This window comes from Acinetobacter sp. SWBY1, from assembly GCF_002946595.1.
Lineage (GTDB): Bacteria > Pseudomonadota > Gammaproteobacteria > Pseudomonadales > Moraxellaceae > Acinetobacter > Acinetobacter towneri.
The window spans coordinates 518,419-576,089 of sequence record NZ_CP026616.1; the positions used below are offsets into that span (position 1 = coordinate 518,419).

Below are 57,671 nucleotides of genomic sequence, written 5' to 3' on the forward strand. Positions count from 1 at the left end.
TTGGTCATAACTTTCTGCCCCGAAAGATGCTTGCCCATGACGAATTAAATAAATAGTGGTCATTTCGGCATCAATTCCTTAAATTTGGTGATATATTTTTGCGTCAGTTCATTTGCTTCTAGTTTTTGCAAGCCAATTAACTTTAAAGCACGGATATGCAAAGCATGAATGACAATCCAAAAATCCTTAAATGCAGGATTATTGGTTTGCTTGTGGAAATAACGATAATAAATTTGCTGGGCGATCACTGCTAAACGGAAAATTCCAAACACTTCATAGAATGTCCAGTTATCGGTACTCAAGCCTGTTTTGTGCAAATAATAATCCACGACTTGCTGACGTGTGAACATGCCTTTTAAATGTGTTGGTTGACGACGCGTTGCTTTAAAAATTTGGTTATCGCTATCTTCCACCCAATATGCCAAAGCAGAGCCTAAATCCATGAGTGGATCGCCCAGTGTTGCCATTTCCCAATCCAAAACCCCAATCACTTGAGTTGGATTTTTTGGGTCTAAAATCACATTATCAAAACGCCAGTCATTATGAATAATGCAGGTTTTAGAATCTGCAGGAATATGATCTAGTAACCATTTACGCACATATTTAAAAGATGGAACGTTAATGGTATGCGCTTTGGCATAGCGTGCATCCCAACCTTCTACCTGACGTCGGCAATAGCCCTCACCCTTCCCTAATTTTTCTAGCTCAGTTCCTGCATAAGGTACTTGATGCAGCTCAATGAGTTTATCAATAACATTCACACAAAGTTCATGCACTTGGGCTTCGCTAAAATTAAGCTCAGGTGGTAGTTTTGCACGAGGAATAATGCCTTCAATACGTTGCATCACGTAAAAATCGCAGCCAATGACAGATTCGTCCTGACATAGTGCTACCATTTCAGGTAATACAGGATAAAACGGGGCTAAGTTCTTTTGTACATGATATTCACGCGCCATGTCGTGTGCAGATTTAGCTTTAGTACCTTTAGGCGGACGACGCAAAATTAAATCAGCATTGCTGTACTTGAGGCGATATGTCCAGTTAGATGCACCGCCTGAATATTGTGTGACTTCTACAGGTTCTAAGACATCGACATTTTGTTGTTTTAACCATGCTGTCACTGCCTGAATATCGAGTTCTTCGCCTTCGCGTACTGTGCCGCCTACATCAATAACTGACATTATTTTTCCCTAATTTTCTATCTTTTTAAATCTAGCATAAATTTTCTGCGTTCTCTTGAGATGTATAGGCAATATCAACAATATTGCCAAATACCATATCAGGGACACAGAAAAAAGTGTGCGCTAATGCCCTATTTTTTACGACCGCTACGGTAGCCACGTTTTGCCAACTCGAGTTTAGCAATCATGCCTTTATGTACTTCATCAGGCCCATCGGCAAGACGTAAACTACGGGCTTGGGCAAAGAAACCAGTTAGCGGTGTATCTCTAGATACGCCTGCACCGCCATGAATCTGCATCGCCATATCAACTACTTTTTCCAAGACACTTGGTGCAACCACTTTAATGGCAGAAATTTCGGTAAGTGCTGCCATATTGCCTAAAGTATCCATTTTATAGGCTGCATAGAGAGTTAATAAACGTGCTTGGTCAATCGCCACACGTGCTTCCGCTACACGCTCCAAATTGCCACCGAGTTTCAGAATTTCCTTGCCAAATGCGGTACGACTCATGCCACGGTCAATCATCAACTCCAAAGATTTTTCGGCTGCACCAATACAACGCATACAATGGTGAATACGCCCCGGACCTAAACGACCTTGTGCAATTTCAAAACCTTGTCCTGCACCGCCAATAAAGTTGGCAACAGGCACACGCACGTTATCAAAACTGACTTCGCCATGACCGTGTGGCGCGTCGTAATCACCAAATACAGGTAACATGCGTTGAATTTTAACGCCCGCAGTATCCACAGGGACTAAAACCATAGAGTGTTGATGATGACGGTCTTTGGTTTCATCGGGTGTATGCGCCATAAAAATAATAATTTTGGCATTTGGATCGCCCAAACCTGAAGACCACCATTTACGACCATTCAAGACAATTTCATCGCCGTCTACGACTGCTGTTGCCTGCATATTGGTCGCATCACTTGAAGCCACTGCAGGTTCAGTCATACAAAACACAGAACGAATTTTACCTTCAAGCAGCGGTGTCAGCCATTCTGCCTTTTGTGCTTCAGAACCATAGCGCCATAAAACTTCCATGTTGCCGCTGTCGGGTGCATTACAGTTAAATACGGTTGGCGCAATCAAACTGCGTCCACTCAACTCTGCAATGTGTGCATATTCTTGTACCGACAAACCTTGTCCTAATTCTGGACAAGGTAAAAACATATTCCATAAACCTGCAGCTTTGGCTTTGGCTTTTAATTGTTCTAATTGTGCTGGCCATTGCCATTTAGTCCAGTCACCACCCTGATTTAATTCGTGAACTTCTGCCCAGAATTCAGCTTCAATCGGCTCAATTTCTTTGGCAATAAAGGCTTTGGTACGTTCTATATAGTCTTTGGCGCGTGCAGATAGCTCAAACATGGTTCAAATCCCTTAAAATATTGTATTCATTGCTTTACAACACCTTAACTTGAAAAGTAATATGAATAAAATGATTTAATTCAATAAAACACTATGAATCATGTTCATAACAATGCAAAAGTTGATCTTACCGTTTTTCATCGTTTAGACATCAATTTATACCCGATGTTTGTTGCAATTTATGAGCAGCGCAGTATTTCCAAAGCTGCACAAATTTTGTGTATTAGCCAATCTGCCGCCAGTCATGCTTTGCAGCGTTTAAGACAACATTTACAAGATGATTTACTGGTGCGAAGTGGCAATAAAATGCTGCCTACGCCTTTTGCCGAGCAAATTTATCCGACTATTAAAAATGCCTTGTTGGCGATTCAAAGTATTGCAATACAGAAACAGCAATTTGAGCCGAATATGTTGCAATCGCTCAAAATTGCTATCCATGATGAAATTGAACCGATTATTTTTCCTAAATTGGTGGCGCATTTTCAAAAGTTGAACTTGGATATTCAATTTCTGAGCCACAAATTAGACCGCAAAACGGTTTTGGCAGATTTAGCAACACAACAAATTGATTTTGTAATTGATTTAGAACAAAACTTTGGCGATAAAATTCAGTTTCAATCCTTAGTTCAAGACCAATTTGTGGTCTGTAGTTCACAACAAGAAATGAATACTGCACTTTATTTATCTTCTGCACATATTGGGGTTTCATCACGGCGTACTGGTATGTTGCTAGAAGATATTTATTTGCATCAAAAGCAATTATCACGGCAGGTTTTTTTACGTTGTCAGCACTATTCTACGGCGTTACAGATTTTACAGCAGCATCCTCAAGCCATACTAACTATTCCTAAAATGATTTTAAAGCATTTGAATATGAGCCAAAAATTGAATATTTTTGATGTGCCTGTAGACTTGCCTGTAATTAATATGGGGATGTATTGGCATAAAGATTTACAGGAAAATTCAAGGCATTATTTCTTAAGAGAGGAAATTTCTAAAATCTTTGCTTAGGCTATTTTGAATTAATCTTGAATTTGCACGTGGTTGCTAATCGTCTTGTATGATTCTATAAAAAATAAAAGCCGCCGAGACAGCTTTTTAATATGGGTTTGTTCTTAAAACTTCGCTTCCAATACTTTTGTAGATACTTTGCCTTTCCATAAATCACGCAAAATTGGCAAATAGAACTTTTCACCTACTTCTACCAATTCAGCATCAATTAAGGCATGTGTTTCATGCATAAATAAGTAATCTAGCTCCACAGTTTGTAATTGTTGTTGTGCTTTGGCGAAATCTTTACGTTTTTGTTGGGCTTGTTTCACTAACTGATCTGCAAATGTCTTGCCCTTGAACTGACTGAGCGCATTTAAACGTAATTCAATCACGCCCCACCCACTGAGCAGCAATTTAAATAACTCTAAATCTGCAGTGGTTGATTCCCACGTCATTTCTTCCAGATTTTCATTTTCAGGCAATACAGGTAGTAAAAGCTCCATTACACTTGGAAAAATCTTTTTAAAATTCAAGATAAATTTAACAGGCTGCTCACCCGGGTAATCTTTAAATTGCACGTGTTGCTGAACATCTGTTAAATAAATTGAGAGCATTGAAAATTTCCGTAGTTAAGATATTGAGTTGCTTATAAAAAAATTAAATTTTGCAAAATAAATGCAAAACTTTAGCAAAACAGTATTTTGAAGTATTGCGTATTCTAGCAATTATGGCAGCTTAATCAATGTAAGTTGAATAAGGAACGGACATAAAAGAAAGCATCTAAAAGTGGTTAATGCGACTAAATGACGGGTTTTGAACTATTACATTTAGATAGCACCTTGTAGCAGCCTATTCTGCCGTTATGCAAATTATGTCTTTAAACCAACACATAAATTTAAAATCGTATTAGGATGAATTACCCCTCTACATTCAAATTAGGTGCAATAGAAAACCCAGCATTTAGGCTGGGTTTAGTATATTTTACTTGATTAATGCAACGCCATTTCCGCGCTTTTAGCTAAGAATGCCGAACGGCTTAAATGTTGTTTTTTTGCAACAGCATCAATACGTTTCACTAAAGCTTCTGGCATGCTGATATTAATACGAATAGACTTTGTATTTACTTTTGTTGTATCAATATCAACTAACAACCAAAAACCACCCTCAAATCGCTCATCACCTAACCATTGCTCTGGGCTTGATGGTTCTGGTAACGGAATATCTTCACCATCAAAGTGAACTTCAACCGCTTCCTGTGCCATGCGCTGAATATCTTGCAACTCATCTGCTGCGCTAAAGCATCCATCAAAGTCAGGAAAGGTTAAACCGTATGCGCTATCTTCATCTTTGTGAACATATACTGGATATAACATTTTTACCTCCACTCCCAACCAGCCTGTTTATATATATTGCGTAGAGTTCCTATTGGCATATCTTTACGTGGATGTGGTACCACAACATGCCCAGGCTTTTCAGGATGTTTATACTTTTCATGGTCGCCTTTACCACCCACTTTGTACCAGCCTTCCTGCTCAAGACGCTTAATAATGTCTTTGCTGTTCATTGTGTAATTATACACAACATAATTTTAATAAGGAAGGATGCCCAAAATTTTCCCTGATTTTCATAAACAAAGTCTGTGTCTACCTCGCATCATGTGCAGACAAACACAGACCTTGAATTTGTTTAAAACTGATTACTTGGTATTCGGTGCAATCATTTGTTCAGGACGTACCACTTCATCAAACTGCTCTGCTGTGACCAAATTCAGCTCTACTGCAACTTGCTTTAAGGTTTTATTTTCCTTATAAGCTGTTTTAGCCACCTTCGCTGCATTCTCATAACCAATTACAGGATTCAAAGCGGTCACTAACATGAGTGAATCATGCAAAAAGTGATCTATTTTTTCACGGTTTGCTTGAATGCCAACGGCACAATGCTCATTAAAGCTATTGCAGGCATCACCCAAGAGTTGAATAGATTGCAATAAGTTATATGCGATCACTGGCATAAATACATTCAGCTCAAAATTGCCCGATGCACCTGCCACGTTAATCGTGGTGTCATTGCCCAATACCTGTGCAACTACCATGGTCATTGCTTCGCTTTGTGTTGGATTAACCTTGCCCGGCATAATACTTGAACCAGGTTCATTTTCTGGAATACGCAGCTCACCAAAACCACAACGCGGGCCACTGGCTAACCAGCGAATATCATTCGCAATTTTATTTAAACTCACCGCCAAAGTTTTTAATGCACCTGAAGCAAATACCGCAGCATCACGCCCCGCCAAAGCCTCAAACTTATTTGGTGCAGTCACAAATGCTAAGCCTGTTAGCTGTGCCAATTGCTCCGCTGCCTGTACCGCATAATCAGGATGTGCATTTAAGCCTGTACCGACTGCTGTACCGCCCAATGGCAACTCATACAAGCCTGTTAAAGCCTGTTCTAGACGTTTTAAACCATGATCTAGCTGCGATACATAGCCACTAAATTCCTGCCCTAAAGTTAATGGTGTCGCATCTTGTAAATGTGTACGTCCAATTTTGACAATTTCAGAAAATTCTTCACTTTTCGCATGCAACGTATCGCGCAAACTCTTTACTGCAGGAATGAGCAGTTCATTAATTTGCAAACTCGCTGCCACATGAATTGCAGTTGGAAAAGAATCATTGGTCGATTGGGCGCGGTTGACATGATCATTCGGATGTACAGGCTTTTGTGCACCTAAAGGATTCCCCAGTTTTTGATTGGCGATATTGGCAATCACTTCATTACAGTTCATGTTACTTTGCGTACCCGAACCTGTTTGCCACACCACCAAAGGAAATTGACTGTCCCACTGCCCTGCAATGACTTCATCTGCTGCACCGACAATGTACTGCGCCAACTCTTGAGGGATTTGCCCTAAGTTTGCATTGGTTATTGCCGCAGCTTTTTTAACCAAACCCATAGCGCGAATCATGGCGCGTGGTAAACGCTCATTGCCGATTTTAAAATTTTGTAAGCTGCGCTGAGTTTGTGCGCCCCAAAGCGCGTCATTCGGAACTTCAACCTCACCCATGGTGTCATGTTCAATACGTGTTTGCATGTTCAGCCTCATTCCTTCGTGATTTCAATGATGTCATGTGCTCTTATCTCGATCTTATAAAAAACAGACAGCCTAGTAAATGATAATTATTATCAATAATTCCGTTGCATTGTATCTGTTTCAGCTATGAGGCTTCGTGAATCGCATCTCAACGAATTTTATAGCGCTTACTTTTAATGCTTAAGCGTATTTTGATAAAAACGCCATTCATCCTCTAGCATTTTTTCCAGGCTACGTTTTGGCTGCCAGTGTAAATATTGTTGTGCCTTATCTACGACTGCACCTAACTGATCTAACTCAGGATATTCATAATGAATTGCAGGAACTGTAGCAATCTCAGTGTCAGTCACTTCACTAATACGTGCAAGTAATTGCTGAATTGAAACCACTTCTCCTGCAATATTAAAGGCTTCACAGCTATGTGTTTGCTGAAATAACCAATGCAGACTTGCGATTACGGCTTCACAGGCATCGAGTACGTGTACAAAGCTGCGTTCTGCGGTTTGATCTGCAGTATTGGCTTGCTGACGTAGCTCAATCGCTTCACGCTGCTGTACTGCGACTTGCATCGCCAAAGGAATAATATTTTTAGGTAATGGAGCAACGACTTCGCCTAAAATACCGTGTTCAAACGCGCCAGCAATATTACTCAAGCGCAAAATAGCGATATTCCATTCATTGTCGGTTCTAAAAGTATCTTGGATGATTTCTTCAACCATCTGCTGAGATTTTACATACGGATTGGCATAGGTGTAATTAAAGCTCTGGCTTTCTTCCAGACTCAATCCCGACTTACCATAGACCGCGATACTTGAAAGATGCACCAAACGACGCACGCCTGTACGTTGCATAGAACGCAATAAACTCATAATACAACTGACGTTATCGTTATAATATTCCAGTGGTTTAAGCACCGATTCTTCTAAAGATTTAAACCCTGCACAATGCACCACCGCAGTAATCGAATATTGTTCAAAGACTTTGTTCAGCGCAGGCGTGTTTCTTACATCTAATTTGGCAAAAGGCACATAACGCCCTGCAATATATTCAAGTCGCTCTAAGGTCTGCATACTTGCATTGGATAAATTATCTACAATAATGACCTCTTGCCCTTGAGCCATTAGGCTTAATGCAATGTGTGAGCCTATAAAGCCTAAACCACCAGTCACTAAAATCATTTATACTACCTTTTTTTATAAAGTCTGAATGCGCCTTGGCACATTGCATTAGTGAATTTTGATGAGCACCTTATTACTAATAACCTCCGCACCAACCTCTATTCATGCATGGCATGCACTCGGTCTTGCTCAAGCCTTACAACAGAAAAATGAGGCTTTTCGTGTGTTTTTTTATCAAGATGGCGTTGCTGTAGCGAATGAGTTGCAATGGGTACCCGATGATCAACGCAACCTCAAAACAGAATGGCAAAAATTGTCTATTCGTTTACCCGTATGTGTAAGTGCCGCACTGGCACGTGGTATTAGCGATGCAGACAATGCCAAACGCCATCAACTGAGCCAACACAATTTAGCCGCAGGCTTTGAATTGGTTGGCTTGGGCGAACTGGCCGATGCAGTGCAAAGCACAAAACGCCTGATTCAATTTTAAGCGATTCATTTTGTAAATCTGTTGCATTTAAAAGGTAAATTGTGTGAAAACTGTACTCGTGGTTTTACGTCAGGCCAATTTAAACAGCTTACAAGTGCATGAAAGCTTGTCTGCAACAATGGTACTGGCAACTTTTGGTTGTGAAGTCAAAGTGTTATTACAAGATGCGGCATTAAGCCTATTACAGTCGGAACTGGCATTTGATTCACTAAAACATGCTTTTAAAGTGGCATCCAATTTGGTCGATAGCTTTGAGTTTTATGACCTCAGCCCAATTTTGATTGAAAATAAACATGCTAACTCGCCGTTTATCAAAAATACGGTACATGAAATTGAATGGGTGGAACTGAATCGGGAGCTGATTCAAACCTTTGATCGAGTTTTATATTGGTAGGTTGATCGGTGGTTTAACAATCTGATTGATCATTTGACCATATCTAAACATCTAAAGAGAAAAGCATGTCTGACGCAAATTTATATTTAATCCAAGCGAGCTTTGATAGCACCGCAACAATTTTAGCAGAGCTAAATGCCTTGTATGCTCCGCAAGACAGCGTTGTACTTATGGGTGATGCGGTATTGCATCAGCAACATCCACTCTGTGCCCAGCTAGACAAAATATATGTACTGGAAAATGATGCAGAAATATTGAATGGTCATTTGGCGGAAAATGTACAGCCGATTAATTATGCAGCTTTTGCAACGCTGTGTTTAGCACATCAGCGCTGTATCAGCTTAAAATAGCAAGCCGTAATGATATGAAACCAATGCAAAGCATTTTTAAGGGTGAATGAAACAAGAGATGACACTAGAATTAGATCAAGATGGACATTTGCTGGATTACACTGTCTGGAATGAACAAGTGGCGCAAGAATTGGCACAAAGTTTAGAGCTTGAACTCACAGCTTGGCATTTTGAAGTTTTGCACGCTGTACGCCAATTTTATCAGCAATTTGGACACTCACCTGCAACCCGTCCTTTAATCAAATTTTTAATGAAAACTGTAAGCCCAGAGATTAACAACGCTGTTTTGCAGGAAAAATTTAATACAGGTTTGGTGGCACGGCATTTAAGTCGTTTAGCGGGTATTCCTAAACCAGCCAACTGCTTATAGACAAACTGTTGCTGATTAATACAGCACTGATTTAGGCTTGTTTTAAATTCTGCTGTGCTTGGATGTACTGATAATACACTGGGGTAAAATGTGGTTTTACTTGCTTGGCATGCAGTTCTTCACCACATTCCGAACATACCACGACAGGTTGAAACGTCTTAGCACAATTTTTATGGATGTATTCCACAGGCTTACCTAAACCTTGATCCATCCATTTATCTGCCCAATTTGCCATAGACAGCATTAAGGGATAAAGCTCCAAGCCCTTCTCTGTCAATTTATATTCAAAACGTTCTTGGCGCTCTACATAAGGCACTTTGACTAAAATTTCATGTTCCACCAAACGCTTTAAACGATCTGACAATACATGCCGCGTTACGCCCAAATGTTGTTGAAAATCATCAAAGCGACGCATGCCCATAAAGGCATTACGAATAATCAGCATCGTCCAACGGTCACCAATCACCGACAAGGTTCGTGCAATCGAACAAGGCTGCTCGCCAATTTCATCCCATTTCATCTATGTCGCCTATCCCTCAGTTCACTACCTGCAAGTTAAAAGATTCTACAGTCTTTGCAAAGTTAGTTTTGCATGAAAATTGATAAAAAATGAAGTATGACTTCACAATCTGCTTAAAAGGAATCCCCAGTTTTTGGGGTTTTATACGCCTGCATCTTCAATCTTTAAATTTGCTATTCACTTATAAGGCAGATCACACTATTTAGATGTAGCTCCTGCACAAAAAACTTGTTCAGTCATACCTGAAGCCGTGAAACTGTTGTGCTGCTGTTCTAAATAACGCTTTGCCACCATTAACATCACAGGTGCAGGATACAAGTTTGGATTGTACTCGGAAATTTCAGCAATATTTTTATAGGCGTGATAGCGTGCACAAAATGCCTGTTTTTGTTGTTCTGCCGTTGCTTGGCTCGTAGGATCATCCAATATTTTTTTGCTGTCATTCACAATTTGCGTGTATTGATTTAACAAATCTTGATATTGTGTTTGGGTCAACCCATTGGCTGTATGTGGAATTGTAATAGGTGTAGATGATGCTTCAAGTGCCAACTGCTGCGCTTGAATACCTTGTGCCATTACGCTCAGACTTTGCAGTCCAAGCATAATGCTCACCGATATTTTTGCCATGTTCGACATGCGCATAAGCTTAAGACTCATCGCCTTCTTTCCAGACATCTTCATAGTCATCAGCATCAATCATAAAGCGGTAGCCTTGTTCTAAAGCCAGATATGGAAGCACGTCAGGCAAAATATCTTGCAACTCGCGCACAGGCATGGTTTCAAAGTTCACTTCATCTTCACCCAATTCACCGCCATAAATGTACCACGCGACTTTTTCTTCACCTTCTGGCGCTTTACGCAAGCCCACAATTGGGTCTTTATTTAAGGTCTGGACTGCAACTGCGACAACATCATCGCCACTCACTGCAATATAGGCTGAACCAAATTCTTCACAGAGCAGTTTTTGTTCTTCTATCAATTCTGCCAAGGCTGAGTTTTTTTGCTTTTGCTGTGGTTTAGACATGACAATTCTCTAAGATAAGCTGTGAGTATTCTAACGAGATTGTACGGATAGAGAATCTTTATTTTTATATTTCTGAGATCCTTAAATCAAATGCAAAGGATATAACATGAATTTGAAATTACATAGCTTTGAAATATAACTCTACGCCCAAATCACCAACATTGCCGCAAGCACGACCAATCCCAATCCCCAATGATCGGTACGAGCAAGTTTTTCTTTAAAGAAATAGGCTGAAATTAGTAAGCTGAATAATATTTCAATTTGTCCGAGTGTTTTCACAATCGCTACAGTTTGCATACTCATGGCACTAAACCAACCTAGTGATGCTAAAAAACTGCAGACACTCACTTTAAAAGTTAATCCCACCCGCTGCCACAAGGCATACAAGGTATGTCGTCTAAACATACCTAAATACGCCAATAAAATACAGCATTGAAAACCAATGACCCAAACCAAAACCCATGCAGCGCGGTGAATAAACGGTAAGAAATCGAGTTCTAAACTGGCCTCTCGTACTAAAAGTGAGGTAACAGCAAAACTGAGTCCACTTCCGATACCAATGGCTAAAGTCGTGAATGAAAAATCACTACGTTGGCTGCCTTTACTCAACAGAAATACCGCAATCCCACCAATCGCAACACCTAACCAAGCCAATGCGCTTAAATGTTCTTGTAGGAAAATCACGCCTACAATTGCGGCTAAAACTGCTTCACTTTTGGCAAGCCCGACACCTACTGCGTAATTTTTTTGTTGAAACAGTTTTACCATTAAAGCCGTGGCTAAAATCTGACACACTGCTGCAATAATGATATACAGCCAAAACACCGAACTAAAATGTAGTTTGGCTTGAACAGGCTGCTGCCATTGTAAAATGCTTAAATACGCCAATGCAAAAGGCAAGGCAAAAATAAAACGTGCCAAAGTCACGCCATAAACATCTACACTTGTGCTGAGTTGTTTTTGAAAGGCATTGCGCCATGCCTGCATAAATGCAGCCATTAAGGTAAAGAGCACCCAACTCGAAATCATTGCAACCACAAATACTTTACTGATAAAGTTATAATTTACGCCTATTCCGTTATTTTTGCGATCTTTATTGCTTTTGAGTTATGCGCTTACGATCTCTTTTATAAACAAAAAAAACATTCATTAAAATTCAAATGAATGTTTTTCATATCTTGAAGCGATTATAGGTGTGCTGTTATTCAAAAACTGTTTAGAACTTATCTAAATTCACCACAACAGCCACGCCGATACAAAATAAAGCTACATACACGGTAAACCAAATAATCATGTGCTTAAATGCTTTGTCTGAAATACTGCTATCGGCATATTTCTGTGGTTTGCGTGAGTTATCTTCTTGCATATCGACTCCAATCTAGCCAGATTATGGGGATATACAGATTATGTAAAATTCTAAAGCATTGCTGTAGATACAAAATATTCATTAAAAACTATAACAGTTGATTTTAGATACATGCCAATCTGTTATAAAAACAGAAATTATTTAATGTTTTAAACCTAAAAATAGATCAAAATAAGTAACAGCTGCAAAAAATGCTTGAGTCATACCATGTATAAATCTGAACAATTGGCGTTGAACATTCGGCAACTCATTGAAAATGGTGCATGGAAAGCACATAGCAAGTTACCTTCGTTAAGAGAACAATCACAAATCAGTGGTTATAGCTTAATGACCGTGCTAAACGCTTATCAAGAACTTGAAGCTCAGGGATTGGTTTACGCTAAACAAAAGTCGGGGTTTTATGTCGCAGAACGTCTCAATCAAACTGAACGACCTGTACCAAGCAGTTTGAGTTTAAATGCACATATTCAAATGAACTCTTTGGTCTTTGGCTATTTAAAATCAATTCAGTCTGCAGATGTCAGTCCTTTAGGCTCTGCCTTTCCCAATGCAGAATTACTGTTTAACCCAAAGTTAATGCAAATTTTAGCGCAGCACGCCAAGCGAAAAAGCAGTTATTTTAGCCACGACCACATGCCACCGGGCAATTATGAATTAAGAACCATAATTGCAAATCGCTACTGTTTACAAGGCATACCCACCCATGCAAATGACATTGTCATTACATCTGGCGCATTAGATGCGCTCAATTTGTCATTACAAGCTTTGACCAAACCTGGAGATTTTATTCTATTACAAGAAACTATTTTTTATGGTGCATGGCAAGCGGCTGAACGTCTTGGTTTACAGGTGATTACCATTCCAGAACACCCTGTTTCAGGTTTCGATTTAGACTCATTTGAACAAGCCTTAAAACAATACCCAATTAAAGTCTGCTGGTTGATGTTGAATATTCATAACCCTATTGGCTTTAGTGTCAGAGATGAAATTAAGCAACGTATTGCGAGTTTGCTTGAAGAATATCAAGTGTATTTAATTGAAGATGATGTCTATCAAGAATTGTATTACGGTACGCAAAAACCACTGCCCATGAAGTATTTTGACCGACAACAACGCGTACTGCATTGCGCTTCTTTTTCTAAAACTTTGGGTTCTGCTGTGCGGGTCGGTTGGGTTTATGCAGGTCAATTTTCCAATGCTATTCAGCACTTGCAACTCATGAGCACGGTTTCTGCAAGTCCCTTACTGCAAAATACTTTGGTGGATTTTCTTTCGCATCATCATTATGAAAAACATTTGCGTCAATTACGCAAACAATTGGAAAAACATAAAAAAGTGTTTTATCAGCAATTGAAACAGCGCTTAAACCCAGCTTGTAAAATTCACTACTATTCTAGTGGTTACTTTTTATGGATTGAACTGCCTGCATATATAGATGGCTATACGATTTATCAGCAATTGATTCAAAATAAGATTGGCATTGCGCCAAGTCAGTTGTTCCGTTCTGAACAGGTCAGCCAGAACTTTATTCGTTTAAACTGTTCTTTTGCTTGGAACAGTGATATTGCTGCTGCATTGGATGTTTTGTCTGCGGTAATACAGCAACACATCACCCAATATACTCATGCCTAAAATTACAGAGCCGATCACCCGACAATAAAAAAGAGCTGAGTTTTGGCTCAGCTCTTTTGTGATTTACAGGGCTATTTTAAAAATTATAAATTGCGACTGCATTGATTCGGTTATCTTCACCTGTTTTACTACCATTAACAGCTTCTAAAGCAGTACGTTCACCATAGACATACTCTAGACCAAAGCTTAATGGTTTACGCGGGCTATAGAAAATATTTGCCCATCCTTGCCATAATTCTTTGTTAGCACGAGTCGCATCAGATTGCGTTGAATCTTTTGGAAAAGAGTTTTTCAAAATATTAGTATAACTTTGATTTTCATCAAAACTCATATAACCATAGCCAAGTGTGCCGTGTATTTTATCGCTGAATTTTTGAGTTATACCCACCATAATTGAATCAAATTCACTTTGAATAAGATCACCATTTGCTTGAGCAACTACGCCTCTGTTTGTAAATGACACAAAGCTGCTATCACCTTTAACATGGTAATAATCTGCTTTAAGGGTTGTGCCAGGGACAACTTCATATTTTACACCTACGCCCACACCCCATGCCATTTCGTCTTCAGAATTGACACGTTTTTCATGGCCCATCGCACGTACGCTGACATTTAAATTATCTGCAAATTGATGATTTAAACGCGCAGTTAATGCAGGTAAACGCTGGTTGATTGAACTGTCTTTAGGGTCTTCAGCTGCAACCACCAAATTGGTTTGTGGGCTAAACTTTGTAGTATGACGTACCTGAGGTGTACGTTTCACCGCACCACCAACATACGCTAAAGCATCAATGGTTTCTGGCATATAGTCTGGAATCGCAAAGTTTGACCAAGTTTGACCAATTAACCAGTTGCCATAATTTAAGTAAGCATGACGAATACGTAAATTATCAAAATTTGAACCGCCCAAGAAATCGACTTCAATTTTACCTTTTAGGTCTCGATCGCCCACTGGGCTTATAAAATCCAAACCTAAACGTGTAGCAGAAAGCGTTGATCTTAAACGATCACTACTTTCATTATTGCCTTCTAACGCCACTGCATTAATGTGGTTATATGGCAAATCTCGGCTACTGCCCTCAACCTGATAAGACGCATCTAAACGCACATTACCATATAAGTTGAACTCAGCACCTTTGGCTGTTTTCAGAATTGGACTCGGGCTTGCTGAACTGCGTTGTACATTGGCAATTGCACTTGCTGTTTGCGCATTTTGTACTTTTTGCTGTTCTATCAGACCACGTAAAGCTTGAACTTCCTGTCTTAGTTGCTCAATTTCCGTTTGCTGTTGGGTCTGCGCCTGAGCTGCAACACTCATACCACCCATACTCAATGCAATCATGCTCATCATGAGCGTGCGCTGCATTGTTGGTCGAACCGTTGTAGATTGAAAATTAAAAGATTGGGTTAATGTTTTCGCGTTCATCCTAAACTCGCTTGTTATTGTGCCATCAAATTCTAGCAACAGATCACCATCGCTTACGATGGCGATCTATATCATTGATGACGAAAGATTAATTGAAAGGTATAGAAATTATTGGGTTGCTTTTTGTGCAATTGGATTGCTTTCTACCGCAGGCTCTGTAAGGGCTTTCGCATCTACTGAAGCTTTTAAATTCACCATGAAGATCGCTAAAGCAGCAATTACACCTGGAATCGCAATAGCAAAGAAGTTCATTTGGTGCGGTAAATTCATGGTCAATAATGCGCCAGTTAAGACAGGTCCAACGATCGCGCCGATACGACCAATACCTGATGCCCAGCCCATACCTGTAGAACGTACAGTAGATGGGTAATATTGTGCGACGAAAGTATAAAGTAAGATTTGTGAACCAATGGTTGCTGCCCCAGCAACTGCAATTAAGGTGTACAACACAATTTGTGGACTGTTAAAGCCAAGCAGAATTAATGCTGCTGCACCACAGATAAACATAATGGTGAGTACTTTTTTGATATGGAAGCGGTCAGCCAATGCACCACCACCAATTGCGCCAATCATGCCACCAATATTCAGTGCGAATAGGAAGATCATACTTGCACCCAATGAATAACCCGCTTGGATCATTAATTTTGGTAACCAGCTGCCCAAAGCATAAACCATTAACAAGCACATGAAGAATGCGATCCAGAACATGAACGTACTGAACATACGGCCTTGCTGGAACAATGCTTTTACAGGTGCTTCATCGCCTTTAGTCACTTCATTCAGTACAAACTCAGTGTCACCATTTAATTGTTGGCTTGGTGAAATTTTTTGCACAATACTACGGGTTTGCTCAATTTCTTTCTTGTTGGTCAAATACATGAGTGACTCAGGCAAGAATTTCCAAATTAATGGTAAAGCCACCAATGGAATAATTGCGATGTAAAACATGATTTTCCAACCAAACTCTGGCACTAACCATGCACCCAACAATGCTGAAGTCATACCGCCAATGGCATAACCACTAAACATCAGCGCAACCAAAGTACTACGAATACGCTTTGGCGCATATTCTGTCATAAGGGCCACAACGTTTGGCATTACACCGCCAATACCAAGCCCAGCAAGGAAACGTAAAATACCAAATTCAACTGGATTACTTGCAAACGCACCTAAGAATGTAAAGCCACTGAAAATAGCCACACAGATCATGATGGTCTTTTTACGACCTAACTTGTCCGATAAGGTACCGAAGGTCATGGCACCAAACATCATGCCAAACAATGCCGTACTGGCCAGTAAACCTGCTTGTACTGCACTGAGCGCCCACTCTTGCATAAGTAATGGTAATGCAACCCCATAAATGACCAAGTCGTAACCGTCAAAAATAATGATCATCAAACACCAAAACAATACGCCCCAATGGAATGGCGTGAACTTGGCCTCGTCAATCAAGGTATTAATATTAATTTTATTGCTTTGCATCTTGCTTCACCTCCTAATTGTGAAGTCCGTTACTCCAACTCAGATGCACACAATGAATAATAAGTTAAAATTTGTCCAAAACTGAATAGGCATGGATACATACCTAAAAAGTCTATAGTTTTGTAAGATATTGATTTTAAAATAGATAAAAATAACAAGGCGAAAAAAAATACTGTAATGTGATGCTTAAAAAAGTTTTTTCAGGCAATTCACATAACAGTATTTTGTTAAAAATATCTGTGCTTTTATATAAAAAATATAGTTATAAATATTTGTTTTATATGGCTTTACTAGAATACATTGCGATCATAAGTAACTGCTTCCAAATCATAAACTTGATAAATGCAGTCAAACAAAGATCGAATGTCTTCACTTTCATCCATATTACGAATTGCCATAAACACAGGACTTACAGCCGAGTCATCTAATAAAGGTATAAAGTGCAAATGTGCCAAATGAATATTTTGTGCGCTTTCTGGCACGATACACAAGCCCTCACCTGCAGCAACAAAACCCAACGCCAATTGTAATTCACGCACTTCACGAATTTTGCGAGGTTCTAAACCATACTCAGAAAACACGCCACGAATTTGGGTAGAGAAGTTTGGCTTGTTGTGATTTGGATATAAAAATAGTTGTTGATCAACAACATCCGCCAAATATACACCTTCTTTTTGTGCCGCAAATGGGTGGCTCGAATGTACTGCAACCATCAAGCGTTCTTCACGTAATAAGATACGTTTAACTGCAGGATCAGAAATTCTTAAGCGTCCAAATCCAACATCTATGCGCCCTTCTTTAAGTGCCTGAATTTGGTCATTGGTGGTCATTTCCACCATTTCTATTTTTAAATGCGGATGCTGCTGCTTAAACAAATACACAATTCTTGACAATAATCCGAACAATAAAGAACCAACGAAGCCAATAGTCACAGTACGACCAGCAATACCGACACGTTTTGTCATCGACTTGATTTCTTCCGCATTAGACAAAAGTTTAACGGCATGTTGGTAAAAGAATTGGCCTGCTTCGGTGGTCTTAAGCGGTCTACTTCCACGCTCAAATAGTTGAATTCCAAGCTCTTGTTCTAAATTTTGGATCTGTCTGCTCAAAGGTGGTTGAGCAATAAAGAGTTTTTCTGCTGCCTTGGTGAAACTTTGCTCTTCTACAACAGCAACAAAATAACGTAAATGTCTGAGTTCCATAGCTCAAAATACCTTTTAAGTATAAAAAAATGCATATTTGATCTTCGACCAATGCAATTTATTCTTTTAAGGTATATCACATAACTGTAATAAAGCAATGATATGAAGGGCAAACCATGTATAAGTCAGTAGAAACTTTGCTGGTGGAAATACCAACCATCCGTCCACACAAGATGGCGGTTGCAACCATGCAAACCCAAACCCTTGTATTAGTCAAAATCACCACTGAAGATGGTTTTGTTGGCTGGGGCGAAGCGACCACAATTGGTGGCTTGGGCTATGGTGAAGAAAGCCCAGAAAGTGTGAAAACCAATATTGAAACATATTTCGCACCATTGCTAAAAACTTTAGCTGGCTTGAACGTTGCGCAAACTTTACAGGTCATTAAAAAGAATATCAATGGTAACCGTTTTGCGAAATGTGCCATTCAAACTGCTTTATTAGATATTCAAGCGCAGCGCTTAAACCAACCTTTAAGTGAAATTTTAGGTGGTCGCCTACGCAACTCGGTTCCTGTGTTATGGGTACTTGCATCTGGCGATACAGAAAAAGACATCGCTGAAGCACAAAAAATGATTGCGGCTAAACGCCACAACACATTCAAGCTCAAAATCGGTTCACGCCCAGTAGAACAAGATGTAGAACACGTATTGGCAATCAAACAAGCATTGGGTAAAGACGTTTCTATTCGTGTAGACGTAAACCGTGCTTGGTCAGAACTTGAAGCCATTAAAGGTATCCAACTTCTACAAGATGGTGGTGTAGACCTGATTGAACAGCCATGTGCAATTGACAACATTGATGCCATGGAGCGTTTAACTCGCAAATTTGATATTGCCATCATGGCAGACGAATCATTGATGGGCCCACAAAGTGCTTATCAATTGGCAAAACGTAATGCTGCATCTGTATTTGCAGTCAAAGTTGCTCAATCTGCTGGCCTAATCGAAGGTTGTGAAGTTGCAACTATCGCACAGTTGGCAGGTATCGACCTATATGGCGGCACAATGCTTGAAGGCCCTGTCGGCACGATTGCATCTGCGCATGTGTTCTCGACCTTCCAAAATTTAGCGTATGGCACAGAATTATTTGGTCCGTTATTGCTGACCGAAGAAATTTTAAAAACTCCACTTCAGTACCAAGACTTTGAATTACACCTTCCAACAGGTGCGGGTTTAGGCATTGAGTTGGATGAAGACAAAATTGACAACTTGCGTCGTCAGTAATTAGGAGAAACCCATGCTTTTCCACGTACGTATGGATGTAAACATCCCATTGGATATGCCAGCAGAAACTGCTAACGAAATTAAAGCCGTTGAAAAAGCATATTCACAGGAATTACAGCGTCAAGGTAAATGGCGTCATATTTGGCGTATTACTGGCCAGTATTCAAACATCAGTATTTTTGATGTTGAGAGCAATGAAGAACTTCACAACATTTTGCAAGGTCTTCCGCTCTACCCTTACATGAATATTGAAGTGATGGCATTGAACCGCCACCCTTCATCAATTCGTGAAGATGACACCTGATTTAATTCGGAAACTGGAGTAAGCACCTTACTCCAGCACCAAAGTAAACATTTAGCAAACCAAGTAAACAAGGAAAGTGGCAGCCAATTATCTCGTTTTTAGTCCAGAGATATTCGCCACCAAAGCACACCTCCAAGGAGAATGAAAATGAATCGCCAAGAAATTGATGCATTAGTTAAGCAAATGAACGTTGATACAGCGACAGGCCCTGTAGATGAACGTGTACAACAAGTTGTTGTGCGTTTATTGGGTGACCTTTTCCAAGCGATCGAAGATCTTGATATTTCTCAGTCAGAACTGTGGAAAGGTCTGGAATACTTTACTGATGCCGGTCAAGCGAACGAATTAGGTTTATTGGCTGCAGGTTTGGGTCTGGAACACTACCTAGACTTACGTGCTGATGAAGCGGATGCTAAAGCAGGCATTACTGGCGGTACGCCACGTACGATTGAAGGTCCACTTTATGTCTCTGGCGCACCTGAAACAGTAAGCTTTGCGCGTATGGACGATGGTTCTGAAGAAGGCAAAATCCCGACGCTGATCATTGAAGGTACAGTGACTGATACTGACGGCAACCGTGTTGAAGGTGCTAAAGTTGAAATCTGGCATGCCAACAGCCTGGGCAACTACTCATTCTTTGACAAGTCACAGTCTGACTTTAACCTGCGTCGCAGCATCATTACCGCTGCCGATGGTCAATATACTGCATTGACGACAATGCCAGTGGGTTATGGCTGCCCTCCAGAAGGTACAACTCAGTTTGTACTGGACAAGCTAGGCCGTCACGGTAACCGTCCATCGCACGTACATTACTTCGTATCTGCACCAGGTTACCGCAAGCTGACTACTCAATTCAATATTGAAGGCGACCAATACCTGTGGGATGACTTTGCATTCGCGACTCGTGAAGGTCTGGTGGCAACTGCGGTTGACGTGACTGATGAAGCTGAAATTGCAAAACGTGGTCTGAAAGGTCCTTTCAAACACATCCAGTTCAACATTGTTCTTCAGAAAGATCAAGCTGGCGTTCCTTCTACTGAAGTTGAACGTCGCCGCGCAAGCGCATAATTTGAAATGGAATCGGGATGTGGTCGTTGCCCCATCCCGATGACTGCCCTCCTTGGAAAGTCGGAGAAAGGACATGCCTCGTATTCCTGTTATCAATACTAGCCACTTAGACCGTATTGACGAATTATTGGTTGATGATTTTGAATCTGGTGAATTTAAATTACACCGTTCAGTATTCACAGACCAAGCCCTGTTTGACCTAGAAATGAAATACATTTTTGAAGGCAACTGGGTTTATTTGGCACATGAAAGCCAAATTCCAAACAACAATGACTACTACACCACTTACATTGGTCGTCAGCCAATCATCATTGCGCGTAACCGCAATGGCGAATTGAATGCCATGATCAACTCGTGTTCACACCGTGGTGCACAATTATGTCGTTACAAGCGTGGTAACAAAGCAACTTATACTTGCCCATTCCACGGTTGGACTTTCAACAACTCTGGTAAGTTGTTAAAAGTAAAAGACCCAGCAGATGCAGGTTATTCAGATTGCTTTAACAAAGACGGTTCACACGACTTGAAAAAAGTTGCCCGCTTTGAAAGCTATAAAGGTTTCTTGTTTGGTAGCTTAAACCCAGATGTTCCTTCTTTAGAAGAATACCTAGGCGAAGCGACTAAAATCATTGACATGATTGTGGGTCAATCTCAACAAGGTCTTGAAGTTTTACGTGGTTCTTCGACTTACACCTATGAAGGTAACTGGAAGTTAACTGCTGAAAACGGTGCCGATGGTTACCACGTGTCTGCAGTACACTGGAACTACGCTGCAACAACTCAGCAACGTAAAGAAAAAGAAGCTGGCGATAACATCCGTGCAATGAGCGCAGGTTCATGGGGCAAACAAGGCGGTGGTTCTTACGGCTTTGAAAATGGTCACATGCTCCTTTGGACTCAATGGGCTAACCCAGAAGACCGTCCTAACTTTGCCAAGAAAGATGAATACACCGAGCAATTCGGTGAAGCAATGGCGAAATGGATGATCGAGCGTTCACGTAACTTGTGTATCTATCCAAACGTGTACTTCATGGATCAGTTCGGTTCACAAATTCGTGTGTTACGTCCTCTTTCTGTCGATAAGACTGAAGTGACGATTTACTGTATCGCACCTGTAGGTGAAGAGCCAGAAGCACGCGCACGCCGTATTCGTCAGTACGAAGACTTCTTTAACGCATCAGGTATGGCTACACCAGACGATCTTGAAGAATTCCGTGCATGTCAAGTTGGCTACGCAGGTATCGCACTTGAGTGGAACGATATGTGCCGTGGTTCTAAGCATTGGATCCAAGGTCCAGACGATGCTGCAAACGAAATCGGTTTAAAACCAAAACTTTCAGGTATTAAAACTGAAGACGAAGGTTTATACCTTGCACAGCACCAACATTGGTTAGATCTAATCAAAAAAGGTATTGCGACTGAAAAAGAAATTGCTGCATCTACTGAAGGAGAAAACGCATGAGCGCGATTACTTTAGAAAATATTGCTCAATTCCTTTATCAAGAAGCTCGCTTTTTAGATGATGAGCAATGGGATGAGTGGTTACAGTGCTACGCTCCTACTGCTTCTTTCTGGATGCCAGCTTGGGATGACGATGACCGTTTAACTCAAGATCCACAGTCTGAAATCTCTTTGATTTACTATCCAGACCGTCAAGGTTTAGAAGACCGTGTGTTCCGTATCAAAACTGAGCGTTCATCTGCAACCATGCCAGATACACGCACAAGCCACAACATCAGCAACATTGAAATTGTTGAACGTGATGGCAATAAAGTGACTGTACGTTTTAACTGGAACACTTTAAGTTTCCGTTACAAAACTAACTACAGCTACTTTGGTATGTCACGCTATGAAATCGATTTTTCTGGCGACAAACCGCAAATTTTAAGCAAGTACGTGGTGCTGAAAAACGATTACATCAACCAAGTAATCGATATCTACCACCTCTAAGACTGTATTCATTTACAGCAAGGTAAAAACCTTTCAGCCAGATGGAATCTTGGCTGAAAGGTCTAGTTTCAAAGATTTATATAGGATATTCAGCCATGTCAAACCACAATGTTGCACTTCAATTTGAAGATGGCGTTACACGTTTTATTTCTGTTACAGATGGTGAAACACTGTCAGACGCAGCTTACCGTCAAAAGATCAATATTCCTTTGGACTGCCGTGACGGTGCATGTGGAACGTGCCGTGCGTTTTGTGAATCAGGTTCGTATGACATGCCTGAAGAAACTTATATTGAAGATGCATTGACACCAGAAGAAGCTGAACAAGGCTATATTCTTGCATGCCAATGTAAACCAACTTCAGACGCAGTATTCCAAATTCAAGCCACTTCTGATGTATGTAAAACTGAAATTCATGCATTTGAAGGTACATTAGCACGTGTTGAAAACTTATCTGACTCGACGATTACCTTTGATATTCAGTTAGATGAAGGTCAACCAGACATTCACTTCCTTGCAGGTCAATATGTGAATGTGGGTATTCCTGGTACAACAGAAACCCGTTCATATTCTTTCAGCTCTAAGCCTGGTAACCGCTTAACTGGTTTTGTAGTACGTAACGTACCAAACGGCAAAATGAGCGAATTCTTAAGCCAAAATGCCAAAGCTGGCGACAAAATGACCTTTACGGGTCCATTTGGTAGCTTCTACTTACGTAATGTAGCACGCCCTGTAGTGATGTTAGCAGGTGGTACAGGTATCGCACCATTTATGTCTATGCTGCAAGTACTTGAAGAAAAAGGTTCTGAGCACCCTGTACGTTTAGTTTTTGGTGTGACCAATGACTTTGACTTGGTTGCAATTGAAAAATTAAACGAACTACAAGAAAAATTCTCTTGGTTCGAATATCGCACTGTAGTCGCTAACCCAGAATCTGCACATGAGCGTAAGGGTTATGTTACAGGTCATATCGAAAACGAATGGCTTAACGGTGGTGATGTAGACATCTACCTATGTGGTCCAGTGCCAATGGTAGAAGCGGTACGTGGCTGGTTAGATGCAGAAGGTGTTAAACCTGCAAGCTTCCTATTTGAAAAATTCTCTGCCAACTAAGTTTGTTATACAGTCTAGAAACATAGTCGGAGAATACAATGAATCGCACAAAAAGATTTGAAAACAAAGTTGTAATCGTGACTGGTGCCGCTCAAGGCATTGGTCGCGGTGTGGCTTTACAAGTGGCAAGTGAAGGTGCCCAAGTGGTTATGGCAGACCTTTCTCCCTATGTAGAAGAAGTGTTGGCTGAAATTGAAGAGCTTGGTGGCGATGCTGTTACTGTAAAAGCCAATCTTGAAACTTTTGCAGGCGCAGAATCTGTTGTTGCAAAAGCACTCGATACCTATGGCCGTGTCGATGTACTCATCAACAACGTCGGTGGTGCAATTTGGATGAAACCTTTCCAAGAATTTTCTGAAGAAGAAATTATCAAGGAAGTGAATCGTTCATTGTTCCCTACTATGTGGTGCTGCCGCGCAGTATTGCCTGAAATGGTGAAAAACCAGAAAGGTACCATTGTAAACGTATCTTCAATTGCAACACGTGGTATTAACCGCGTGCCATATTCGGCGTCTAAAGGTGGTGTAAACGGTTTAACCGCTTCCCTCGCCTTTGAACATGCCAAAGATGGTATTCGTGTGAATGCTATTGCAACTGGCGGTACAGAAGCGCCACCACGTAAAGTGCCACGTAATGCCAACCCACTTTCAGAATCTGAAAAAGAGTGGATGCAACAAGTGGTCGATCAAACCATTGATCGTACCTTCTTGGGTCGCTATGGCACCATTCAGGAACAAGTGAATGCGATTCTGTTCCTTGCTTCTGATGAGTCATCGTACATGACAGGTACCGTTGTACCTGTAGGTGGTGGTGATCAGGGCTAAGCCAAGATCATGACCAACTTCAACAGGATCATTGCTTGACGCAAGGAGGCAAATCGTCAATGAGTCACCTGTTCCAAACTTTAAAAAATGACTGGTCAATTTCAGCCACTGTTGCAGGATTCTTAGCAGTGCTGATCTCCTATTCAGGGCCATTGATCATCTTTTTCCAAGCGGCACAGCAAGCCCAAGTTTCCCCAGACATGATGATTTCATGGATTTGGGGAATTTCTATTGGTGCTGCTGTCGCAGGTATCTTTTTGTCCATTAAATACAAAGTGCCTGTGGTCACCGCTTGGTCTGCACCCGGTACCGCATTGCTGGTCACACTGTTTCCCGATATTACCCTAAATGAAGCAGTTGCAGCCTACATCACCTCTGCTGTGGTGATTTTTTTGATTGGAATCACAGGTTATTTTGACAAACTCCTGTCTTGGATTCCGCAAGAAGTCGCAGCAGGCATGATGGCAGGTATTTTGGTTCAATTTGGCTTAGGCTTATTTACTGCAACCGATACCCTGCCATACATTGTATTTGGGATGCTAGCGGTATTTTTATTGGCAAAGCGTTTTAGTCCACGTTATGCCATGATTTGGGTGCTTGCTGCAGGCATTATACTCAGCTTAATGCTCGGTAAAATTAACCCTGTCACCACCAATTTTAGTTTGGCAATTCCACAGTTTATTGTTCCTGAATGGACGTGGAATTCAACCTTAAACTTGGCATTACCTTTAATTTTAGTCAGCTTGTCTGGACAGTTTTTACCGGGCATGGCAATTATTAAAATTAGCGGTTATGACATGCCTGCTAAGCCTATTATTAGTGCGACCAGTATCGCTTCTCTTGCCGTTGCATGTGTAGGAGGAATTACCATTGTACTTGCCTCTATTACTGCAGCATTATGCTTAGGTAAAGATGCGCACGAACTGAAAGAAAAGCGATATATTGCAGGTGTTGCAAACGGTATTTTCTATATTTTAGGTGGGTTATTTGCGGGTAGCATCGTCATGCTATTTAGCCTATTGCCCAAAGAACTGATTGCAGCGTTGGCTGGACTTGCACTTTTAGGTGCAATTGCCACCAATATTTCAGTTGCAATGAGTAAAGAATCACAGCGTGATGCAGCCCTCATCACCTTTTTAGCAACTGCCTCTGGCATGCAGTTTTTAGGGCTAAGTTCTGTATTTTGGGGCATCTGTATTGGTTTGATCGCACATTGGGTATTAACCAAACGCGACAACTCAGCAGCACCCCTACCTTCAACTCAAAGTTCCAAAAGTTAATGGACAGGCAATTGTCTAGGACACATTATGATTGATAAAAGTCAAACTTCTTTAACAGAAGTCCTTTCGCAAATTAAAGATGGTTCAACCATCATGATTGGTGGTTTTGGTACCGCAGGTCAGCCAGCGGAACTCATTGATGGTTTGATTGAACTTGGCATCAAAGATTTAATTATTGTAAACAACAACGCAGGTAATGGTGACTACGGTTTAGCGAAACTGCTAAAAGCTGGCGCGGTACGTAAAATTATCTGTTCATTCCCACGTCAGTCTGACTCTTGGGTATTTGATGAACTTTACCGCGCAGGCAAAATCGAGCTTGAACTGGTGCCGCAAGGTAACTTGGCATGCCGTATTCAGGCTGCAGGTATGGGTCTAGGTCCAATCTATACCCCTACAGGTTTTGGTACTTTACTTGCAGAAGGCAAACCAACCTTAAATTATGAAGGTAAAGACTACGTACTAGAAAACCCAATCCGCGCAGACTTTGCTTTAATTAAAGCACAGCAAGGCGACCGTTGGGGTAACTTGGTGTACCGTAAATCTGCACGTAACTTTGGCCCAATCATGGCGATGGCTGCCGATGTGACAATTGCACAGGTTTCTGAAGTGGTTGAGTTAGGCGCGTTAGATCCTGAACACATCATCACTCCGGGTATTTTCGTTCAGCACGTTGTTGCCGTTGGCGCAAAACAACCTGAACAATCTGCATAACTGTCACGTGAAGGAGAACATCATGAGCTATACCAAATTAACACGTGATCAAATCGCTGAACGTGTGGCACAAGACATTCCAGACGGTGCTTATGTCAACCTCGGCATTGGCTTACCAACTAAAATTTCAAACTACCTGCCTTCAGACAAAGACGTATTCTTACACTCTGAAAACGGTTTATTGGCTTTCGGTCCACCACCTCCTGCAGGTGAAGAAGACCCTGAGTTAATCAACGCAGGTAAAGAATTCGTGACCATGCTAACAGGCGGCTCATTCTTCCATCATGGTGACTCTTTTGCCATGATGCGTGGCGGTCACTTAGACATCGCAGTATTGGGTGCATTCCAAGTGGCTGAAAATGGCGACTTGGCAAACTGGCACACAGGTGCGCCAGATGCGATTCCTGCTGTTGGTGGCGCAATGGACTTAGCCGTTGGTGCGAAAAAAGTCTTTATCACAACCGATCACGTCACCAAAAAAGGTGAACCAAAAATCGTGGCTGAATTGACTTACCCAGCAACTGGCTTGAAATGTGTAGACCGCATTTACACTGACTTATGTGTGATTGACGTAACTCCTGAAGGCATGAAAGTTCTTGAAAAAGTTGAAGGCTTGAGCTTTGAAGAATTACAGTCATTGACTGGTGCAAAGCTGATTGATGCGACTCAGGCTTAATCGTCTTTAAATATAATTTTTAATCCCCCCTAAATCCCCCTTTTTCAAAGGGGGACTTCCATCAAGTAATTTTAGGTGGGAATCTCCTCCCTTTTTTAAAGGGAGGTTGGGAGAGATTAAGATATTTGGAAAATAAAATATGAAAAACGCATATATCGTCGATGCCATCCGTACCCCATTTGGTCGTTATGCAGGTGGTTTAGCTCCAGTCCGTGCTGATGACTTAGGCGCATTACCGATCAAAGCACTTATGCAACGCAATCCATCTGTAAACTGGGAACAAGTTGATGACGTGATTTACGGCTGTGCCAACCAAGCAGGTGAAGACAACCGTAACGTGGGTCGTATGTCTGCACTTTTAGCAGGTTTACCGTACCAAGTGCCAGCAACCACTGTAAACCGTTTATGTGGTTCATCGCTAGACGCAATTGCAATGGCCGCACGTGCAATTAAAGCAGGTGAAGCAAACCTGATTATTGCAGGTGGTGTTGAATCAATGAGCCGCGCTCCATTTGTGATGGGTAAATCAGAATCTGCTTATGGTCGTAGTCAAAAAATTGAAGACACCACAATGGGCTGGCGTTTCATTAACCCGAAACTCAAAGAAATGTACGGCGTAGAAACTATGCCGCAAACTGCTGAAAATGTAGCGGAACAGTTCAATATTAACCGTGCCGATCAAGACTTGTTTGCTCTAACCAGCCAACAACGTACTGCTGCTGCACAAGCACGCGGTTTCTTTGACAAAGAAATTATTGCAGTGGAAATTCCACAACGTAAAGGCGAGCCTGTCGTTGTTGCTGCAGACGAACATCCACGTGCATCAACCACAGCAGAAGCATTGGCAAAATTAAAGCCAGTGGTAAAAGCAGACGGTACTGTGACTGCAGGTAACGCGTCAGGTATTAACGATGGTGCGGCTGCCCTACTGATTGCTTCTGAAGAAGCGGTTGCACAACACGGCTTAAAACCACGTGCCAAAATCATTGCTTCAACTGTTGTTGGTGTTGAACCACGTATTATGGGCTTTGGTCCTGCGCCTGCAATCAAAAAATTGTTGGCACAAACAGGTTTGACCATTGAACAAATGGACGTGATTGAACTGAACGAAGCCTTTGCTGCACAAGCATTAGCATGTACTCGTGACTTAGGCATTGAAGATGGTTCAGAGAAAGTCAATCCAAACGGTGGTGCAATTGCTTTAGGTCACCCACTTGGTGCATCTGGTGCGCGTTTAGTCACTACAGCACTGAACCAACTTGAACAAACTGGCGGTAAATACGGTTTATGTTCAATGTGTATTGGTGTTGGTCAAGGTATTGCTTTGATTATTGAACGTGTTTAATCCTCATTAAAAGTTCCCCTTTCATAAAGGGGGATTTAGGGGGATTTATAAGATTAAGGATTTAAAAAAAAATGCCAACTTTTACCTCAAATGATGCGCAAATCAATTACCAAACTTTTGGTGATGCTACAAAACCTGCACTGATTTTTTCAAACTCGCTGGGTACAAACTTCAAAATGTGGCAAGCACAGATTGATTTTTTCCAGCAAGACTTTTTTGTAATTTGCTACGACACACGTGGTCACGGTGCATCATCAGCTCCGCAAGGTCCATATAGCATTGATCAATTGGGTCAAGATGTTGTAAATCTACTCGATCACTTAAATGTTGAAAAAGCGGCTTTCTGTGGTATTTCTATGGGCGGTTTAACAGGTCAATGGTTAGCGATTCATCGCCCTGAACGTTTTAATCAGGTGGTGGTGTGTAATACTGCGGCAAAAATTGGTCAAGAACAGGCTTGGAATGACCGTGCCGCATTGGTACGCGAACAAGGTTTACAACCGATTGCTTCGACTGCAGCATCACGCTGGTTTACTGAACCCTTTATCCAAAGCAACGCGACAGTGGTCAACAATCTTCAAAACGACTTGGCAGCTGGCAGCGCCGAAGGTTATGCGAGCTGTTGCGAAGCTTTGGCTAAAGCGGATGTACGTGAACAACTTAAAGACATCACTGTGCCTGTTTTAGTGGTTGCAGGTCAGCAAGACCCTGTGACAACAGTTGTCGATGGTCAATTTATGGTTGAACGTATTGCCAATAGCCAATTGTTTGAAATCAATGCATCGCACATTTCTAACGTAGAATTGCCAAATGAATTTAACCAAGCAGTGAAGCAGTTTATCCAAGCATAAAACTTCATTGTTATTGTTAATAAGTTAAAAGTTAAAAGTTAAAAAAATAGAGTTCTTTCGAGAACTCTATTTTTTATAGATGAATCTGCAGTTAGACGAGCTGGACTTAAACTAACTCCACCGCAATCGCTGTGGCTTCACCACCGCCAATACATAAAGATGCCACGCCTTTTTTCGCGCCTATACGTTGCAATGCATGAATGAGCGTCACAATAATACGTGAACCTGAAGAACCTAGAGGATGCCCCAAAGCACATGCACCACCCTGAATATTCACTTTGGCAGGGTCTAAATCAAAAGCATCTATCGCAAGCATGGTTACCATGGCAAAGGCTTCATTAATTTCCCACAAATCTACATCGGCAACCGACCACCCTGCTTTATCTAGCACTTTTTGAATCGCCCCTACAGGAGCAAGAGTAAACTCAGAAGGATGTTGTGAATGTGTCGCGTATGCCACAACTTTTGCAAGCGGTTTTAAGCCACGCTCTGCCGCAACCACATCTGATGTAATCACTAGAGCAGATGCGCCATCTGAAATAGAGCTGGCATTGGCGGCTGTAATCGTGCCATCTTTTTTAAATGCGGGACGCAAACTGCTAATTTTATCGACTTTGGCATTTAACGGTTGTTCATCCTGATCGACAATCACATCACCTTTACGTGAATGAACAGTGACAGGCACGATTTCATTTTTAAAATAACCGTTTTGAATGGCTTCTACCGCGCGGTTTAAAGAGCGAATTGCGTATTCATCCTGCTGCTCACGGGTATAGTTTTTCTTGTCTGCCATGTCTTGCGCCAGCACGCCCATCGACAAGCCTGTTTCAGCATCTTCTAAACCTTCCTGAAACATGTGGTCTGTGACTTTGCCGTGTCCCATACGGAAACCTGCACGTGCTTTATCTAGCAAATACGGCGCATTCGACATAGATTCCATACCGCCAGCGACCACAATCTGCGCTGAACCTGCCTGAATAGCATCGGCTGCCTGCATAACAGCTTTCATGCCAGAGCCACAAATTTTATTGATGGTGGTTGCACCTGTACTATCGGGTAAACCCGCTTGACGCATCGCCTGACGTGCAGGGCCTTGCTTCAAACCTGCAGGCAATACACAACCAAAAATTACTTCATCAATGTCAGTCCCACTTAAACCTGCACGTGCAACTGCGTGTTGAATTGCAACCGCGCCTAAATCGGGTGCTGTACAACTTGCCAGTGAACCTTGAAAGCCGCCCATTGCGGTACGTACAGCATCTACAATTACAATCATTTTTAGTCCCTTATTACCGTCTTTTTAAAGTGATTACCGTAAAAGCCATGCTTTTTAAAATTACAAATAACATCCCTGTGAGTTAGCAAGTAATTCACGTTAAATGTAAATCAAAAGATGAGCATTGCAATCTCGCAAAGTGCTGAATTGCTATGCTTGATTGATCTTAGACTTTTAGGCCTTGCTTATGAAAAATAGAATAAAAGTTTTAGAAATCCAATTTTATTTCACTAAAATGACCTGTTTGGTTCAGTTTTATTGACAACCGATTTGGCTTATGGATTGTGCTATTTTTCACATGATATTTTTTAAATTCATTGGTTCACTGATGAACATACGTTAAAACTTACCTTTTCAAGACCTTGGTGCTATTTTCAAGTTGCTCAAACTGCACTAGACTCCAACATGCTTAATTGGTTGTAATTGGAATATTGATTGATGACGACTCTACGCCAAGAAAATTTCCGACGTCGTAAAGAGAAAATTTTGGCAATGGCTGAGGTTTTATTACTGGAAAATCATAATGATATTACATTAAGTGAGTTGGCTGCAGAGTTAGATATTGCCAAAGGCACAATTTATAAATATTTCAAAAGTAAAAATCAGCTCTATTTAGAGTTAATTATTTTAAATGAACAGCGTTTATTGGATATTTCCAAACAGTATCACCATAACTTTCAAACTTATGTTTCGCAGTACATGCTGTATAACATGCTTAATTCCAACCGTACGATTTTGCTGCACTCAATTGAAGAACGCTTAACCAATAATGAACGTAAACTAAATGAATTGTTTGAACAGTTATACGATATTCGTGAGCAGCGTATTTTAGAAATTAAGGACATCACCCAAGCCTATTTAGAGTCCTTTAACAGCGCGATGTCGATCCGTGATTATCTGTCTTATATTTGGACAGTAACTTATGGTGCGTCGTTATTACTCAATTCTACCCATTATCAAAAAGCTATTGGGTCACGTGAACGCTTAATCAAGCTATATATTAATCAAGCACTGATGACGCCAGATAAAGTATCTGCGATTGTTTGATTTTTACATAGTTAGCTTCGTTGGATTCATTGCTGATCCCGCTAAATATTAGCGTCTAAGTAGAAAGAAATTTGCTTTTCAGAACGTATTAACTCACCTCATAAATTTATTCTCTAAATAAAAAATCCCAAAGTTCAAACTTTGGGATTTTTCAAATTCTTTTGACTGTCTAAAGACACATCATTCTGCACTAATATCTTCAAATAATACTGAAGATAAATAACGCTCACCACTGTCAGGTAAAATCACCACAATATTTTTACCTGCATTTTCAGGACGTGCCGCCAATTTTGCAGCAGCAGCCATTGCTGCACCACTTGAAATACCGACTAAAATACCTTCTTGGGTTGCTGTTTTACGCGCCCAGTCAATTGCTTCAGCACTTTCAATCGCAATCACTTCATCCACCAAATCTAAATCTAGGTTTTTTGGAATAAAGTTAGCGCCAATCCCCTGAATTTTATGTGGTGCAGGCGTAATGGCTTCACCACGCTTGGCCTGAGCGATAATTGGAGATTCAGCAGGCTCGACTGCAACAGTATGCAATGCCTGACCTTTTACCTTTTTGAAATAACGCGAAATACCAGAAATCGTACCGCCTGTACCTACACCTGCAACAAGAATATCGACCTTGCCGCCTGTTGCTGCCCAAATTTCTGGGCCTGTGGTTTCTTCATGAATTTGCGGATTGGCAGGGTTATTAAACTGCTGCGGCAAATAATAAGTTTCAGGATGTTCGGTTGCCAAACGCTCTGCTTCATCCACCGCGCCTTTCATACCTTTTGCAGGCTCAGTCAGCACCAAATTTGCACCCAACGCTTTCAACACCTTACGGCGCTCAATACTCATGCTTGCAGGCATCGTTAGTGTAATCTCATAACCTTTTGCTGCAGCTACAAATGCCAAAGCGATTCCTGTATTACCGCTGGTCGGTTCTACAATATGCATACCTGCTTTTAACACGCCACGTTTTTCAGCATCGGCAATTAAAGCAGCACCAATACGGCATTTCACAGAAAATGCAGGGTTACGGCTTTCCACTTTGGCTAAAACCGTTGCATCGCCAGAAATTAAACGGTTAATGCGTACCAATGGCGTGTTACCAATCGCTTCTGCATTATTGCTATATACGGCAATCCCTAAATTTGCTGGTGTTGAAAAAGCTGCATCTGTGGTCATGATTATTCCCTAAGTTATATCTATATAAACAAAATTTAAATTATCATACCTTTTTATAAAATTTTTGCCGATGTTTCACGAAAATTGTTTTATACAAAAATATGATTAGCTTTCAACAAAATGCGAATTAGAATAAAGAGATGACGACCTCAGTTTAATTGTCGATTTTCTCGGCACTTGGGTTTGAAATTCGCTATTTATTTTTTGACAATAGCAACACATAACAAAATGTAGGGAATGCAATGTCTAATAAACGTTACAGTCAGCTTTATCGTAATTTCACTAAAAAAATCTTAGATAAGATTGTGACGCCACAAGTATTAGGCACGACTGCAGAATTAGAACATCGTGTTGCACAAAGCTCTGAAAAAACACAATTTTGTTATGTGCTGCAAGATGCCTCTCTCAGCAATACCGTATTGATTGATCAGCAGACGCAATCTCGTGGTTTACCTTCTGTGTATGCGCCTTTAAACATTGCCGAGCATCAGGAAGACGATTCCATTTTGGTCTTGCGTGAGAAAAACCCACAGCACAGTGCTTATCACTACTCTGCTAAATTGATTCGACTCATTGAAACCTTAGAGCAACATCCTGAACATGATGTGTTGTTAGTTCCCGTAACTGTACTTTGGGGACGTTCACCCGAATACGAAGACTCTTGGTTTAAAGCATTATTTGCCGATGCATGGTCTACGCCAAACAAGCTTAAACAAACCATTAATATTTCGCTCTATTCACGTGATAACTACATCGAGTTTCATAAAGCAATTTCCTTACGTCAGCTTATTGAACAAGCCACACAACAACAACCACACTTATCGCCTGCGCACTTTATTGAGCAACATCTGGAACACAATTTTAATCAACACAAAGAAGCGATTTTAGGCCCAGACTTATCTGACCGCCGTAATTTGATTCATGCGTTGATGAAAAGTGACGCAGTACAACAAGCTATTCGTAAAGAAAGTATCGAACAAAAAGTCAGTATGTTTGAAGCAGAAAACCGTGCTAAAAGCTATTTAACTGAAATTGTATCGGACTTTTCTTATTCGACTTTGCGTTTTGCTGAACTGGCACTGACCAAGCTTTGGACACAGCTCTATGATGGCATTGAAGTGCATCACTTTGACACGGTACGCGAACTCGCCAAAGACTATGAAATCGTCTATACCCCTTGTCATCGTAGCCACATCGACTATTTGTTGCTGTCTTATGTGATTTTTAATCGTGGCTTGATGGTGCCGCATATTGCAGCAGGTATTAATTTAAATTTACCAATTGTGGGTCAATTAATGCGTGGTGCAGGTGCGTATTTTATTCGCCGTACTTTCAGCGGCAATGAATTATACACCTCGGTATTTAAAGAATATTTACACAGTTTATTGTCACGCAACACCCCACTCGAATACTTCATTGAAGGTGGACGCTCACGTACAGGTTTATTGTTACCGCCGAAAAAAGGCATGTTGTCGATGACCATTCAAAGCCATTTACGCGGAGCAACCAAACCAATTGCATTTATTCCAACGTATTTTGGTTATGAAAAACTGATTGAAGGCACATCTTATTTAAATGAATTAAACGGCAAACCGAAAGAAGCCGAATCTTTATTGGGTATTTTAAACTCTGCCCGTAAAATTGAAAAAGTCTTTGGTCAGGTCTATGTCAACTTTGGCGAACCTGTATTTTTAGATGATGTTTTAACTGCCAACCAAGCACGCGATGTAAAACTGAACATAAATGATGAACTACCGACCTCTGTGATTCACACGGTAGATCATACTGCGCATGCAATCTTGGAAAATATCAATAAAGCGGTGGTGATTAACCCAATCGCCCTCATCTCTCTGATTTTATTAAATGCCGATCAGCATGCATTGAAACAAGATGAGCTGCTCGCCCGAATTGAACAATATCGACGTTTGCTCAAACAATTGTGCTACGACCCACGTATGATTATTACGGGTTTAAATCCACAAGAAATTATTGAATATGCGCTAAAACTTAAACAAGTTGAGCGTTATAACCAAGATGGTGTAGAACAGATTCGAGTCGCAGAAAGCCAAAAAATCTTATTGAGCTATTTTAGCAATAATATTTTGCACTGCTTTATTTTGCCTGCGTGTGTAGCATTAATTGTGCAGCAGTTTAATGAACAAAATTTAGCATTATCATGCGCAGATTTAATGCAAAAACTGCAGGCGATTTATCCATATTTGAAGCAAGAGTTTTTCTTGGCATGGACGGCGCAAGAACTTTCTCAAGAAATCGAAAAAATTGTGGCGTACTTTATTCAGCAAAATTGGGTTACAGAAGCAAATCTGCAATTACAGCCGAACCCAGCTACACAGCATGAACTCTATGCCTTAGCTGAACTGGCAAAACCAAGTTTAAATAATTTCGTATTGATTCAAGGGCTTTTGCAGCGTTATAGCGCACACATCCCTTTAAATCTGAAAGTTTTGGAAAAAATGACCAAAACCGTATTACAACGCGCTGCAGATTCTGCACAATTTAAGTCTGCATATTATTTTGATAGTGCCACCTTAAAAAGTTTTATCAGCAGTTTAGATCAGCAAGCCTTGTTGCAACACAATGCTACGCAGATAAGCCTAGATGATACTTTTAGTGCAAAAATGTCGGAATACTTTGCTTGGTATAACCCAGAAATTCACGAATTGTTAGCTGCATCGAGTGAATTTAGTGAGAAAGAATTAAAAAGTTTTGAACAAGTGAAAAAATAGGTTTTATTGTAACTCAGCCACTTTTTTATCAATTTTTTGATTAGAATATCAGCCCATTATTTATGATTGGCTGATATCTTTTCTTAAATGATACTTGTTCTCATATATAAATAATGATTTATGTTATATAATTTATCTTCCACTCCCGCCTAATATATATTGGGTTAGCTGTAAATTAAGAGAATAAAGCAATGAACGATGGTCTTGAAATCACATCAATGCGTGAATCTGCGGATACCGTTGTTGGAATTTTAAAATCTTTGGCGAATAGTGACCGTCTTTTAATTCTTTGTCATTTATCTCAACAAGAATTAAACGTATCGCAAATTGAAGAAATAACTCAAATTCATCAGCCTACTTTATCGCAACAATTAATGATGCTGCGTAAAAGTGATGTGGTGAATACCCGCCGTGATGGCAAGCAAATTTTTTATTCAATTAAAGATGAAAAAATGGTGCAGGTACTTAATACCCTCTATGCACTTTATTGCCCGCAGGTCTAAATGATAATGCCTGTATTATCAGGCATCACCATAAAACTTGAATACTCTCCTGCTATTTCAAAGACTTCTTAGCATTTTTTGTTCATAATATATCTAAATTTATGATTTAGATTTCAGTATGTCAGATTTCAATTCACGTTTGGCTCGTGTACTACCTGCTTGGCAATGGCTGCGAAAATACAATGCAGAAACATTGAAATCTGATCTGCTGTCTGCGTTTATTGTCATTGCCATGTTGGTACCTCAAGGAATGGCCTATGCCATGCTTGCAGGTTTGCCTCCTGTCATGGGTTTATACGCGAGCGTGATCCCCATGATCATGTACGCCTTGGTTGGTGGCAGCCCAACCTTGTCCATTGGCCCAGTCGCCATTATTTCTATGATGACCTTTGCGACGCTCAATCCTTTATTTGAAGTCGGCTCGGCAGCTTATATTCAAGCAGCTTGTTTACTTGCCCTGATGGTCGGCATTATTTCACTACTTTTAGGTGTTTTTCGTTTCGGTTTTTTAATTCAACTCATTAGCCATCCTGTTATTAAAAGCTTCATTATTGCCTCTGCATTAATGATTGCGATTGGACAGCTTAAATTTGTGTTAGACATCCCCCTTAAAGCCAATAACTTACCTGAGTTCTTATACAGCTTTTGGAAATATATGGGACAAACCCATTTTTATAGCGTGCTCTTAGGTGTTGCTGCCATTTTATTTCTAATTTATGCCCCTAATATCATCAACAGTAATGCCATTCGTGAGCGTGTTCGAGGTAGCGGCTTTATCTTAAAAGCCTTGCCATTGGTATTGGTGATCGGTTCAATTGCTTTGGTTTATTCATTGCATTTGCAACAAATCGGCATTAAAACAGTCGGAGAAATTCCTTCAGGATTTCCGCCTATTCAATTCCCTGAATGGAATGCACAACTTGTTCTACAACTCCTTCCTGGCGCAGCCATGATTGCCATGATCAGTTTTGTGGAATCTCTGTCTATTGCGCAAGCCACCGCCTTACAACAACGTAGTCACTTAAATAGCAATCAGGAACTGATTGCACTCGGTTTAGCCAATTTTGGCGCAGGTGTTAGCTCCTCTTTTCCCGTCACAGGCAGTTTGTCGCGTACCGTGGTCAATGCCGATGCAGGTGCAAAAACACCAATGGCAGGTGTATTTACCTCCATCGTGATTGTTATTGTCAGTTTATACTTCACGGGATTTTTCCAAGACTTACCACTGGCTGTTTTGGCTGCAACCATTATTGTTTCAATTTGGAAACTGGTCGAGTTCCAATCTTTTAAAGAAACTTGGCGTTATTCCAAAGCCGATGGTCTGGCCATGTGGGTGACGTTCTTTGGTGTTGTATTCATTGATATTTCGACAGGTTTAATTATTGGGATTGTGTCCACCTTTATTCTAATGTTGTGGCGTATTAGCCGACCACATATTGCGGTAATTGGTTTACTTGAAGGCACACAACATTTTCGTAATATTCAGCGGCATCAAGTGCGTACCGCGCCACACGTGCTATCCATGCGAATTGATGAAAATCTAACCTTTTTAAATGCCAATACTTTAAAAGGCTTTTTTATTAATCAAGTCAGCCAAAACCCTCAGTTAAAGCATGTAGTGGTGAATTGTTCGAGTATTAGCAGTATTGATTTAAGCGCACTCGAAATGCTGGAAGATTTAAATCTTGAACTAAAAAAATTGAATATTTGTCTGCATTTTTCAGAAATTAAAGGCCCGGTAATGGACAAATTACAACACTCAAAACTTTTGCAGCATTTAAATGGAAAAGTTTATTTGTCACATTATTTAGCCATGCAAGAGCTTGCGCCTGAACTGACTTAAAGATCAAGAAATTGATCTTTAATTTTATCTTTAAAACTGGATGCTCAACACACATGCTTTTTGATCAAAGAGTACTTTTATCTTGCTGAAATTTAAGTAGTTTAATAAATATCACTTTTAAAAATATAGACTTAATTTTTATATAAAAATTATTTTTAAGCACATGGATATTTCAGTATAAAATAGCCGCTTTTCTTTTACCTTATTTTCGTATGTTTTCAGCTTTTTTGCGTTTGAGTTTAGTCTCCCGAATTATGATTGCAATTGTACTCGGTGTGGCTGTTGCAATTTTATTTCCAGAGTCTGCGCCCTATTTAAGCCTTTTGGGTGATATATTTATTAAAGCCCTGAAGTCTGTTGCGCCAATTTTAGTCTTTATTTTGGTCATGGCATCGATTGCCAATTTTAAAATTGGAAGCAGCAATGCCTATATCAAACCGATTATGCTGATGTATGCGATTGGTATGTTCTTGGCTGCGCTCAGTGCAGTTATTGCAAGTACGCTTTTCCCAAGTACATTATTTTTAGATGTTGCAACACAGTCAGAATTAACCCCGCCGGGCAGTCTTGCTGAAATTTTGAAAAATCTTTTACTTAGTTTTGTTGCTAACCCTGTAGTTGCCATTGCCGAAGCCAACTTTATTGGTATTTTGGCTTGGGCTGTGGCTTTAGGGATTGCCTTCCGCCATGCTACAGAGTCCACCAAAGCATTGTTGAATGATGCAGCCAATGCAGTCAATCGCGTTATTCGCTTGGTGATTAACTTTGCGCCTTTCGGTATTTTTGGCTTGGTTGCCGTGACATTTGCCGATGCAGGCTTGAGCACCTTAGCCAGTTATGCTCAATTATTGGCAGTCTTGTTAGGTACGATGTTCTTTGTCGCGTTGGTCATCAACCCAATCATGGTGGCATTTGTGACCCGCAGCAATCCTTATCCTTTAGTTTTTCAATGCTTACGCGAAAGTGGCATTACTGCTTTCTTTACCCGTAGTTCTGCAGCCAATATCCCTGTCAATTTAGACTTAGCCAAGCGTTTAGGCGTACAGGAATCAACCGCGAGTGTTGCAATTCCGTTAGGTGCAGTAATTAACATGGCAGGCGCATCGGTCACCATTACCGTTTTGACCTTAGCTGCGGTAAATACTTTAGGAATTTCTGTCGATTTTAGCACCATGCTGATTTTATCTGTGGTTACAACGGTGTCGGCCTGTGGTGCTTCAGGCGTTGCGGGCGGCTCGTTACTGCTGATTCCTGTAGCGTGTGGCTTATTTGGTATTTCTTCAGATATTGCCATGCAAGTTGTTGCAATTGGTATGGTCATTAGCGTATTGCAAGATTCAACCGAAACTGCACTTAACTCATCTACCGATGTGCTATTTACTACTGCGGTTGACCGTGGTTTGAGTTAAGATACAATGCGTTAGGAAACTTACGCAATCATCCATTATGCCTTTTCAAACTTTACCCCTTTGGGTGCAATTTGGTGCTTTTTTTCTAGCCGTCAATGCTGGAATTATTAACGTACTCGGATTGGTGACCATATTGCACCAGTCCGTTTCGCACATGACTGGTAACGTTAGTATCTTGGCGATGGCGCTAATCGACTGGAAACCAGAAGCCATGATTTTCTTGTTTCTGGTGATTTTGTGCTATGTGATTGGCTCATTTTATAGCGGCGTCATTTTAGGAAATAGCAATTTTCGCTTAGGGCGTCGTTATGGTTTGCCCATGAGTTTGGTGGCATTTTTTATTTTAATCTGCTGGGCATTATTGCCTTATTTCCCACGTTATGCCCTGCTTTGGGCATCGGTTGCCATGGGCATACAAAATGCCATGATCAGCTACTATAAAGGCACCATCATCCGCACCACACATTTATCTGGGGTATTGACCGATTTAGGCTTAGCTCTCGGTTATCGAGTGCGGGGCTTACAAGTTGAAAAAAGGCGTATTGTTTTACACCTACTGATTTTAATTGGTTTCTTTGTGGGTGGATTACTCGCTGCAGCCATTTATCCTACATTTAAACTGAATTCTTTTCTGGTACCTGCAGGACTCAGCCTAAGTTTGAGTTTGGTGTATTGGATTATTTATTTTCGCTATCGACATCTTCAACATTAAGTTTCGGAAATTATCATGGTTAAAAATGCACTACAGGCACAATTGCTCAAAGCGGGTTTAGTGGATAATAAAAAAGCAAAAAAACTGTCTAAACAAACCTTACACGAACAGCGCACAGGTGAAAGTAAAGATGCTGAAGTGAAAGCCAAAATTGCACAGGCACAGCAAGAAAAACTCGCCAAAGACCAAGCTATTGAGCAAGAAAAGAAAGCCGCTTTACAGGAAAAAGAACTGAAAGCAGCAATTATGCAAATGATTCAGCAGCATAAAATTCGTGATACCGATGGTGAAGTGGCTTATCAGTTTTTAGATGGCAAGATTAAAAAAGTGTATATCAATCAACAAATTTACAATGCACTCGTGGCAGGTAGTTTGGTGATTGCCAAAGAAAATGACAGTTATGCGTTCCTGCCTAAAGCTTTAGCTGAACGTATTAATAGCAAAATGGAAGGCTTTATTATTGTCAATAATGCCGAGAAAAATGAAGCCACGACAGATGAAGAAGATCCATACGCAGCCTATGTGATTCCAGATGATTTAATGTGGTAGATCACGCAAGTATTTATGCTAGGTATCTATTCAAAGCCAGTATCTGTACTGGCTTTTTTATTATGACTGCAACTTGATTGAAAACTTTCAGTAAAAACAAATAATTGAAATGTAGCAAAAAGTTACTCAGCCTTCAAATTTAAACTTTAGTCGATACACTATCTAACAATTTCATACATCAATGAAGAATTAAGGTGAATTGCAGGCCAAAATTCTAAGTGCCGTGCAGACGAAAATCAGCAACCTTAAAGCGAGGACCTTTTGCAAGAATTTAATTTTATTCAAAATATTCAGGAATGGTATAACCAATACCCTTGGTTAGAAATGCTGACCTCACTCAGTATTGTGATTCTACTGGCAATTTTAGCCAACTTTATTGCCAAGCAAATTGTAGTGCGCGGGATTCGCAAACTGATTTCTAAAATGACCTTTGCCAATAGTGAAATTATTTCACAGCATAGTGTCATCCGACGTATTGCCAACATTGTCCCAGCTGTCGTGATTATGAACGGCATCACCACCGTACCGCATTTGTCAGATAAAGTAGAAAGCTTTGTGCAAATGGGTGCGCAAGCCTTTATATTCCTGACCATTGCATTGGCAATTTCTGAATTTTTAAATATTTTTAACCTGTTCTATCAACGCAACCCTAAGTCACGCAACAAGCCAATTAAGGGCTATTTGCAGTTAGTTAAACTCATTATTTATGTGGTCTGTGCCCTCATGATTTTAGGCACTTTCCTGAAAAAAGATGTGTTTACCTTACTCGCAGGTTTTGGTGCGATGGCTGCTGTTTTGATGTTGGTTTTCCAAAATACCATTTTATCTCTAGTGGCTTCGGTACAAATTTCTTCCTACGATATGGTACGGATTGGTGACTGGATTGAAATGCCTTCTTTAAATGCCGATGGTGATGTCATTGATATGTCATTACATACAGTCACCGTGCAAAACTGGGATAAAACCCTGACCACTATTCCAACCAATAAACTCATTACCGATACCTTTAAAAACTGGCGTGGCATGCAGGAAGCTGGTGCCCGACGTATTAAACGTGCCATTATAATTGATCAAAGTTCTGTGCACTTTATGACTGAACATGAACAAAGCAAACTTAAAGAGTTTTTGTTATTGGATCAATATTTACATAGCAAAAATGAAGAAATTGAGCAGTTTAATCAGCAGTTAGCAAATCAATCACAATACAACCAACGCCGTTTAACCAATTTAGGGACGTTCCGTGCCTATGTTGAATTTTATCTGAAACAGCATCCTGGCATTAATCAATCTCAGTCATTGATTATTCGTCAACTACAGCCAAGCAGTGAAGGTTTACCACTAGAAATTTATGCCTTTACCAAAACCACTGCATGGAAAGAATATGAAAGTATTCAATCCGATATTTTTGATCATTTGCTGGCAATTATTCCGGAGTTTGGCTTAAAAGTGTATCAAGCCCCATCGGGTTCAGATTTAAAGCAAATTGCTGCACCATTTAAAGCAAGTTCTGTCCAAAGTCTAAATCCTTTAGAAATTGACGAGGCATAATTATGGATTTATTGCTGAGCCATGTGTCGCAAAATGCTTGCATGGCTCAGTAGCCGTTTTTATTTTCAGCAAGACGATAAAATTTTCATTAAATTAAAATGCACTCGTACACTCGTATATGAATAAGAGAAAATAAAGTCTTATTTGTAAGAGCTTTGTTGAAACAAATATCTAACACTATGTTTTAATTATATTTAAATTTCCTCAAACCTTTAAATCACAGCTTGCTCCAAATTTATGTAATAAGGTCATTGCCGGTTGAAAAAGTCTAATGATTCTAAGAATTCACCTAACTTTTCAACTCACTAAAATGTGTCGCTCTTGTTAATTGATTCTGGATTCGAAAAATGATCATCAATAATTCGTCTAATGAAAGATTGAAATTCACTACTTTTGTGCTTTAGCGCTCTAGATGATCAATACACGCGCTCCAGGATGAGGGGTACGAGTTTATAAAAGATCTCTAATAGACCAAATAATCAAAAGTTTAAGGCAGGACGCGGTACAACGTCGCAAAACATTGTTCTGCTTTTTCATTACTACAGAAATTAATGGTGTGCGCATTTTTCCATTTTACAAAATATTGTGAAATTTCCCCTGTTTGGTCTTCCTGATATCCAGAACAATCCACTTCATTATTGTCATATTTAACTTGCAAAATTAAAGCCGGTAACGAATTTGCAGGGTCTTGTGAAGGTTGATAATCATATACACCTGCAGACCATTCTTGACCGCTTTTAATCACCACATCGCTATTACTTTTAAAGTTGTAATATTCAATACATTTACGATTATTTGGGATTTGCATGCCCCACAGCCCCACAATTTCTGGACGGGTCACCACACGAAATTTATTGGTCGTTTCTGCTGCTACTGGCGTTAACTTGGCTGAATCTATTGTTGTATTTTCATTCGCAATCGCGCAGACAGAACATAAGCTTAAAACTGTGGTTAGATATATTTTTTTCATACATTTATTTAAAGATATAAACCGTTTAGACAACTTAGCATATTTTTAATCCAAATCTGCAAGCATAAACATAAGACAACAATTTTATTTAACAAAATGTGACTTAGTTTACATTTAATCGACTTTGTAGGTAATGGTTATTTGATATGATCGCCTTTCTGTTGTGAACGTCACACTCATTCAAGTTTTTTTCTTAATTATCAACCCATTGCAAAAGTGAGTTTAGTACTTGCAAAACTTTAGCATACCGCAAACTATATCTTCGACTCAAAAGCAAATATTTGCCTTTGGACTGCTAGCCGTTGTGGTATTTTTTTCTTGTTTATTGGGTATTTTTACTCGCCCACTTAGCTACTTTTCTTTTTTTTGGCCAAGCAACGCCCTCTTGTTGGGGCTACTCATTCGCTTTCCATCTTTAAAAAGTTTTGGTGGAATTTTGGGTGCTTTTTTTGGCTATATGGGCGCCGATTTGGTCACAGACAATACTTTCCTGATGACGCTAGGTTTAACGCTTTCCAACTTTGTAGCTGTTTTTAGTGGGTTGTTTTTCTTTAATTTTGCCCGCGCTAAACTTCCAGCGAGCAATAATAATGTGTCAGAGCTATATCCACATATTATTGCTGTAACTTTAGGCTGTTTCTTTGGGGCTTTATTTGCCATTCTTCTGCTGCCAAATTTGCCGCACACCTTTATGTTAAAAGAAAATCGTTGGATTGATTTTTTTACTTGGTGGTCTGGTGAAATTTTAAATGCGGTAATTGTCTTACCTTTAATTTTGGCTGCCCCAGGCTGGTCTAAATTCAAAAAACTTATAAATAATCAATATGCTAAAGAAACTCAAATTCAGGATATCTTGCCCTTTTTTGCATTACTGATCTCTATCGCCTGCACCCATATTTTTTATGGACCAGGTGCATTGTTGTATCCATTGGCTGCATTAATTTGGGCAGCTGCCAGCTATCAACTTTTTAATTTGGCACTGATTAATAGCTTGGTCTGTTTAACTCTGTATCACAGCGTCACAGGCTTGTTTATAGATCAAGTGAATTCGAGTTATTTAACCACCATTATTTCTATTCGTGTGGGTTTAATTATTTTAGGTCTTGCCACGTTAATTTTATGTGTGATTAGCCAAAACCGAAATCAGTTGTATAGAGAAGTATTGTATTTGGCAAATCATGACAGTTTAACCGAAACACTGAACCGCCGTAGTTTTACTCAGTTAAGTGAAAAAGCTTTAAAGCATAAAAACAATCATTCACTGTCTTTAATTATGTTAGATATCGACGATTTTAAAAAAATGAATGATCAATATGGGCATTATGTCGGTGACCGTGCTTTGCAACATCTCTCTAACATCGTTAAAAGCAATTTACGTGATCACGATTTATTTTGTCGCATTGGTGGTGAAGAGTTCATTATTTTGCTGAACAATAATAACTTAAATAAAACTCAACGCATTGCAGAACGTATTCGTATGTGTATTGAACATCAAGCGTTAAATTTAGAAAACCTTGAACCCATTCATTTTACAGTAAGCATGGGCGTGTCACATACACACTTACCCACCAATCTCCCTTTACAAGATTTAATTATTCAGGCAGATCAGGCGCTATATCAGGCAAAAATGCAAGGTCGTAATCGGGTCATTCTTGCTTCTTAAACAAAAATAGCATACAACATCAATTTGACAATACAGATTTTCAAGATTGAAATGAAACTTGCAGAATACCTCCAATATGATGCTTTAGGCTTGGCAGAGCTGGTTGCCAAAAAGGATGCTCAGGCCTCAGAATTATTAGATATTGCGTTACAACGTGCTGAACAAACCAATCCACAATTAAATGCCATTATTATTCCTATGCATGAACATGCACGGCAGCGCACACAAACAAAATTAACAGGCCCATTTGCAGGTGTGCCCTTTTTAGTCAAAGACTTATTTCAACAATATGCAGGCTATCCGACTTCATTTGGTTGTCAGGGTTTAAAACGTGCGCATCATCTTGCAGAACAAAATGCAGAAATTGTAAATCGTTGGGAAAATAGCGGAATCGTTACCTTTGGACGTACCAACACGCCTGAATTTGGGATTAAAGGGATAACCGAGCCAGATGCTTGGGGTGCATGTAAAAATCCATGGAATTTGAAACACAATAGTGGTGGTTCTTCTGGTGGTTCTGCGTCTGCAGTTGCGGCAGGTATTGTGCCGATTGCAGGGGCAAGTGATGGCGGTGGTTCAATTCGTATTCCTGCGTCTTACTGTGGTTTGTTTGGTTTAAAACCAAGTCGTGGACGCACCCCGTGGGGGCCACAACTCAGTGAAGCCATGCATGGTGCAGCGATGCAACATATTTTAAGTAAAAGTGTACGTGACAGTGCGGCAATGCTCGATGCAACGCATGGCGCAGATGGTCATTCACTTTTCAAAATTGAAGCTCCTGAACGCAGTTATTTAGATGCAATTCAGCAAGCGCCAAAAAAATTAAGAATCGCATATTCGACCCAATCTCCGATTGGTACAGCTGTTTCACAAGATGCCATCAATGCCATTCAAAAAACCGTACAGCTTTTAGAATCTTTAGGGCATGAAGTGGTTGAAGACCGTCCTGCTATTGATGGCATGCAATTGGCCAAAGATTTCATTACCACATGGTTTAGCCAATTTGCTTATTTAATTGCTGAAATTCAAACTCGCCTGCCAAATCATTCCGATAATTTTGAGCTAGACTCTTTGGCTTTGGCTGCCTTTGGCGCAAAAACCACGTCAGTAGATTACATTCGTAATTTGAATAATTGGGGGGTATATGTCGCGCAAATGAATCAATTCTTTGAGCGTTATGATTTATACCTCATCCCTGCAACTGCCTCAGTTGCACCAAAAAATGGCGAAGTTAAAACTCCTGCATGGCAAAAACCAATTTTAAAAACACTATTACATGCAGGTAAAGCACATTGGTTAGCGCAAGGTAAATTGGTCGATCGCATTGTCAAAGAAAACCTAAAATGGGTGCCATTTACTCAACTTGCCAATATTACTGGGCTGCCTGCAATGTCTGTGCCATTGTATTGGAATAAAGATAACTTACCATTGGGTTCGCAGTTTATTGCGCCTTTTGCACGTGAAGATGTGCTTTTACAACTGGCTGCACAACTTGAAACGGCTCAACCGTGGTGGCATCAATACGCTAAAATCCGTATTTAATGTAGCAATCAATTAGTAAGAAGCAAGCAAACTATACCCATCCAACTTTGCTTGCTTCTATTTTTGATAAAAGAACGGTATCACTGCAAAATCACCAATCTAGGCTTTGGTATCACTCGACATTGACTGCGATTCTAATTGCTTTGGCAATCCCCAAATAAAACACAGACCAACGAGTGTAGATAATCCTGCAAAAATAAAAATCCATTCGCCTGAAACAATATCCCAATAATGCCCTGCCAAAATACTCCCCAGTGCAACACCTAAACCCCACATGGTACTGTAAAGTGCTTGCCCACGACCTTGTTGCCCTGCAGAAAAGTTTTGAAAAATCACCCGCATGGCAATGATATGAAATAATCCAAAACTAAAGGCATGGATGCTTTGTGCAAAAAAATGTGCAAAAAATATGGATGGAAATAAACCAACTATCACCCAACGTAAGCCTGTTAAAATTAAACATACGGCAACCAGTGAACGCCAAGACCAACGCTTTAAAAACAAACTCGCATAGGCAAACATAATGATTTCAGCAACCACCCCGACAGACCACAATAAACCGATCTGACTTGTGCTAAATCCTGCCTGACTTAAAAAATTACTATAAAAACTATAAAATGGTGCATGCGAAAACAGTAAAATCAATTCAATTATAAAAAATGAATAGACTACTGGGCGCTTTAAAATAGGCAATAAGGGTTCAAGTTGTTTTTGTGCAATGGGTGCGGAGCTTGGTTCTTGAATACTGAATGACCATAGAAATGCCAGTAAAGAAATACTGAGTAGCAACATCGGTAACATGGAGATTGGTATAATTTCCAAAATAGCACCTATGCCAAAAACCCCGACAATAAAACCTATAGAGCCCCATTTACGCACTTTGCCATAGAGTTCCGCACGTTTCTCGCCCAACCAAAACAAAGTCACGCCTTCAAATTGTGCCAAAATTGCGTTTTGGAAAAAGCTAAAAATTAGCATGAGTAATGCAACAGACTGAAAGCTATTCGGAACAATAAAAATCAGTAACCAAATACTGGCTTCCATCCAAGTTGCGATGCGCACCAAAAGCATCCGTTTGCCTGATTTATCGGCAATCCATCCCCAAATAAAAGGCGCGAAAAAGCGCGTTAAAATGGCAATAGAAGATAAAACACCAATTTCCTGATAATTAAAGCCCTGATCTTCTAAATACAGGCTCCAAAAAGGCAAAAACGTCCCAACAATTGCGTAGTAGAAAAAGTAGAATCCACTTAGTTTGTGTCGAATTGGAATAGGTTGCATTAGCTTGCATATCCTTGCATTTTCAATAACTTAAAATATTCAAAGGTTGCATAGCATTGCATGAGTTTGTCCTTGATTGCAGTTCAACTGTCTACAAATCAGTCTACAAACTTTAAAAAAATATTTTTCCTAATTTTTTGTAGACCGCAGCATAAGACATAGATGTTCTTAATTTTATGATTAAATTTGATGAAAAGCACGTTGCATTAAGTGAGGTGATGGATTGATGGGGTTCTTAGGTGGTTTATGTCGCACTTCAAGTTTTACTCTGCAATGCATATTCCAACTACCTAGCCACCAAAAGCCTATCAAAATAACTTAAACAGCCTTTGTGGAACTCTTCGTTAAAATTTATTTCAGGGTCGTCTTTTTCATCGTCGCACCTATCTGCTGAGGGTAAGTCATTGTACTTGGCATATAGATACCCATTACATAGCTCGGTGCGGTATTCATGCCCGCACTCAGGGTCTATTCTTCGTGTCTCTTCTGCTTTAAGTGTGAGTAAAGTGCCAGCGATAAGCAAAGCAAGAATGGCTAAAACCAAGTGACTTAGGCTCATTTTAATTTTCCGATTTTATTATTATTGCTTTCAATAATTTATCACCTAACTTTCGTTTGTTCAAAATAATTCAGACAAACACTACTTGAAAGCCTGATCTATTTATAGCTATTCTATATGCGCAAACTTCAAACACGCCATGTAGCGTAGGAGCACATAATGTCAAAAAAACTGCCGATTTATTTCTCGGATGACGCTTGGTCATCACTTCAACAAATTATGGGTCCTGAGGGTAAGCCTAGCCCTACAATCAATGCAATTCTTGAACAAATCACGCTGCTTGATCGTCATGGTTTTACGCAAGTGTCACCACGTACACACGTAAGCATACCAATTGCATCCGAATCCATTCCTGCAGGTTTCCCATCCCCTGCCCAAGACTACATTGATAAAAGCATCGACCTAAACGAGCACCTTATTTCAAATGCTAATGCTACGTTTTTAAATACGATACGTACCACATCAATGGTCAATGCTGGACTTGAATATGGCGATGTAGTCATTGTTGACCGTAGTAAAGAAGCCAAACACCGCAGCATTGTGGTTGCATTAATCGACCAAAAAGACCTGACCATTAAGCGCTTGATGATTACCGCCCAGATGTCAAAAGCTGAGTTGATTGAGCATTTTGGTGAAGACTACGACCCTGCCACTTTGCCTGAGGCATGGCTCAAGGCAGAAAGCCCTGACTATGACAGTATTTACCTGAAAGATGGGCAAACGTTTGAAGTTGTCGCTGTTGTGACTTGGAACTTAAAAAACCTGTCTGTCTAAAACAATAAGAAGAATAAATTATGAATAACGCAAATCGTGTATTTGCGCTCATTGACGTGAATAACTGTTACGTCAGCTGTGAGCGTGTATTCGATCCATCACTAAATAATCAGCCCGTTATTGTTCTATCAAATAATGATGGTTGTGCGGTCGCTCGTAGCCAAGAAGCCAAAGACTTAGGCATCAAAATGGGTGTGCCTGTATTTCAGATCAAAGACATTATTCACCACAATAATGTCCAAGTATTGTCTAGCAACTATGCTTTATATGCTGAAATGTCCCGTCGCTTTCATTCGATACTGTCTGAATTTGTTGGACCTGGTGAACAAGAAATATATTCTATAGACGAAAGCTTTCTTGAGTTGACTGCGTACAGTAATAAGTTTGACCTAAGTGACTATGCGCAGCAGATGCGTGAGCGCATTTGGAAATGGCTAGGATTGCCTGTCTGCGTTGGTATTGGCAGAACAAAGACCGAAGCTAAAATTGCAAACCATATTGCCAAAAAAAATGCCCAGTTCAGAGGTGTATGCGATTTGGTGAGCATGGATCTAATAAATAAGGAACAGATTTTTGGCACAATCGATGTGTCAGAAGTTTGGGGCGTTGGGCGTAAACACGCAAAAAGACTCAATGATATGAATATCAATACAGTACATGACCTTGCGTGCACTGACCCTCGCAACATTAAAAAACTATTTTCAATTGTTATGGCTAGAACAGTGGCAGAGCTGCAAGGCATATCATGCATTGAAATTGAGCATACCCCACCGAGTAAGAAACAGATCGTGGCCAGCCGCTCATTCGGCACAAAAGTAACAGACATAAATGACTTGAGAGAAGCAATTTCGATGTATGCCCAGGATGCATGTTCACGCTTAAGAAAAGAAAATCTGTTGTGTGGATGCATCACAGCTTTTGTACAAACAAATCCCTTTGATACAAATGTGCCATTCTACAGCAACGCACATACCTCAACATTTTCACAGCCCACTGACTGCGTGCTTGATCATGTTGATAGAGCTGTGCGGATGCTAAACATGCTATATAGAAAGGATATGAAATTTAAGAAATGCGGAGTTGTTTTGACGTGCCTTGAGCCGAAGTCATCACATATTTATGACCTGCTCACTGATATGGAAGCGATTCAAAGAAAGGAAAATTTAATGCAGGCGCTGGAAAGCGTTCAGATAAAGTTTGGCAAGAAAAAGATTGCTGCGGGCAGCTGCTTCTTGCCAGACCGCAATTGGTCAATGAGTCGTGATAAACTGAGCAGAAACCCATTTAAATGGGGCGAAATGCTTGAGATAACTAAATGAAAAAACAGCAAACCCCAACACGCCCAGTTGCGTAGGGTTTGCCTATAAGGATTTTTCACACCCAACTTTTTAGTTTTGCTAGATGATTTTTCCGATCTTCAAAGCCGTTATATCCGCCATTGATTCGACGTGTAATCGCTCTTAAATCATCTTGATCTGCTAAAGCATTCAAGCCATTATCAAACCAAAACTTACAAGCGACCAACAAGCCTACACTTGGGATTGCCACAATTTCAGGATTGTTTTCAAAGTCGATGCCAAGCTGTTGACCGTATCTGCGATAATTGGCGCGTCCAGTCAATTGAATTGGTCCTCGCCCTTTATATCGCTTTCCATCCCCTGACTGTGTATTACCTAAATCCTTTCGCCCTTCGTATGCTGCACCAGATGCAATTTCTTCCATGTATCGGAAGTTACCGCTTTCATGTGCCAACTGTGCTAAGAAGTGAATAAAGCGAAGTGAGTTGTCTAGGATGCCATAGGTGCGCATGTGAACATTTGCAGCAAGACCGAGTTCTTCAGCGCGTGACTGACTAGCACCAAGCTTGCGAAACACAGCAGTCAGTGTGCCACGACCAACGATGCCATCGTCATGCACACCGACTGACTTTTGCAGTTTTTTAATCTGAGCTAGATTCATTGTCACCACCATGCAATTCAGGCTGATATTTCAAGCGGGAAAAAACACTTAAAACATTGTTTAGAAAGCCAAGCCATAGCACCCATGAATGCGGTAATAACTCTTTAACTTCCTGCGGTACTGCTGCCCAAAATTGAGGAAAGTTAGAGCCAAACAGCCATAACAATTCAAAAGCCGCATACATTAAGACGTAAAAAAACGCCCACAACGCACCCACTTGCACTGACTTGAGTTTCCAAGCTTGTTTCCAATCATTAATTAATTTCACTTGTTGCCACCCCCGATAATCGCAACGAAAGCAGCTTTCACTTCCGCAATGACTTCTGCAATTGATTTACCCTGCATCAGTGCAATTGATTGATAAACGATACCAATCGTCAGTAATCCAAATACAGCGAAAATCAACATCACAAAGCCTTGCGCCATGTGTGAATACTGGTTTAATTCGTAGTATTCAATGAATGCAGCACCGCCATATAAGCTGACTGATACACTAAATAAGAACTTGCCGATCACGCCTAACGTGACTTGGATTTTTCCGTCTTTATCAATATCCCCGCTTAACACCAAAGCAAGGATTGCCCCCACAACTGCTGGAACTAATTTAATAAACCACGGTAATGCGTTTTCTTGCATTGTCTTTTCTCCAGACATAAAAAAACGCCCTTTCGGACGCTTGCTTCAATTTAAAAAATTCACACTTCGATCTGAACTACATCACCGCTTGCCGCCAAGCGTTTAATCTCCCCATCTGATATAAAAACCGTTGCGCCGACGTTGTAGCGAGTCGTGCTGGTACACATCACTAGCCCAGACCCATCTACAACTAAAACTTTATAATTCGGATGATTTTCATGCGTGATTTGCCCGATAAATTCAGGAGCTTTTGGCAGCAGATCAATCAACCGTTGCAATGCATTACTCACGATTCACGCGCTCCACTTTGACAGTTTGATTCACTTTGGCATGGCTGAATGACACATTGACACTCTCAATGATGCCCCACCATTCAGCGTTAAATGCAAAGATTTCGCCTGGTGCACACTCCCCAACTTCTGTAGAAATTGGCATGGTCAATGTATGTGTTTCAACCATACCTGCTTTAGCAAGTTTGGCTTTACCGAAAGCACCCATGCTGACCACATCAAACAAAGGATTATTTTCAGGTGGCAATAGCACGTCTGCTGCTGTGCCTGTGCGTTTGACTTGCCCTTGCTTGCCCGTTCTATCGTTTGTTAGCGTGATGCCGTTGTAATCAGGATAAAGCTCATAGTCTGTAGACTGACTGGTGACTAATGAATCAGGTATCAGGCGGTCATAATCATCTACTGTGAACGTATCCCAAAATGTCTTTTTATAAAGCGGCTTGATTGAAAGTGTATTGCTACCCTTTTCGCTATACACAAAGCCACCACCACTTTCTGCAATCAGTTTAATGGCTGCGATTGGCGCAAGATTGGAATAACTTAAACTGTTGTTTGCTACGATCCAGCCAAGGTCATCAATCAATTGCCAATTCAGCACTGTATCACTAAAAACACGGTCTAATTCAGCCTGCGCAAGTTGTACCGATGTACGCTCATTCTCTTGTAAAAACGAGCGTAAAGGTGCATACGGTGCATCAAGTAAAGCGGTTTGACTGCGACCTGTAAGCACATAAGTAATATTGCCGAAATTACGTGAACGTGTGCGATTCTCAAGCAGCATGTGATGCTCATGCCCATTGACCGTAATTTTAAGAATTACAGGCTGCCCATTGATTGGCTCTAATTTCGAAATTTCAGTATGCGGCACAGTTAAGCTATACGACCATGCCCAACTACTGCGATCTGAGCGATAGCTTCCGTCATAAACTAGAATTTCTGCATCATTATCAAGCCGTGTCACAGATAAACTATTCAAGATATACCACCAATTTTGATTTGGAATTGTGGGAATACAGTCATCAACACCGAAGTTAAGAATGACGTTATGCGCATCGACTTCATTGCATAGACAGATAAAGTTTAGGTCGCCTGTGCCCACGTATTGTGGCAATTCGGGTTGTGACCATGGCTTTACTGGATGCTTGCGATAGTGAATCGCCTTCGCTTTTTCCCAAGCCAAATCATCAGTCGTGACAAGCTCTAAGCCTTTATCCCATTCAAAAGTAAAATGCTTTTCAAAGACGTGTGCCACTTCATGCGCATAGGTGACATTGCGGCGCTTACGAATCATTTCGTGCCAGTCTGTGATTCGATTGATACGCAGTTTTAGCGTTTCATCAAATAAGTAGCTCTGATGAATGAATCGCTTGTCACCTGATTGCCATACCAAATACGCATCGGTCTGCAGGCCAATAGCTTTCTCATGTTGAATACGGACGGCTTGTGCGAGTGAGTTTGAACGATCAAAACCTGTCATTGCTTGCTGACTCAGCACCAAGCCCTGGTCATAAAAAAGAGCCTCATTTGAGACTCTCAAAATTGGCTTGGCCCATGGTATTGCTGTGACACTTAAGGCAGCGACTGCCTTTTGATAACTAGCATCAAAGGCATAAGACACCCCGACGATGTGATTGATGTCGAATACAGCATCGATTTGAAATTGAAATGCGGTATCTAAAACCGTATCAATCGTGCATAGATTTTCTGCAAATTCCGCAACTATCTCAAAGCTAAAACTGGTGTCTAAGACAGTATCAATCTGCCCGATGACATCGGTATTTTCTTCAAAGACCGCAATGACTTCAAAGCTGAATTCAGTGTCGAGTACCGTGTCTATGACTGCAGTATTTACAGAACTTTCATCACCGAAGTTCAAGACAACATTGTGAGCATCGACATTTTCAAGCGGCTTTGTAAAATTTAGGTCAATTTGATGTGCATCAATCTCATTATTAATTCCCACATGCACACCTCTATTTACGGTCTAAGTTTGATGGACTGGATGAACAGGGTACCGCCCAAAGCCAAATTGGTATTTGCCAGCGATATATCAGTACCCACAGTTAGATCTGCTGCCACTTCGCCTGCACCGTTAAAAATACGTGCCCAAGTGGCTGTGCCAGATTTAATAACCGAGCCTGTATCGGTTGGATGAAACTCAACGTAAGTTGGCGTGACTTCTTTAACGCAGGGTTCGGGAAAAACCAAAGTGACTAAAGCATTGTTAGAATCCGCCGCAACTGATGTATTTGCAGGCTGCACACCCTCATAAAAAATAACGGTAGCACTCTGGCTACCGCTATCCATAAAATTTGCAAAGGCTTGAATCATGGCAAGCCGAGCATTGACTGAGGTTTTACTCATTTTGGCACCACGTTATCTTGAATGACTGCGTTGAATTGATTGGCTGGATCGTGCGCTACTATAAAGCATTTGATTTGCTCGACTTTTGAAAACTCATAGTTACCCTCTATATCTGTTGCAACTTCTGCTAGTTTTTGACCTGTTGATTTTTCATATAACCGAACTCGACACGGTATGGCGACTCCTATTTTTTTAACTTTTCCACGGATGCTTTTTGCCCCAACGCTTGTGAATCTAACTCCTTTTGATATATGTGATTTAACGTCGTAGTCAATATTTAAAAGCACATTCATAGTTAAACCACCTTGAATAACATTTGACCATCAATGGTATGTGATAGCATCGATTTCCCAATATAAACCTCATCACCAAGCTCTATAAGTTCGTATTCGGACAGAGGCTTATTTTGTAAAAGCCATCTAATACCACTAAGTTTACCTCTTACTAACCCAACTGCTGCTGAGAAAGCAGATTTATTCTCTGTTAAAAAAACATCAAATGACTGGATATATCCAAGCACATCTACTGCATTAATATCATTTGATGCTCCTGTTGTTGCTGATGGGGAGCTGCCGATCTGCAAAATACCATTTGATGCAGTCGCAAATAATGCGCTTTGATCGAATTTTCTTAAAAGTATAATGTTTGCATTTCTGCTTGAATTTGACCCGATTCCCGAATTTTCACCGACATAGTAAGATGAGTTAGCTGGAGTATATTTATTTGTAGCAGACAAGAAGGTATTGGTAGAGTCCGAAGGGATGTTGCTAACAAAATTCCCAAAACCATAAATTGGGCCAACATTGCTACTTACCGCAAAAGCTGGAACGACATAAAAATAATCTGAATTGCCAACTAAAAACCATTTTCTTACACCATTCGCAACTAGATCTGCTTCCGTTGCACTCGATGCTGCCGATCTTGCATAAATCCATTTTGACCAACCGTTGTATGCTGTCGCACCGCTTCCTGTACCTACCCAGTTTTTATTAGGCAAAGTAATATCGAAAGGCGCCTGTACCCCAAGCATTGTATTAATATCAGTCATATCTTCTACAATGCCAACCTTTGCAAATTTTGCATAAGTTGCTGTATATGCAGGATCAAGTTCATCTACCACACGTAAAAATGGACGACTTGGCAAGAGTAGATTTAAAGAGCGATATGCCGCTTTACCACCTACGCCGCTTGAATGTGTGCTACTAAAGGGCTTCTCCCAACCTAATGGTGGTAATGAAGCACTAATCGCACCTGTGGCAGTTGGTACGCTAGGCGCAGTTGCTAACTCAAATGTGAGCGAACTTGAGTTTGGAATTGTTAAAATACGATGTTCACCATTAAATTCAGGTTGATTGGCACCTGTAATTTTAATTACTTGGTACTGCATTAAATTATGCGCAGCGCCGAATGTTGCGGTTACTATATTTCCCGATGCTGTAAGTGAGCTGACTACTCCGATTTGAAAGCCATTAATCAAACATGCATCCAACACACTAATCATCGAGCCATAAGCATTTTGCAGTTGTGGTGCATTATTGTTGGTATGCACATAAAACTTAATATCTGTACTTGCGACCATTTTTATTCACTCATAAAAAAGACCGCACAAAGCGGTCATATTTGATTTAAATTTTAAACAACGCGGTCAATGTCGCCACGTAGCATGATCTGGAATTGATCTGACATGACAGTTGGCTCAGATTGCTTCACTGTGCGAATCACCCAAACTGGGAAGTTTGCAGCTACAGTGTTAAAGCGCAGAACGTTACCATTTACCCAACCTGCGCCCCAACCCTCTTTTTTCACTGTGAAATACGGCAAGCTAGTCACAGGATTAATTGGTGCAAAGTCAGCATTTACGCTACCTGTGCCGATCTGACCCGAATATTCACCAACACAGCGGAAGTTTGTTGCATCTGTGAAGATTAAAGCCCAGCGCTCCTGAATTGCGCCCTTATTTGTCACAGCAATTGGGTATAACGCATCGTTATAGTTGGCTGAAATACCGCTACCTGTGGCTTCATCTGCCCAAGTATTGTTCCAGGACTGCTGCACAAATTTACGTGTGTAGCGCGATTGCATATCACCAATCACTAGGGCTGAACCCACAATCGTGTCTGCTGCATCGTAATTGTGTGTTAAAGGCTTGGTAAAGGTTAGCTGCCCACTAATCTGCACATCACGTATTAGACCCATATCTTGATAACGGTATTTAGCAGTAAGTGGTGCAACCAAAGCATTTAGAGAAAAATCACCGTTTAATGTGACTTTGCCGTAGTCATAATCAACGACATACATATCAAACGGCACTTTGGTACCTTGACTGTCCTCTAACTCACACCATGAAATACGTTGGTCGTTTAGGTTGTAAATCTGCCCTGCCACATGGCTTGGCAATTCCTGCGATTTACTTGAGCTGACAATACCAATGTCACCGACTCGGAAAATAGGTACACGCCCATCAAGCGGCAAACGTGTTGCAGACAAGCCCAAAATTTCAGAATCAAGTGGGATATAGGTATAAGCGATTGCGTTATAACGCACCGATGAACCATCAATCCAAACTGGTACATTGATGTAGGTTTTGCCCGCTTCCTCATACTCCATACGCGCGTCATACCAATCTTTGGCGGTAATTTCTGCACGATTGGCTTCGGTAATTTCGGTTTTAGTGTAGAAATAAATATCCACAAAACCTGTATCGTGATTAATCTTGCCATGCGCAAGACTTGTTTCAATCACACCATTTTCGTCAGTAGTCAGCGTTAATTGACCGTGCTTCAACGATGCTACAACCACAGTCAATGACTGCGGACGTATTGGAATTACAGGCGTTCTAAAGCTGATTTGATTCATTGGTGGCAAGTCGGTTGTAGTCGTCAGCGAGCCTAAGCTAACAGTGTTGTCACCGTTTGGCGTCCATGACTCAATTTCAACTTTTCCTGTGCCGTACTGAATAGAACCCGATGCGATGCCGCTATTATTTGATGGATTTACATTGCGATATAAAATCCCATCACGATCTAAGAAAGTATCAGCACCCACTCTAAAACGTGCCGAGCCTGTCAAAATCTGCTCGTCATAACCTGATGACAGATCAAGCCGCAACTTATCCGCCACAGCAATAGTGCTGCTTTGGTTTACGCCTGAACTGTCGCGGTATTTCACATAGATTGTAGTTTCGTTATAAGCCCGAAATGCTTGTGTCGTGCCACTAATTTGGGATGTAACTGGAGAATAAAAAGCCATTTAGATCACCTTTATACAGACGCATAAGTTGCGTTAAATCTCGCTTCATACACATAGCTAAATATTTTGTATGAAGCTGTTGGTGTCACAATGCACTGACCTGTGTTGTAATCAATCGTGCCCTGAATATCGCCTGCATCATTAATTAAATTCCCTATGTTGCTGCCTGTTGGGTCATCTTTAAGATGCACAATCAGCGTATTTAG

60 protein-coding genes (2 of these 60 only partly in view) are annotated in these 57,671 nt (G+C 40.6%); 30 read left to right on the top strand and 30 right to left on the bottom strand.

The window, feature by feature from the left end:
* From C3Y93_RS02545 to C3Y93_RS02555, 3 genes are all read right to left on the bottom strand, one after another.
* Nucleotides 1-63, bottom strand: partial view of a histidine phosphatase family protein gene (locus C3Y93_RS02545; protein WP_104851968.1) — the 5' end (the start) only. Its footprint begins 636 nt before the window's first position; the window shows 63 of its 699 coding nt (coding positions 1-63); it begins with the start codon at nt 61-63; its stop codon lies beyond the left edge, outside the window.
* Nucleotides 60-1,181 (bottom strand): phosphotransferase family protein, encoded by a 1,122-nt coding sequence (locus C3Y93_RS02550; protein ID WP_104851969.1) that lies wholly within the window; start codon nt 1,179-1,181, stop codon nt 60-62. Before C3Y93_RS02550 ends, C3Y93_RS02545 begins: the two co-directional genes overlap by 4 nt.
* Nucleotides 1,182-1,312: 131 nt before the next feature.
* Nucleotides 1,313-2,554 carry an acyl-CoA dehydrogenase family protein gene (locus C3Y93_RS02555; RefSeq protein WP_104851970.1) on the bottom strand — a complete coding sequence of 414 codons (1,242 nt, stop codon included), beginning with the start codon at nt 2,552-2,554 and terminating at the stop codon, nt 1,313-1,315.
* Nucleotides 2,555-2,647: 93 nt separating this feature from the next.
* On the opposite strand from C3Y93_RS02555, the gene C3Y93_RS02560 reads away from it, so the two are divergent.
* On the top strand, nt 2,648-3,565 hold the full coding sequence (locus tag C3Y93_RS02560; RefSeq protein WP_104851971.1) for a LysR family transcriptional regulator: 918 nt from the start codon (nt 2,648-2,650) through the stop codon (nt 3,563-3,565).
* Nucleotides 3,566-3,669: 104 nt separating this feature from the next.
* Here C3Y93_RS02560 and C3Y93_RS02565 read toward each other — a convergent pair whose 3' ends face one another.
* The 5 genes from C3Y93_RS02565 to C3Y93_RS02585 all read right to left on the bottom strand — a co-directional run bounded on the left by C3Y93_RS02565 (nt 3,670) and on the right by C3Y93_RS02585 (nt 7,816).
* Nucleotides 3,670-4,161, bottom strand: coding sequence for a hypothetical protein (locus tag C3Y93_RS02565; RefSeq protein WP_004973565.1), 492 nt, complete (start codon nt 4,159-4,161; stop codon nt 3,670-3,672).
* Between the two features lie 375 nt (nt 4,162-4,536).
* Entirely contained in the window at nt 4,537-4,920 is a 384-nt protein-coding gene (locus tag C3Y93_RS02570; protein ID WP_104851972.1) for a type II toxin-antitoxin system HicB family antitoxin, read from the bottom strand.
* 2 nt (nt 4,921-4,922) lie between these two features.
* Nucleotides 4,923-5,111, bottom strand: coding sequence for a type II toxin-antitoxin system HicA family toxin (locus C3Y93_RS02575; RefSeq protein WP_004973562.1), 189 nt, complete (start codon nt 5,109-5,111; stop codon nt 4,923-4,925).
* Between the two features lie 132 nt (nt 5,112-5,243).
* Nucleotides 5,244-6,638 carry a class II fumarate hydratase gene (gene fumC, locus C3Y93_RS02580; protein WP_104851973.1) on the bottom strand — a complete coding sequence of 465 codons (1,395 nt, stop codon included), beginning with the start codon at nt 6,636-6,638 and terminating at the stop codon, nt 5,244-5,246.
* Nucleotides 6,639-6,811: 173 nt separating this feature from the next.
* On the bottom strand, nt 6,812-7,816 hold the full coding sequence (locus C3Y93_RS02585) for an SDR family NAD(P)-dependent oxidoreductase (RefSeq protein WP_104851974.1): 1,005 nt from the start codon (nt 7,814-7,816) through the stop codon (nt 6,812-6,814).
* Nucleotides 7,817-7,877: 61 nt separating this feature from the next.
* On the opposite strand from C3Y93_RS02585, the gene tusD reads away from it, so the two are divergent.
* The 4 genes from tusD to C3Y93_RS02605 all read left to right on the top strand — a co-directional run bounded on the left by tusD (nt 7,878) and on the right by C3Y93_RS02605 (nt 9,360).
* The gene (gene tusD / locus C3Y93_RS02590) at nt 7,878-8,246 is read left to right on the top strand and encodes a sulfurtransferase complex subunit TusD (RefSeq protein ID WP_104851975.1); all 369 of its coding nucleotides are present in this window, start codon (nt 7,878-7,880) and stop codon (nt 8,244-8,246) included.
* A gap of 43 nt (nt 8,247-8,289) precedes the next feature.
* Nucleotides 8,290-8,640, top strand: a complete 351-nt coding sequence (locus C3Y93_RS02595; protein WP_004973555.1) for a hypothetical protein — start codon at nt 8,290-8,292, stop codon at nt 8,638-8,640.
* Between the two features lie 65 nt (nt 8,641-8,705).
* On the top strand, nt 8,706-8,990 hold the full coding sequence (locus C3Y93_RS02600) for a DsrH/TusB family sulfur metabolism protein (protein WP_004973553.1): 285 nt from the start codon (nt 8,706-8,708) through the stop codon (nt 8,988-8,990).
* A gap of 58 nt (nt 8,991-9,048) precedes the next feature.
* Nucleotides 9,049-9,360 (top strand): TusE/DsrC/DsvC family sulfur relay protein, encoded by a 312-nt coding sequence (locus C3Y93_RS02605; protein WP_026438386.1) that lies wholly within the window; start codon nt 9,049-9,051, stop codon nt 9,358-9,360.
* 31 nt (nt 9,361-9,391) lie between these two features.
* Here C3Y93_RS02605 and C3Y93_RS02610 read toward each other — a convergent pair whose 3' ends face one another.
* The 5 genes from C3Y93_RS02610 to C3Y93_RS14330 form a co-directional block, all read right to left on the bottom strand.
* Nucleotides 9,392-9,880, bottom strand: a complete 489-nt coding sequence (locus C3Y93_RS02610; RefSeq protein ID WP_004973550.1) for a winged helix-turn-helix transcriptional regulator — start codon at nt 9,878-9,880, stop codon at nt 9,392-9,394.
* A gap of 198 nt (nt 9,881-10,078) precedes the next feature.
* Entirely contained in the window at nt 10,079-10,537 is a 459-nt protein-coding gene (locus C3Y93_RS02615; RefSeq protein WP_026438387.1) for a hypothetical protein, read from the bottom strand.
* Nucleotides 10,527-10,904, bottom strand: coding sequence for a hypothetical protein (locus C3Y93_RS02620; protein WP_096902818.1), 378 nt, complete (start codon nt 10,902-10,904; stop codon nt 10,527-10,529). Before C3Y93_RS02620 ends, C3Y93_RS02615 begins: the two co-directional genes overlap by 11 nt.
* A gap of 141 nt (nt 10,905-11,045) precedes the next feature.
* Nucleotides 11,046-11,933: a DMT family transporter gene (locus C3Y93_RS02625; RefSeq protein WP_104851976.1), complete on the bottom strand. Its 888-nt coding sequence runs from the start codon at nt 11,931-11,933 to the stop codon at nt 11,046-11,048.
* A gap of 187 nt (nt 11,934-12,120) precedes the next feature.
* Nucleotides 12,121-12,270 (bottom strand): hypothetical protein, encoded by a 150-nt coding sequence (locus C3Y93_RS14330; protein WP_004973540.1) that lies wholly within the window; start codon nt 12,268-12,270, stop codon nt 12,121-12,123.
* Nucleotides 12,271-12,477: 207 nt separating this feature from the next.
* Here C3Y93_RS14330 and C3Y93_RS02630 point away from each other — a divergent pair, with 207 nt between their 5' ends.
* Nucleotides 12,478-13,902: a PLP-dependent aminotransferase family protein gene (locus C3Y93_RS02630; RefSeq protein WP_104851977.1), complete on the top strand. Its 1,425-nt coding sequence runs from the start codon at nt 12,478-12,480 to the stop codon at nt 13,900-13,902.
* A 76-nt stretch (nt 13,903-13,978) separates the two neighbouring features.
* On the opposite strand, the gene C3Y93_RS02635 is transcribed toward C3Y93_RS02630, so the two are convergent.
* From C3Y93_RS02635 to C3Y93_RS02645, 3 genes are all read right to left on the bottom strand, one after another.
* Nucleotides 13,979-15,328, bottom strand: a complete 1,350-nt coding sequence (locus C3Y93_RS02635) for a DcaP family trimeric outer membrane transporter (RefSeq protein ID WP_104851978.1) — start codon at nt 15,326-15,328, stop codon at nt 13,979-13,981.
* Between the two features lie 108 nt (nt 15,329-15,436).
* Entirely contained in the window at nt 15,437-16,810 is a 1,374-nt protein-coding gene (locus C3Y93_RS02640; protein WP_104851979.1) for an MFS transporter, read from the bottom strand.
* 290 nt (nt 16,811-17,100) lie between these two features.
* A complete protein-coding gene (locus tag C3Y93_RS02645) occupies nt 17,101-18,015 on the bottom strand; it encodes a LysR family transcriptional regulator (RefSeq protein ID WP_104851980.1) in 915 nt (304 codons plus the stop codon).
* Between the two features lie 116 nt (nt 18,016-18,131).
* On the opposite strand from C3Y93_RS02645, the gene C3Y93_RS02650 reads away from it, so the two are divergent.
* The 12 genes from C3Y93_RS02650 (at nt 18,132) to pcaD (ending at nt 29,365) form a co-directional block, all read left to right on the top strand.
* On the top strand, nt 18,132-19,241 hold the full coding sequence (locus C3Y93_RS02650) for a muconate/chloromuconate family cycloisomerase (RefSeq protein ID WP_104851981.1): 1,110 nt from the start codon (nt 18,132-18,134) through the stop codon (nt 19,239-19,241).
* Between the two features lie 13 nt (nt 19,242-19,254).
* Complete coding sequence (catC, locus tag C3Y93_RS02655; protein WP_096901615.1) at nt 19,255-19,545, top strand: muconolactone Delta-isomerase; 291 nt, start codon at nt 19,255-19,257, stop codon at nt 19,543-19,545.
* Between the two features lie 147 nt (nt 19,546-19,692).
* Nucleotides 19,693-20,613, top strand: a complete 921-nt coding sequence (gene catA / locus C3Y93_RS02660) for a catechol 1,2-dioxygenase (protein ID WP_004973528.1) — start codon at nt 19,693-19,695, stop codon at nt 20,611-20,613.
* A gap of 73 nt (nt 20,614-20,686) precedes the next feature.
* Nucleotides 20,687-22,075, top strand: coding sequence for a benzoate 1,2-dioxygenase large subunit (benA, locus tag C3Y93_RS02665; RefSeq protein WP_104851982.1), 1,389 nt, complete (start codon nt 20,687-20,689; stop codon nt 22,073-22,075).
* Nucleotides 22,072-22,563 (top strand): benzoate 1,2-dioxygenase small subunit, encoded by a 492-nt coding sequence (gene benB, locus C3Y93_RS02670; RefSeq protein ID WP_104851983.1) that lies wholly within the window; start codon nt 22,072-22,074, stop codon nt 22,561-22,563. Before benA ends, benB begins: the two co-directional genes overlap by 4 nt.
* Before the next feature lie 95 nt (nt 22,564-22,658).
* Nucleotides 22,659-23,675, top strand: a complete 1,017-nt coding sequence (gene benC, locus C3Y93_RS02675; RefSeq protein WP_019837573.1) for a benzoate 1,2-dioxygenase electron transfer component BenC — start codon at nt 22,659-22,661, stop codon at nt 23,673-23,675.
* Between the two features lie 38 nt (nt 23,676-23,713).
* On the top strand, nt 23,714-24,499 hold the full coding sequence (gene benD / locus C3Y93_RS02680; protein ID WP_104851984.1) for a benzoate diol dehydrogenase BenD: 786 nt from the start codon (nt 23,714-23,716) through the stop codon (nt 24,497-24,499).
* Nucleotides 24,500-24,558: 59 nt separating this feature from the next.
* Nucleotides 24,559-25,779 carry a benzoate/H(+) symporter BenE gene (gene benE / locus C3Y93_RS02685; protein ID WP_104851985.1) on the top strand — a complete coding sequence of 407 codons (1,221 nt, stop codon included), beginning with the start codon at nt 24,559-24,561 and terminating at the stop codon, nt 25,777-25,779.
* Nucleotides 25,780-25,806: 27 nt separating this feature from the next.
* On the top strand, nt 25,807-26,493 hold the full coding sequence (locus C3Y93_RS02690; protein ID WP_104851986.1) for a 3-oxoacid CoA-transferase subunit A: 687 nt from the start codon (nt 25,807-25,809) through the stop codon (nt 26,491-26,493).
* 22 nt (nt 26,494-26,515) lie between these two features.
* A complete protein-coding gene (locus C3Y93_RS02695) occupies nt 26,516-27,169 on the top strand; it encodes a 3-oxoacid CoA-transferase subunit B (RefSeq protein ID WP_104851987.1) in 654 nt (217 codons plus the stop codon).
* Between the two features lie 139 nt (nt 27,170-27,308).
* Nucleotides 27,309-28,514, top strand: coding sequence for a 3-oxoadipyl-CoA thiolase (gene pcaF, locus C3Y93_RS02700; protein WP_070155120.1), 1,206 nt, complete (start codon nt 27,309-27,311; stop codon nt 28,512-28,514).
* Between the two features lie 71 nt (nt 28,515-28,585).
* Nucleotides 28,586-29,365, top strand: coding sequence for a 3-oxoadipate enol-lactonase (pcaD, locus tag C3Y93_RS02705; protein WP_096901607.1), 780 nt, complete (start codon nt 28,586-28,588; stop codon nt 29,363-29,365).
* A gap of 106 nt (nt 29,366-29,471) precedes the next feature.
* On the opposite strand, the gene C3Y93_RS02710 is transcribed toward pcaD, so the two are convergent.
* The gene (locus C3Y93_RS02710) at nt 29,472-30,641 is read right to left on the bottom strand and encodes a thiolase family protein (protein WP_096901606.1); all 1,170 of its coding nucleotides are present in this window, start codon (nt 30,639-30,641) and stop codon (nt 29,472-29,474) included.
* Nucleotides 30,642-31,079: 438 nt separating this feature from the next.
* On the opposite strand from C3Y93_RS02710, the gene C3Y93_RS02715 reads away from it, so the two are divergent.
* Nucleotides 31,080-31,688, top strand: coding sequence for a TetR/AcrR family transcriptional regulator (locus C3Y93_RS02715; RefSeq protein WP_004973506.1), 609 nt, complete (start codon nt 31,080-31,082; stop codon nt 31,686-31,688).
* A gap of 180 nt (nt 31,689-31,868) precedes the next feature.
* Here C3Y93_RS02715 and cysK read toward each other — a convergent pair whose 3' ends face one another.
* Complete coding sequence (gene cysK / locus C3Y93_RS02720) at nt 31,869-32,867, bottom strand: cysteine synthase A (RefSeq protein ID WP_004973505.1); 999 nt, start codon at nt 32,865-32,867, stop codon at nt 31,869-31,871.
* Between the two features lie 242 nt (nt 32,868-33,109).
* On the opposite strand from cysK, the gene plsB reads away from it, so the two are divergent.
* The 7 genes from plsB to C3Y93_RS02755 all read left to right on the top strand — a co-directional run bounded on the left by plsB (nt 33,110) and on the right by C3Y93_RS02755 (nt 42,178).
* Nucleotides 33,110-35,614, top strand: coding sequence for a glycerol-3-phosphate 1-O-acyltransferase PlsB (gene plsB, locus C3Y93_RS02725; RefSeq protein WP_104851988.1), 2,505 nt, complete (start codon nt 33,110-33,112; stop codon nt 35,612-35,614).
* Nucleotides 35,615-35,805: 191 nt separating this feature from the next.
* Nucleotides 35,806-36,117 (top strand): ArsR/SmtB family transcription factor, encoded by a 312-nt coding sequence (locus C3Y93_RS02730; protein ID WP_004973501.1) that lies wholly within the window; start codon nt 35,806-35,808, stop codon nt 36,115-36,117.
* Nucleotides 36,118-36,235: 118 nt separating this feature from the next.
* Complete coding sequence (locus tag C3Y93_RS02735; protein ID WP_104851989.1) at nt 36,236-37,960, top strand: SulP family inorganic anion transporter; 1,725 nt, start codon at nt 36,236-36,238, stop codon at nt 37,958-37,960.
* A 212-nt stretch (nt 37,961-38,172) separates the two neighbouring features.
* Nucleotides 38,173-39,369, top strand: a complete 1,197-nt coding sequence (sstT, locus tag C3Y93_RS02740) for a serine/threonine transporter SstT (RefSeq protein WP_104851990.1) — start codon at nt 38,173-38,175, stop codon at nt 39,367-39,369.
* Nucleotides 39,370-39,406: 37 nt separating this feature from the next.
* Nucleotides 39,407-40,081: a YoaK family protein gene (locus C3Y93_RS02745; protein WP_104851991.1), complete on the top strand. Its 675-nt coding sequence runs from the start codon at nt 39,407-39,409 to the stop codon at nt 40,079-40,081.
* A gap of 15 nt (nt 40,082-40,096) precedes the next feature.
* A complete protein-coding gene (locus C3Y93_RS02750) occupies nt 40,097-40,630 on the top strand; it encodes a DUF2058 domain-containing protein (protein ID WP_004973493.1) in 534 nt (177 codons plus the stop codon).
* 261 nt (nt 40,631-40,891) lie between these two features.
* Nucleotides 40,892-42,178 carry a mechanosensitive ion channel family protein gene (locus tag C3Y93_RS02755; protein WP_104851992.1) on the top strand — a complete coding sequence of 429 codons (1,287 nt, stop codon included), beginning with the start codon at nt 40,892-40,894 and terminating at the stop codon, nt 42,176-42,178.
* A 487-nt stretch (nt 42,179-42,665) separates the two neighbouring features.
* Here C3Y93_RS02755 and C3Y93_RS02760 read toward each other — a convergent pair whose 3' ends face one another.
* Nucleotides 42,666-43,148 carry a hypothetical protein gene (locus tag C3Y93_RS02760; RefSeq protein WP_104851993.1) on the bottom strand — a complete coding sequence of 161 codons (483 nt, stop codon included), beginning with the start codon at nt 43,146-43,148 and terminating at the stop codon, nt 42,666-42,668.
* Between the two features lie 229 nt (nt 43,149-43,377).
* On the opposite strand from C3Y93_RS02760, the gene C3Y93_RS02765 reads away from it, so the two are divergent.
* Together C3Y93_RS02765 and C3Y93_RS02770 are read left to right on the top strand one after the other, a co-directional pair.
* Entirely contained in the window at nt 43,378-44,811 is a 1,434-nt protein-coding gene (locus tag C3Y93_RS02765) for a GGDEF domain-containing protein (RefSeq protein WP_207973578.1), read from the top strand.
* Nucleotides 44,812-44,862: 51 nt separating this feature from the next.
* On the top strand, nt 44,863-46,353 hold the full coding sequence (locus tag C3Y93_RS02770; protein ID WP_104851995.1) for an amidase: 1,491 nt from the start codon (nt 44,863-44,865) through the stop codon (nt 46,351-46,353).
* Between the two features lie 99 nt (nt 46,354-46,452).
* Here C3Y93_RS02770 and C3Y93_RS02775 read toward each other — a convergent pair whose 3' ends face one another.
* Complete coding sequence (locus C3Y93_RS02775; protein WP_104851996.1) at nt 46,453-47,634, bottom strand: MFS transporter; 1,182 nt, start codon at nt 47,632-47,634, stop codon at nt 46,453-46,455.
* 718 nt (nt 47,635-48,352) lie between these two features.
* Between C3Y93_RS02775 and C3Y93_RS02785 the strand changes: the two genes are divergently transcribed.
* On the top strand, nt 48,353-48,967 hold the full coding sequence (locus C3Y93_RS02785; protein ID WP_104851998.1) for a LexA family protein: 615 nt from the start codon (nt 48,353-48,355) through the stop codon (nt 48,965-48,967).
* A 20-nt stretch (nt 48,968-48,987) separates the two neighbouring features.
* Entirely contained in the window at nt 48,988-50,286 is a 1,299-nt protein-coding gene (locus tag C3Y93_RS02790; RefSeq protein WP_104851999.1) for a Y-family DNA polymerase, read from the top strand.
* 55 nt (nt 50,287-50,341) lie between these two features.
* On the opposite strand, the gene C3Y93_RS02795 is transcribed toward C3Y93_RS02790, so the two are convergent.
* The 10 genes in view from C3Y93_RS02795 to C3Y93_RS02840 are tightly spaced (at most 59 nt apart) and all read right to left on the bottom strand, a layout consistent with a single transcriptional unit that may run on beyond the window.
* On the bottom strand, nt 50,342-50,926 hold the full coding sequence (locus C3Y93_RS02795) for a glycoside hydrolase family 19 protein (protein ID WP_104852000.1): 585 nt from the start codon (nt 50,924-50,926) through the stop codon (nt 50,342-50,344).
* Nucleotides 50,907-51,194: a hypothetical protein gene (locus tag C3Y93_RS02800; RefSeq protein ID WP_104852001.1), complete on the bottom strand. Its 288-nt coding sequence runs from the start codon at nt 51,192-51,194 to the stop codon at nt 50,907-50,909. The genes C3Y93_RS02795 and C3Y93_RS02800 overlap by 20 nt, the downstream gene beginning before the upstream one ends.
* Complete coding sequence (locus tag C3Y93_RS02805; RefSeq protein ID WP_104852002.1) at nt 51,191-51,562, bottom strand: hypothetical protein; 372 nt, start codon at nt 51,560-51,562, stop codon at nt 51,191-51,193. Before C3Y93_RS02805 ends, C3Y93_RS02800 begins: the two co-directional genes overlap by 4 nt.
* A 59-nt stretch (nt 51,563-51,621) precedes the next feature.
* Nucleotides 51,622-51,852: a hypothetical protein gene (locus C3Y93_RS02810; RefSeq protein ID WP_104852003.1), complete on the bottom strand. Its 231-nt coding sequence runs from the start codon at nt 51,850-51,852 to the stop codon at nt 51,622-51,624.
* Complete coding sequence (locus C3Y93_RS02815) at nt 51,845-53,815, bottom strand: hypothetical protein (protein WP_228153777.1); 1,971 nt, start codon at nt 53,813-53,815, stop codon at nt 51,845-51,847. The genes C3Y93_RS02810 and C3Y93_RS02815 overlap by 8 nt, the downstream gene beginning before the upstream one ends.
* Nucleotides 53,816-53,829: 14 nt before the next feature.
* Complete coding sequence (locus tag C3Y93_RS02820; protein WP_104852005.1) at nt 53,830-54,216, bottom strand: hypothetical protein; 387 nt, start codon at nt 54,214-54,216, stop codon at nt 53,830-53,832.
* Nucleotides 54,213-54,509 carry a carboxypeptidase regulatory-like domain-containing protein gene (locus C3Y93_RS14395; protein WP_213064881.1) on the bottom strand — a complete coding sequence of 99 codons (297 nt, stop codon included), beginning with the start codon at nt 54,507-54,509 and terminating at the stop codon, nt 54,213-54,215. Before C3Y93_RS14395 ends, C3Y93_RS02820 begins: the two co-directional genes overlap by 4 nt.
* A gap of 2 nt (nt 54,510-54,511) precedes the next feature.
* Nucleotides 54,512-55,795 (bottom strand): hypothetical protein, encoded by a 1,284-nt coding sequence (locus C3Y93_RS02830; RefSeq protein WP_104852006.1) that lies wholly within the window; start codon nt 55,793-55,795, stop codon nt 54,512-54,514.
* Between the two features lie 53 nt (nt 55,796-55,848).
* Nucleotides 55,849-57,465, bottom strand: a complete 1,617-nt coding sequence (locus C3Y93_RS02835; protein ID WP_104852007.1) for a hypothetical protein — start codon at nt 57,463-57,465, stop codon at nt 55,849-55,851.
* A gap of 11 nt (nt 57,466-57,476) precedes the next feature.
* On the bottom strand, nt 57,477-57,671 hold the 3' end of the coding sequence (locus tag C3Y93_RS02840; RefSeq protein WP_104852008.1) for a hypothetical protein. 1,776 nt of this gene lie beyond the right edge of the window; the window shows 195 of its 1,971 coding nt (coding positions 1,777-1,971); its start codon lies off the right edge, out of view — the gene reads right to left on this strand; it ends in the stop codon at nt 57,477-57,479.

Bases quoted from the DNA above. Each gene is read 5' to 3' on its own strand.
- C3Y93_RS02820 (WP_104852005.1), bottom strand. From the start codon at position 54,216: ATGAGTAAAACCTCAGTCAATGCTCGGCTTGCCATGATTCAAGCCTTT.
- C3Y93_RS02615 (WP_026438387.1), bottom strand. From the start codon at position 10,537: ATGAGTCTTAAGCTTATGCGCATGTCGAACATGGCAAAAATATCGGTG.
- C3Y93_RS02710 (WP_096901606.1), bottom strand. From the start codon at position 30,641: ATGATTGTAATTGTAGATGCTGTACGTACCGCAATGGGCGGCTTTCAA.
- C3Y93_RS02835 (WP_104852007.1), bottom strand. From the start codon at position 57,465: ATGGCTTTTTATTCTCCAGTTACATCCCAAATTAGTGGCACGACACAA.
- C3Y93_RS02805 (WP_104852002.1), bottom strand. From the start codon at position 51,562: ATGCAAGAAAACGCATTACCGTGGTTTATTAAATTAGTTCCAGCAGTT.
- C3Y93_RS02790 (WP_104851999.1), top strand. From the start codon at position 48,988: ATGAATAACGCAAATCGTGTATTTGCGCTCATTGACGTGAATAACTGT.
- C3Y93_RS02565 (WP_004973565.1), bottom strand. From the start codon at position 4,161: ATGCTCTCAATTTATTTAACAGATGTTCAGCAACACGTGCAATTTAAA.
- C3Y93_RS02770 (WP_104851995.1), top strand. From the start codon at position 44,863: ATGAAACTTGCAGAATACCTCCAATATGATGCTTTAGGCTTGGCAGAG.
- C3Y93_RS02585 (WP_104851974.1), bottom strand. From the start codon at position 7,816: ATGATTTTAGTGACTGGTGGTTTAGGCTTTATAGGCTCACACATTGCA.
- C3Y93_RS02735 (WP_104851989.1), top strand. From the start codon at position 36,236: ATGTCAGATTTCAATTCACGTTTGGCTCGTGTACTACCTGCTTGGCAA.
- benC (WP_019837573.1), top strand. From the start codon at position 22,659: ATGTCAAACCACAATGTTGCACTTCAATTTGAAGATGGCGTTACACGT.
- C3Y93_RS14395 (WP_213064881.1), bottom strand. From the start codon at position 54,509: ATGAATGTGCTTTTAAATATTGACTACGACGTTAAATCACATATATCA.
- C3Y93_RS02650 (WP_104851981.1), top strand. From the start codon at position 18,132: ATGTATAAGTCAGTAGAAACTTTGCTGGTGGAAATACCAACCATCCGT.
- C3Y93_RS02695 (WP_104851987.1), top strand. From the start codon at position 26,516: ATGAGCTATACCAAATTAACACGTGATCAAATCGCTGAACGTGTGGCA.
- C3Y93_RS02690 (WP_104851986.1), top strand. From the start codon at position 25,807: ATGATTGATAAAAGTCAAACTTCTTTAACAGAAGTCCTTTCGCAAATT.
- C3Y93_RS02830 (WP_104852006.1), bottom strand. From the start codon at position 55,795: ATGGTCGCAAGTACAGATATTAAGTTTTATGTGCATACCAACAATAAT.
- sstT (WP_104851990.1), top strand. From the start codon at position 38,173: ATGTTTTCAGCTTTTTTGCGTTTGAGTTTAGTCTCCCGAATTATGATT.
- catC (WP_096901615.1), top strand. From the start codon at position 19,255: ATGCTTTTCCACGTACGTATGGATGTAAACATCCCATTGGATATGCCA.
- C3Y93_RS02775 (WP_104851996.1), bottom strand. From the start codon at position 47,634: ATGCAACCTATTCCAATTCGACACAAACTAAGTGGATTCTACTTTTTC.
- C3Y93_RS02730 (WP_004973501.1), top strand. From the start codon at position 35,806: ATGAACGATGGTCTTGAAATCACATCAATGCGTGAATCTGCGGATACC.
- C3Y93_RS02620 (WP_096902818.1), bottom strand. From the start codon at position 10,904: ATGTCTAAACCACAGCAAAAGCAAAAAAACTCAGCCTTGGCAGAATTG.
- C3Y93_RS02745 (WP_104851991.1), top strand. From the start codon at position 39,407: ATGCCTTTTCAAACTTTACCCCTTTGGGTGCAATTTGGTGCTTTTTTT.
- pcaF (WP_070155120.1), top strand. From the start codon at position 27,309: ATGAAAAACGCATATATCGTCGATGCCATCCGTACCCCATTTGGTCGT.
- C3Y93_RS02760 (WP_104851993.1), bottom strand. From the start codon at position 43,148: ATGAAAAAAATATATCTAACCACAGTTTTAAGCTTATGTTCTGTCTGC.
- C3Y93_RS02635 (WP_104851978.1), bottom strand. From the start codon at position 15,328: ATGAACGCGAAAACATTAACCCAATCTTTTAATTTTCAATCTACAACG.
- C3Y93_RS14330 (WP_004973540.1), bottom strand. From the start codon at position 12,270: ATGCAAGAAGATAACTCACGCAAACCACAGAAATATGCCGATAGCAGT.
- benA (WP_104851982.1), top strand. From the start codon at position 20,687: ATGCCTCGTATTCCTGTTATCAATACTAGCCACTTAGACCGTATTGAC.
- C3Y93_RS02640 (WP_104851979.1), bottom strand. From the start codon at position 16,810: ATGCAAAGCAATAAAATTAATATTAATACCTTGATTGACGAGGCCAAG.
- benE (WP_104851985.1), top strand. From the start codon at position 24,559: ATGAGTCACCTGTTCCAAACTTTAAAAAATGACTGGTCAATTTCAGCC.
- catA (WP_004973528.1), top strand. From the start codon at position 19,693: ATGAATCGCCAAGAAATTGATGCATTAGTTAAGCAAATGAACGTTGAT.
- C3Y93_RS02785 (WP_104851998.1), top strand. From the start codon at position 48,353: ATGTCAAAAAAACTGCCGATTTATTTCTCGGATGACGCTTGGTCATCA.
- tusD (WP_104851975.1), top strand. From the start codon at position 7,878: ATGAGCACCTTATTACTAATAACCTCCGCACCAACCTCTATTCATGCA.
- C3Y93_RS02795 (WP_104852000.1), bottom strand. From the start codon at position 50,926: ATGAATCTAGCTCAGATTAAAAAACTGCAAAAGTCAGTCGGTGTGCAT.
- plsB (WP_104851988.1), top strand. From the start codon at position 33,110: ATGTCTAATAAACGTTACAGTCAGCTTTATCGTAATTTCACTAAAAAA.
- C3Y93_RS02610 (WP_004973550.1), bottom strand. From the start codon at position 9,880: ATGAAATGGGATGAAATTGGCGAGCAGCCTTGTTCGATTGCACGAACC.
- C3Y93_RS02605 (WP_026438386.1), top strand. From the start codon at position 9,049: ATGACACTAGAATTAGATCAAGATGGACATTTGCTGGATTACACTGTC.
- C3Y93_RS02715 (WP_004973506.1), top strand. From the start codon at position 31,080: ATGACGACTCTACGCCAAGAAAATTTCCGACGTCGTAAAGAGAAAATT.
- C3Y93_RS02550 (WP_104851969.1), bottom strand. From the start codon at position 1,181: ATGTCAGTTATTGATGTAGGCGGCACAGTACGCGAAGGCGAAGAACTC.
- C3Y93_RS02625 (WP_104851976.1), bottom strand. From the start codon at position 11,933: ATGATTTCGAGTTGGGTGCTCTTTACCTTAATGGCTGCATTTATGCAG.
- fumC (WP_104851973.1), bottom strand. From the start codon at position 6,638: ATGCAAACACGTATTGAACATGACACCATGGGTGAGGTTGAAGTTCCG.
- C3Y93_RS02555 (WP_104851970.1), bottom strand. From the start codon at position 2,554: ATGTTTGAGCTATCTGCACGCGCCAAAGACTATATAGAACGTACCAAA.
- C3Y93_RS02560 (WP_104851971.1), top strand. From the start codon at position 2,648: ATGAATCATGTTCATAACAATGCAAAAGTTGATCTTACCGTTTTTCAT.
- C3Y93_RS02645 (WP_104851980.1), bottom strand. From the start codon at position 18,015: ATGGAACTCAGACATTTACGTTATTTTGTTGCTGTTGTAGAAGAGCAA.
- C3Y93_RS02575 (WP_004973562.1), bottom strand. From the start codon at position 5,111: ATGAACAGCAAAGACATTATTAAGCGTCTTGAGCAGGAAGGCTGGTAC.
- C3Y93_RS02750 (WP_004973493.1), top strand. From the start codon at position 40,097: ATGGTTAAAAATGCACTACAGGCACAATTGCTCAAAGCGGGTTTAGTG.
- C3Y93_RS02570 (WP_104851972.1), bottom strand. From the start codon at position 4,920: ATGTTATATCCAGTATATGTTCACAAAGATGAAGATAGCGCATACGGT.
- C3Y93_RS02630 (WP_104851977.1), top strand. From the start codon at position 12,478: ATGTATAAATCTGAACAATTGGCGTTGAACATTCGGCAACTCATTGAA.
- benD (WP_104851984.1), top strand. From the start codon at position 23,714: ATGAATCGCACAAAAAGATTTGAAAACAAAGTTGTAATCGTGACTGGT.
- cysK (WP_004973505.1), bottom strand. From the start codon at position 32,867: ATGACCACAGATGCAGCTTTTTCAACACCAGCAAATTTAGGGATTGCC.
- C3Y93_RS02600 (WP_004973553.1), top strand. From the start codon at position 8,706: ATGTCTGACGCAAATTTATATTTAATCCAAGCGAGCTTTGATAGCACC.
- benB (WP_104851983.1), top strand. From the start codon at position 22,072: ATGAGCGCGATTACTTTAGAAAATATTGCTCAATTCCTTTATCAAGAA.
- pcaD (WP_096901607.1), top strand. From the start codon at position 28,586: ATGCCAACTTTTACCTCAAATGATGCGCAAATCAATTACCAAACTTTT.